Raw genomic sequence first — 46,587 nt, 5'->3', positions numbered from 1 at the left:
ATAGGGTATTTCTCTTTGCTAGTCAGTCTAAGTCAATAACTTATCCTATCTAGCGAGCCGACTATCATATCATGATGATTTGGTTTGTCAAGCTTTTTTATAATTTGTTTCAATGGGTTAGCCAGGTTGGTTATATGTAATTGACATATAAGTTACTCCGGTTCTCCCTAATGAGGTGCGTATTATAGACGCTTATTTTAATTAGTCAAGAAGTTATTTTTATTTAGTTTGAAATTTTTATCAGCCTACTTAATAGTAGTTTGATGTGTTCTTTCTCGCTAATGGGTGTTTATTCAGTGCCAAAACACTTTCTAAACGCCCTTCCCTTTCGACTGGGTGGCATTATACGCGCTTTTAGTAGGGGGTCAAGGGGGTTTATCCGCTATTTTAGCGATTATCTGAACTTGCCATCAATACTGTTTATTTATCAGTCAGTTAGGGTTAAAAATAATTTCACCTTTATCATAGACTACCTTTTTTGCTTAAAATTGCTTACCTCTCCTATATAAAGGCTGTCTAATAATTATCTTCTATATAGGATATGACACTTCTATAGTTTACCTATCTTTTTAAAGAAATCCTTATAAGCAGCGACTTTTTTATCTAACGCTAAAGGATAGGCGCGTGAGGTTGAAGGCAACCTATATAAGGTAAGATTATTTACATTGGATTTTTTATTATTATCATTTTGCCATTCATAAGGGTAATCCATACTTTGATTGGTCTTCGGATACTTGGATTTGGCAGGTGGCTCAGCTAATAAATTGAGCAACACCTCAGTGGCTTTGCCGCCCGTGGTAAATAGAGTTTTAACCTTTGGTACTTGAGGCAAGATAATATCTAAGTCAACAGGGGTGACAACGGTGAGGTTTTTGTCCGATGCATTACCAGTCTCGCGGATAGCTTGAGTGACGGTAGGACAAGAGGCAATGCCGCGCTCGAACATAAAGGCACGAATACGCTCAGGGTCAAAACGCTTTTCATCGCCTACTCTGAAATAATCAACGTCATCAAAAAACACACTGCCATAGATACGCCACATATCATTATAAAAGTTCGGGTAGTGAAAGCGCATTGCCCATTTATCAGCAGTCGGTGGAAAAGTACCCATCATCATCACGGTAGCATTCGGCGGTAACACTGGACCGAACGGATGGGTTTCTACTTCTGCGGCGCGAGTGTCGAACAATAACGAGTTGGTAGCCAATTTATCAGTAGTATCATGGGTATGGGATGGTTGTGTAGTCATAAGATTCTTCATCAGAAAAGCGGTTTTTTTGTTATCATAGCAAGCCTAAACACTACTTCATTTGTTAGGGCGTTATTATAGTCGAACATAGTTTGCTTAAATAAAACTAACCTTGTTATAAGTGCCTTTGGCTTACTTTTTTATTAAAGCATTAAGCTTACTATTGATGGTCTAGGTATAGGGTTGAAGTGCAGTAAGTGTTTGTATCTTTATTACTAATAGCAACCGCAGTAACTGCGCAAGCATCAGCGAAAAATCAAGAGAGACCTTATGAATGACTTAAAAATCACCGTTATTGATCACCCGTTAGTCCGTCATAAACTCAGCCTTATGCGTGGAAAAGACTGTAGTACCTATAAATTTCGCACCCTAACCAAAGAGCTTGCGCGCTTGATGGCGTATGAAGCGAGCCGTGACTTTGAGATTGAAAGCTTCCCGATGCAAGGCTGGTGTGGCGAAATCACTGGGGAGCAAATTTCGGGCAAAACTGTGACTATCGTTCCTATTTTGCGGGCTGGTATCGGTATGCTCGATGGTGTGCTCGATTTAATCCCAACGGCGAAAATCTCTGTCGTCGGTTTACAGCGCGACGAAGAAACCTTGCAGCCTGTGCCGTTTTTTGAAAAATTTGTCAGCCACATGGACAAACGCCCAGCCCTTATCATTGACCCAATGTTAGCGACTGGCGGCTCAATGGTTGCAACCATCGAGATGCTCAAGAAAAATGGCTGTACCAATATCAAGGCATTGGTCTTGGTTGCCGCGCCTGAAGGCGTGCGTTTGGTGAATGAAGCCCATCCTGATGTGACCATTTATACTGCCGCACTCGACAGCCATTTAGATGAGCATGGTTATATCATTCCCGGTTTAGGTGATGCGGGCGATAAAATCTTTGGTAAGCAGTTATTTAACAAGTAAGACAACGCCTTTAAACCAAGACAAGCTGGCGTTATAAACCATGACACACATACAGAACATCAATGATAAGGATATAAGATGAACGTATTGATTACAGGCGCAAGCGCGGGTTTCGGTAAAGCATTAGCTGAGCGTTTGGTTGCCAATGGTCATCGCGTGATTGGTTGTGCCAGACGCTTAGATAAGCTAAACGCGTTGGCAGATACGTTGGGCGAGGCATTTTTACCTGTGGTCATGGATGTCAGTGACACGGCGTCTATCCCGCAAATCATTGCTGACTTACCGGCTGATTTCAAGCAAATCGATGTCTTGGTGAATAACGCTGGACTGGCACTTGGCACCGAGCCTGCACAAAAAGCTAGTCTTGATGATTGGATGCGTATGATTGATACCAATGTTAAAGGTTTGATGGCGCTCACTCATGCTGTCTTGCCAGCCATGGTCGCACGCGATAGCGGTTATATCATTAATGTTGGCTCTATCGCCGGCAGTTGGCCTTATTTTGGCGGTAACGTCTATGGCGCGACCAAAGCTTTTGTCAAACAGTTTAGCTTAAATCTGCGGGCGGACTTACTCGGAACGCAAGTACGCGTCACCAATCTTGAACCGGGTAATGTCGCGGGCACTGAATTTTCAAACGTGCGCTATCATGGCGATGATGATAAAGCCGCTCAAGTTTATGATGGCTTTAAAACCATGACTGGTGATGATATTGGCGATATTTTATTGTGGTTGATTGAGTCGCCTGCCCATATTAACGTGAATCGTTTAGAGGTCATGCCAGTGGCACAAACTTATAACGGTCTGACCATTGCTAAGCAAGACTCTTAAAGGTTTAGCCGACCATTCGGTTTATTAACGTAATTCATAAGACCGAAGCAATATAGTCGCCTCTATGTTGCTTCTTTTTTTGGCTATGACATTATCTTCATTGACCAAGCGCAATTCCTGAAAATCCAAAATCAATACCTCATTACGCGTGCGCTCGCTGGTATGTTTATTATGACGTATCGGAAATCCTAAAACTTGCTTACCTTTAATTACTATCTGATTGATAATCATGGTCGGATTATTCATAGTAGATTTTGCACTTAACTGTTGAGCATCAATAATCGCGGTGGCAGGATTGAGCGTTGTGATTAACACCTTTGTCTGACGCACGCTTTTTGCTAAATCCCCTGCAAAAAAGAATACTTGCTCTATTGGTAAATACTGGGCATGGCGCATAAGCTCGCGGCGAAATAACGCTGGCATATCGGTATTAAAACTGTCTTCTGTTTGTCGATAAAACGCCGTAAAATTACGGTGTAGATAGCGACCAAAGACGTTGCTATTTATCCAATCTTGATAAACATCATTGGCTAATAATTGCTTTGTAAATGCTTCGGCATCTGGCATATTTTCTGTCATGAGCATGGCTAGCAATAGCGCGCGCGGATTGGTAAATATTTGCTGCTGCCAGCTTTGTGGATATAAGCTGCTATCAAGCAATGCTAAAGTTAACTTGCCCATACGCTAATATCCTTATTAAACAGTGAAACTATGATTTAGTACATATAGTATCTATTATATATGTTTCCTATTACAGTCATTTGCTATCGAATAGCAGCACAGATTGTGTGCTTGGATTCATTTGTCCGCTTTATTTATATAAAAAAGCGTCCTTAAAAGACGCTTTTTATTTGAGCAATGAGTTTTAAGTATTTTTAAAGCCTTAATCAGCTAAGGCTTTAATCAGCTCAAATCTCGGTATTTCTTTACCATCAACTTCAACAGTTTCTGTAAACATCACAAGCGGTCGTGCCCACATGCCATACTCGCCATATAGACAGCGATAAACAACTAACGCTTCTTCTGTTTCTGAATGCTGCGCGGTATGCAATACCTGATAAAGATTGCCTTTATAATGGCGGTAAATGCCTTGGGCGACGCTACTAAAATTATTATTTTCCATGCTTAGCTAGCTTCTCTATTAACTTGCTTTTATGTTCAGGCCATTCATCTTTTGACATGCTATACATCACTGTATCCGAAATAACACCATCACGGCGCACTCGATTACCTCGAATCACGCCATCTTTTTTAGCACCTAAACGCTCAATGGCTTGTTGTGAGCGATGATTATCAATATCCGTGCGCCAACCTACGGTTTGATAGTTCAATGTTTCAAATATATAAGTGAGTAGCATAAGCTTACAGGTGCTATTGACATGCGTGCGCCAATACGATTTAGCATACCAGGTATAGCCAATCTCTAAGCGTTTGCTATTTGGTAAAATATCATGAAAACTCGTTGAGCCAATCGCTTTACCATTTAATTCATCGATAACCACAAAAGCTTTTCTATCAGGCATTGATGCGGCCGTATTGATATAGTCAATAACCTTGTCTGGCTCTGGTACTGAAGTCACGTTTATTTTCCATAGCTCACCATCTTGGCAAGCTTGGGTTAAATCATTGGCATGAATTAACATCAATGGCTTAAGAATAATGCCGTTACTTGATAACGTAGGAAGGTCTAACATCTATCTCTCCTTAAGCCATAATGAACTTAGAAACTCTCGTTACCTAGCTCATTGTCTTAACTAAGCAACTGTCACTTTTGCATACGCCTTTTTGCCTGCCTGGATAACCACTGTCTGACCAGAGGTTAAGCTAAAGCCTGCATCGACCACTTCGCCATCTACTTTTACCGCGCCGCGTTTAATCATATCTTTAGCAGATGAGCTATTTTTGGCAAGCTCTGCTTGGTTTAATATCTGCGTGATAAATAATGCGTCCTGCCCTTCTAACTCTAACGTCACTTCTGGTAAATCGACTGGCAATTCGCCATCAGCAAGCACGTTACCGGCTGATTTGTGCGCATTAGCCGCAGCATCGGCATCGTGGAAGCGCTCAATCAATTCTTCAGCAAGAATACGTTTGATTTCTTGTGGGTTGCGACCTTTTTCCATCTCTGCCATTAACGCTTCGACTTCTTCCATCGGCTTAAAGCTTAAAAATTCAAAGTAGCGACGGATTAAAGTATCTGGCATCGACAGCAGTTTTTGATACATGGTGCCCGGCGCATCGTAAATACCGACGTAGTTGCCGAGGGACTTAGACATTTTATTAACGCCGTCCAGCCCTTCTAAGATTGGCACCGTGATACAAACTTGTGGCTCTTGCCCATAACGACCTTGCAAAGTACGTCCCATTAAGATATTAAAGGTTTGATCGGTACCGCCAAGCTCGACGTCGGCTTTTAGCGCGATAGAGTCATAGCCTTGCACCAATGGGTATAAAAACTCATGGATGGCAATGGGCGTTTGCGCCGCATAGCGTTTAGAGAAATCATCACGCTCAAGCATACGTGAGACGGTCAACTGGCTAGAAAGCTGAATCATATCGCCCGCTGACATGTCTTTAAACCATTCAGAGTTAAAGACAATCTTGGTTTTTTCTTTATCCAAAATCTTAAAGACTTGTTCCGCATAAGTCTGCGCGTTGACTTTGATTTGCTCATCAGTCAACGGCGGACGCGTACTGTTTTTGCCAGAAGGATCACCAATCTTGGCGGTATAATCACCGATTAGAAAATAAATCTCATGACCCAAGTCTTGAAAATGCTTCAGCTTATTAATCAGCACGGTATGACCTAAATGCAGGTCAGGCGCGGTGGGATCAAAGCCTGCCTTGATACGCAGCGGGCGATTCAGTTTTAACTTTTTAACCAAATCGTCTTCAGATAGGATTTCTTGCGTACCACGCTGAATCAGGGCAAGTTGTTCTTCTAGGGTGTAAGTTTGGGTGGTCATGATGCTCTCTTTATTGTCTTTATTTAAAGGGTAACGCGTTTGGGCCAATTAGAATTTCGTAGCCCGTAAAAGATGTTAGAATTTGAGAGATATACTAGCGTTTTTTAAGGTAAATTGCCATGACCAACCCTGCATCGATTGCTGATACTAATGATAATACTGATTCAACTATCAATTATGACGATAATTTAAATAACACTTTGGACAAAACTTTAGATGACGATTTAAATTATGCCACCTTGACCGATGCGCTTGAGCAAACGGTATTTGAAAACTTCGATGATGGCTTATATATCGGCATGATGTCTGGCACCAGCTTGGATGGTATGGATGCGGTACTTTGTCAATTCGGTGGTGAAGAAAACATCCAACAACCGCTACGGCTATTAGCGTCTATTAGCCAAGATTTTCCGCCACGCCTGCGTGAGGTGTTATTGGCACTTTGTCAGCCAAATGGCGTTCAAGAATTAACGCCAACGATGGGAGAGCCTAGTAGCGAATTAGATTGGTTTGGCTGGGCAAGTAAAGAATATGCTGAATTTGCCAGCGACGTGGTCAATAATTTATTGCAGCAGTCCAATACTGATGTAGAGTCGGTGCTGGCGATAGGCTGCCACGGTCAAACGGTGCGCCATCGTCCACAAATGGGCTTTAGCTTGCAATTGCTCGATGCCAATATCATCGCCGAGCGTACTGGTATTAGCGTGGTCAGCGACTTTCGCCGCCGCGATATGGCCGTCGGTGGTCAAGGCGCACCTTTAGTACCTGCCTTTCACCAAGCATTATTTGCTACGCCTGATAGCACACGGGTGTTATTAAATTTGGGCGGTATTGCCAACATTACCGTTTTGCCAGCCAATGCTAACCTTATTAACGCTAATCCTGCTAATGATGCTCTTGTTAATAACAGCCCTGTCATTGGTTATGATACCGGCCCTGCCAATTTATTATTAGATGCGTGGACGGCATTACATACGGATAAAGATTATGATGCTGGCGGCGCATGGGCGCAATCAGGACAAGTCGTTGAGCCGCTACTTAACCAACTGATAGAACATCCATTTTTTGCGCGAACCTATCCGAAAAGCACAGGGCGCGAGGACTTTAACTTAGCATGGCTACAGAATGAGCTGCAAAAGTTCGATCAGGCATCTGCCCATATTCGCTATTCCTCAGCCGATGTGCAGGCAACATTGACCGAGCTGACAGCGATGAGTACCAGTATGCAAATCAACCTGTTTATTAAGGCAAATGAAAATAGCTCGGTTTATGTCTGCGGTGGCGGTGCCTTAAATGATTACTTGATGACTCGCTTGCAGGCGCATTTACCTCACTGCACAGTAGAAACTACTGCCAGCTTGGGACTAAACCCCGCTTGGGTCGAAGCCGTCGCCTTTGCATGGTTGGCACGGCAAACCTTAATGGGGGAAACTGGTAACTTGCCAGCGGTCACTGGCGCAAGTAAAGGCGTGGTATTGGGTCAAGTTTGTTTTGCTTAACACAAAAAAGCTAGAGATATTCTCTAGCTTTTTTGACTTAGCTAACTTTTAAACCTAACTTCTCTGCCTTATATTTTCTAGTATATATCGATTGATCCAAATTAATTGATAACAAATGTTCTAAAAATACTGGCTTAACATACAAGTCATCACATAGTTTTTCAACATAAATATTTTCTTTTTCTGCTAAGTAAGTAAAACAACTCTCAAGTAACTCAGGTTTCTCTAACTCGATAAGATTATCCTCAGATTCCTGTTTTGACTCTCCTTTATTTTTCAAATATATAATACCAGTACGGTACTGACTCTCTGTTAATAAGGATAATTGTTTAGCTCTATAAAGAGTAGCTGCCTTACTAACTTTGAACTGTTTTTTAAACTCGGACATATTATCCCATCTAAATCTTCCATTACTAAAAATAGAAGGAAAATATTTAATCATTATTGCTCTTGGAAGCAAAAATGCACCTGCAAAATGATTTGCTTGACTCTCTGTTTTCCTACAACCAGTTATGATCCCATCATGAAATAGTAAATGTGCTAGCTCATGGGCTAAATCAAACCTCAAACGACAAGCACTTTGTTTGGAAGAACTTCTGACAATAATTGGACGCTTAAGAGTGACTGAAAGAGCATCTATATCTGAGTTTTCGCCATGCTGATCATACGATATAACAACTATACCTAAGTTTTCACATAACCGAGTCATGTTACTGATAGGGCCAAGACCTAAATCCCACTCTTTTCTACAATATTCTGCTATTCTCTCTATATCAAGAGGCTTATCTATATCAAATCCATCTAGTTTTGGTAAATCAAAAGCAGGTAAAGTAACTTTTCCATTTAATCTTTTTTCAACCTTGGTTAATAGTCTATCAACATACTCAGCCGTAGAAATTAATGACTGCTTATCTATTTCTTTTGAGCGTTGTAACTTTCTAAAATGTACCTGATCTTCTTGCACTGTAGCTTTATCTTGAGAGAAAAAATCAGCTTTTACATTATATATGTCTGCTATATTTAAAAGCATTTCATTATCTGGAATACTTTGCCCTGTTTCAAATTTATGTAGATACTGTCTAGAAATGCCAAGCTGATCAGCCACATCTTGTAAAGACATTCTATAAAAATATCGAACTAGTTTTAGCTCGATATTGTTTAAATTTAGCATAATTTTTCCTTACGAAATCTTATAAGGAAGCGAAAAGTCATTCATTAGCAGCGCTATCTGTACTAGAATCAACAGAAGCAACTGGTTTGAGTGAATCGGATCCGCTCTCTAAGAGTTTAGCTTTAGGTATTTCTTTCGGTTTTTCATCAATAGTATCAGAAGTAAATGTCACACTATTTTGAACTTTATCAGATGACCATTCACCTTTCATACACCATGACTCATCAAAAATTTGCAGTCTTACGTACGTCTCACCATTCGAGTCAGAATCATTTTCAAAAAAGAAAAAACCAAATAATGGGTTTTCTAAACTCGTATCTCTAAATAGATCGAGATTGTTAGAGTAATTATCAGATAGATTAAATAAATCTAAAATATCCTTGTTATTCTTCTTTTTCCGATATTCTGAAGGCAAGCTTCTAATAAATCTAAAATACAATGATGAATCAACAAGTTTTAAAATAGCTCTTCCACTGCCACTTAAATCTTCAACGGTCTTATGTTCTGTAGCATATTCTTTAATTGCACGTAATGACTTACCATATAAATTAGTAGCTAAAGTGTAATTATTATCATACTGGGTTGAATTTGATTCCTCTGTTAATCCATATACATATAATAACTTTTGTGCCAAGCTTTCCAAAATTTCTTTCGAAATCAAGCTTTCAACCTCTATATTATTTTCCATAATAACCCTTATTTGTTCTAAAAATATATTATGTCAACTATTTTAAAGCTAAATTAAAAAAATGTAAACTACATAATTACACTAAATCTACAGACTTAATTAGTTATAGAGTTGGTCTACCAACTAGTTAATTTTAGTTTACACACGTGCACTTATGTGTTTTATAATAACGGTTAAAATACCTTCTTTTTAGGATCGCACGTACAGGATATATCGCATGAGCCAACATAGCAGTTCACCAAACGCGCAAGCCGCCGACTCTAATGCTGCCACTGTCCAGCAAACTCTGCGCCAAAAGCCGCCCCATTATGAACGCCCAGACGAGATGCGTGTGGTGGTCACCGGTATGGGTGCGGTGACACCTTTAGGATTAGACGTCGCAAGCTCGTGGACGCGTCTACTTAATGGCGAGAGCGGTATCGCGCCCATTACTCATTTTGATGCAACCGACTATCGGGCGCAAATTGCGGGCGTGGTCAAGGATTTTGATGCCAAGCAATATATGAATGCTAAAGACGCGCGCCGCTATGATGAGTTTATGCATTATGCCGTTGCAGCTTCGGCTATGGCGTTAAAAGACGCGGGCTTTATCGATGAAGTGAGCGCAGCTGATGCACCTGTACAAGATGTCGAGCAAGAGCGCTTTGGCGTGATCTTAGGGTCAGGCATTGGCGGTATCCAAACCATTGAAAACAGCCGTGATACCCTACGTGACAAAGGCGCTATGAAGGTTTCGCCCTTTATCATTCCAGGTTCTATCGTTAATATGGCTGCAGGTTTGGTCGCTATTAAGCATACTTTACAAGGCCCAAACCTGGCGACCTCGACTGCCTGTACCACCGCAACCCACGCTATCGGGCTTGCGGCGCGTTTGATTGCCTATGGCGATGCCGATGTGATGCTGGCAGGTGGTAGTGAAAAAGGCTCGAGCCCGCTTGGAATGTCAGGTTTTGGGGCGATGCATGCCCTCTCAACTCGTAATGATGAGCCAACCAAAGCCTCACGGCCGTTTGATAAAGAGCGTGATGGCTTTGTGCTCGGTGATGGTGCGGGTGTCATCGTCCTTGAAAGCCTTGCCCACGCCAAAGCACGCGGCGCAACGATACTTGCTGAGCTGGTTGGCTTTGGCATGAGTGACGATGCCAGTCACATTACCGCGCCACCAGAAGATGGTAGCGGTGCAGCGCGCGCCATGCGCAACGCCCTAAACGATGCCGGTATTGAGCCTGCCGTCGTTGGCTACGTCAATGCCCACGGTACCAGTACCCCTGCGGGTGATGTTGCCGAATCTATCGCTATCGAAACCGTTTTTGCGCCCGTTAAAGACAGTATTTTGGTCAGCTCGACCAAATCGATGACTGGTCATTTATTGGGTGCCGCTGGTGGCATCGAGGCTATCTTTACTGTGCTTGCCCTGCAACATCAGCAGGTACCGCCGACCATTAACTTGGATAATGTTGAAGACAACTGCAATCTCGATTACGTCGCCAATCAATCACGTAAAGTTGATAATCTGCAATATGCAGTTTCCAATAGCTTTGGTTTTGGTGGAACCAATGGGTCGCTTATATTTGCCCGTTGGCCGGTGCAACCATCAAGCTAAAACGCCTAAAACAACGTTAAAAATGCTAAATAAATGTTAAATAACTATTATTTTAGCCGTTGTAACCTTGGTGTCAGATTTGCTACGTTTGACCACTTGCAGCCCCTTATCGTACTTGCGTATGATAAGGGGTAATTTTATGCAACATTTATGGAAGATACCATGTCAAGCTACTCATTTTCCCATCAGTTTTATCAGCGCTGGACGTGTGCGCCAGACCCTGTACGCGCCTCTATCATCCAAGAACTTACCGATATCACTACCCTCTTACAACACGACACGCCATTTGAAACCTTTGTTTTTAGCACTCATGACTTAGACGACCATCTTGATACTCTTTATGAAAATCATGAAGCCGAACAAGCGATTGCCAAAGCCATTGCCGAAAAACAAGCAAAAGAGCGCGCCGCTGCCGAAAAAGAGCGTTTGGAAGAAGAACAACGTTTAGAAAAAGAAAAACAGGCAAAAGCAGCAGTAGACGCTAAGCAGAAAGAAGAAGAAACATTAAGGGCAGCAGAAGCGGCGAAACAAGAGCAACAGCACAATGAGCAGCCAGCTCATAAACAAGCTACCAGTGTTGATGACAATGCTAGTAGTAAAAATATTACTAGTAAAAATGACACTGACGCAGTAGACAAACTGGAAGCTACTAAAACGGATGCTACGAAAATTGCTACTGACACTGATAAAAAATCCATTCAAGAACCTGCTAATATTGCAAATGTGACAAATAGCGCAAACGATCATAATATGAAAACCATTATCGATAAAGCGGTTTCAGACGCTGCTATTCCTTTGTCTTTAAAAGATACTAAACTTGGCGCGAGTCACCCAGAATTAATTCGCGAGCTTGAGATGCATGTCGATGACTATTTAAGCGAGCAAATGATGCAAATTTCTGAGAATTTAAAATCTTGGTTACGGGCCGAATTGGCACAGCATTTAACCGAACCTGATACCGCCACTACTATTAAAAGTAATGAAAGTATCGCTAAGAAAAATATCCATTAGCGATAAAAAACCTGATTTAAATTAGGTGTTTCTTCATATAATTAGATACTAAAAAGCCCCATCGATATTGACGGGGCTTTTTAATATCTTCAATGCAAGAATATAAGCTTTTGCCTTAGATAGCTTTAGTACGCTCAGTTAACCACTCAAGCGCCGCACCTTTAACGCGATCTTTTAGCTCGGCATAGACTTGGCTATGATAATCATTGAGCCAATCAATCTCGACTTGGGTTAATAGTGCAGGCTCAATCAAACGTGTATCGATTGGGCAGTAAGTAATGGTTTCAAAGTTTAGGAATTGGCCAAACTCAGTCTCAGTCGGATTCGCAACCGGCGTATTGACCACCAAGTTTTCGATACGAATACCCCATTTACCCTCGCGGTATAAACCCGGCTCATTACTGGAAATCATGCCTTCTTTCATGGCACGTTCTTTTGGCGTACTGGCACTATAAGCAATGACCTGCGGGCCTTCATGGACGTTTAAGAAATAACCAACGCCATGACCGGTACCATGACCGTAGTCCATCTGTGCTTGCCACAAGGGTGCACGGCAAATCGCATCGATGAGCGGTGAAGCAATACCATCAGGGAAATGTGCTTTTGCTAAGGCGATATGGGCTTTTAGCACAGTGGTGAAGTCGCGTTTATGCTCAGAATTTACTTGTCCAATACCGACCACACGAGTGATATCGGTGGTACCGTTTTGATATTGCGCACCTGAGTCAATGAGCAATAAGCCGCCCTCGCCTTCAGCAACATCAAGGTAGCTGAATTTTTCTGGCGTCGCACGGTAATGCGGCAAAGCACCATTTTCGTTAAAGCCTGCGATGGTTGGAAAGCTTGGCGACACATAATGCGGCTGCTGACTACGGACTTCGATGAGCATACTGTCGACATCCAACTCACTCAAACGCTCACCGTCTGCTAGGCGTTTTTCAAATGTCGCAAAAAACTCACTTAACGCTGCGCCATCTTGACGCATCGCTTCGCGCACATGCTCGATATCCGCCGCAGACTTCACTGATTTGAGTAACGTACTTGGCGCCATCTGCTCGATAAAGCCCACATCGTCGGCCATTTTTGATAACGTACCGACCGCCACTTTGCTTGGGTCTAACAATAATAAATCCTCTGACGTTAAGGTAGCTAATGCCTCTTGCACCGCATCATAATCCGCAAGCGCGATACCGCTGTCTTTTAGCGCTTTTTCAATCTCGCTACTGACTTTATTATTATCAACAAACAAGGTCGCTTTATCTTCGCTAATGAGCATATGCGCTAAAAATACCGGATTATAATCAACGTCCGCACCGCGTAAGTTGGTCAACCAAGCGATATCATCTAAGCTTGATAGCAAGTGATGGCTTGCGCCTGCCTTCGCCATACCTGCGCGCACGGCAGCAAGTTTTGAGCTAGCGGGCTGATCGATAAATTGCGCATCGTGTTGGTAGAGCTGTGCTGATGGCAATGCTGGACGGTCTTTCCATATGTCGGTCAATACATCGCGCTCAGTAATTAAAGTAATATCTTTGGCATCAAACGCATCGAGCAATCTGTCTTGCTCAGCGATAGACAATACATTGCCATCCACCGCCACGCTATCGCCTTCGGCTAAGTTTTGCGCTAGCCAATCGATATGATTTGGCTGACCAGGAGCCAGTTTTTCCAAAGTAATACCCGTGCCTTCTAGCTGATGCGCGGCGTGTACCCAGTAGCGACTGTCTGTCCATAGGCCAGCAAATTCAGCGGTAACGACCAGTGTACCAACCGAACCTGTAAAGCCTGATAACCACAAACGCGCTTGCCAATATTCTGGCAAGTACTCAGACAAATGCGGGTCTGCTGACGGTACGATAATCGCCGTTAAATCTTGTGCGGCAAGCGTTTGGCGTAGACCATCAATACGCTTGTGGATGTGTTGTTTATTCATGAAAGGTGTCCTTATTACTTTTAAAAATGAGAGTTAAAAAAACGCTTGTGAGGCGACTATGAGTAGCCGTCTTATTGAGGCAAATAAATTTATCAGTATTACGTGGAGCCTTTATTCGCCTATAAAGGGTTTACTATTTTTAGAATGATAGCTATATAAATGAGTAAGAGTGTTTAGGCGTTTAGCCGAGCTATTATTAATTTCAGCTTAGTAATAGTATTTTAATAATAGTATTAAAGCAGCGCATCTCCAGATGTTTGGGCAGATAGCAGGCTTTCAATGGCGACAGAGAAATAACTCACTGATTGAAACAATAAAACGTGCTACCGATTATGGTAACACGTCTTATCTTTTGGCGTTTATAGGGACGATTGCTACTATAAATAAGCTAAATAGGCTTAATTAATCTTCACCATCTCCTTAACGCTTTATTTACTGAGCCGCTTTATCGGCTTGCTCACTTTTTACCAGCATGTTATTGATAGGTTTTGCCAGTACCAATAACACCACTGCGGTCACTACCAAAAAGACGGTCATGGTGGTAAATAATGTCGGTAAGCCTTCAATTTTGTCCGCAGAAACATGACCACCAAAGAACGCAGCGACCAAGTTGCCCATGGCGACAGAAGCAAAGAAAAGTCCCATCATTTGCCCCTGCATACCTTTTGGCGCAAGCTTTGTCATCGCAGACAACCCGACAGGGCTGAGCGCCAATTCCCCAAGTGTTAGCAGTAATAAGCTGCCCACTAACCATAAAGGTGAGGCCAGTGCACCATCACTGGTCAAAATACTTTTTGAGGCAAATATCATCAACGAAAAGCCTGCCGCGGTCAGCAACATACCCAGTGCAAACTTAACCATACTATTTGGCTCAAGGCCACGATTGGCAAGCTTGATCCAAACAATACTAACAATGGGCGCCAGCAATAAAATAAACAACGGGTTTAATGATTGGAACCAAATACTCGGTATCTCAAATCCTAAGACGTTCAAGTCAGTATAGCGATCGGCAAATAGGTTAAACGAGGTTGGTTGCTGCTCAAAGCTTGACCAAAATAGTGTCGAACCGATGATTAAAATAAAGCAAGTCAGTAGGCGCAACTTATCAGTTTTATCAAGACGAGGTGAGACAAACATAATCGCAAAATAGCCTATCACCACTGCTGCGATGATATAAGTCATATATTCGGCGACCATTTCAGGATTAAACGGTAACATGCCACTTGCTACCAAAACCACAGCCGTTGCCAATAACACCAAGAAACCGATTACCCAGCGACCGATATTTTTATAACGGTCATTGGCGTATTCCCATTCAGGCGTGATGTTTTTGGCTTGGGCATAGTGGGTCAAGGTTTTTTGCGCAGAAAAGCGGTAAATCAGAAGTGATATCAGCATACCGATACCACCAACGCCGAAACCTGCGTGCCACATGCCTTTTTCTTTAAACACTCCAACGATGAGCGCGGCCAATAACGCGCCAATATTAATCCCCATATAAAACAAGGTAAAGCCGCCATCACGGCGCACATCGCCTTTTTTATACAAAGCGCCTACCATGACGGAGATACAGGTTTTAAATAAACCTGACCCTAATACAATACATATCAAACCAACAAAAAACAGCGTCATGCCAAATATGGCGGAGAGCGCAATACATAAATGACCGAGGGCGATAATCACGCTGCCCCACCATAAGGCACGCTCTTGACCAAGCCAGTTATCAGCGAGCCAACCCCCCGGTACCGCCGCCAGATATAATGAACCGGCGAAAATACCATAAATAGCAGAAGCAGTGACTTCATCAAAGCCAAAACCGCCGCTGCCAACGGTCGCTACCATAAACAGTACTAATAACGGACGAATACTATAATAAGAAAAGCGTTCCCACATTTCGGTAAAAAACAGCGGGCGTAGTGGCTTTGGGTGCCCCATAAACCCATTATCCAGTGCTGACAATTCAGCTTCACTAACATTTACTTTTGAGTCTCTGCTCATAACTTTATTCCTTTAAAGACCACTGTAATGACGACCAAACTCCTGTTTATTTTGCTAAGCGGTCACATAGGCGCATTATTGTTTCACTTGGTTATGGTCAAGTAAAGAAAAAGTTATTCAATAATTACACAAATACCTACAAAAAAACCTGTGCTCAGTTAACCAAGCACAGGTCTTTAATGTTAGCTTCTAGAGTATTTTCACTCTTAGAATAAAGTATCGTCACAACAGTTGTATTTAATTACGGGTATCTAACTATAATTATACAAGTATTTGTTTTTATAACAAAATACTGAGGTCACAAGCTTACTCTTCAGTTTTCCAAGTATGCGTTAACTCTGCACCCTCAGCACCATCCAAATCCGCATCGGCTTCTTCTGCTGTCAAGTTAGCGTCATCAGGGACTGCGGCTTGATTGACAGTACCCTCAGCAGTTGCGGTGCCAGATTCAGCAGCAACGACCGTACCATCAGTATCGGTTGGCGTTACCGTAGCATCCGCTGGTGTTGCAGTAGCAGCTGCGTCGGTATCGGCAGCTTCCGCTGTCGCGGCAGGCGCGGCTTCTGTAGCAGTTGCCTCTGTTTCAGCAGTCGCTTCGGTGCTCTCAGCAGTGATATGCTCGCCTGCTGGACGCAAATAGCCAGAAATGCCGATTAATAAGACGATACCTAAAAATAAGGCAACACCGCCTAAAGCAAATAGGAACTCTTTCTTGGGATTGTTTTCGACAATATGTTCTGACATACCTTATCCACCTTGCACAAAATATTTAAAATATTGGCCTATTATATCGCAATTTATATCGATTTGTGAAAACCCTTAACGATTTAAAGGGTTTATTAGCGAAAAAACTTACAACCAAAGCCTATGGGTATTTTTTTATTTGACCAAACGTCTCTGCGGGGTCGCACGCTTGCCAAGATAGCTTAATAATAGCAGAAGCGCAATAATGATTAAAATAGGATAATTACCCGCGCGCATATAAGGCGTATTGCCAACGCGTGCTTGCACATTTCCGCGTAAAACGGTGCGCTCAAACTGCGGCGCCCGCTCCACGATATGACCTTTATGGTCAATGATAGCCGTAACGCCAGTATTGGTCGCACGCATAAACCAGCGGCCGTTTTCAAGCGCGCGCATCTGGACCATTTGCAGATGCTGGAGCGGACCTGCCGAGCTACCAAACCACGCATCGTTAGAAATGGTCAATAAAAAGTCAGTATTGATGGCGTTTTTGCGCGTGGTGTCAGGATAGGCAACTTCATAGCAAACCGCCGCGCCCAAGTTATGACCACGCACGCGCAGCGGTAATTGATCGTCACTGCCGCGACTATAGCTCATGATATCTTGGCTGCCAGCAAGGTTTGGTAAGATATCTAGCATGCCCTCAAAAGGGATATATTCGCCAAAGGGTACCAAACGCTGCTTTTTATATAGCCCTTCAGCGTCCGCACCTAAAGCAATGACACTATTATAAAACGGCGGGTATTTATCGGTCTTGGCATCAAAAGCTGCGGTATCTTTATATGGGATGCCAGTGACCCAAGTGGTATCGGTTTCTTTGGCCACTTTGACCACTTCACTGATAAAACCTAGCGCTTCATCTTGAAACATGGGAATGGAAGACTCTGGCCACAAAATCATATCGCTGCCCCATTCGGTACTGGACAGGGTGGCATAAATTTTTAGCGTTTCTACCTGATATTCGGTCAGCCATTTTAAATCTTGCGGAATATTCCCTTGGATTAATGATACCGATAAGTCAGGCGTGCCCTTTGGTTTTGTCCATTGCGGATTTAGCAACCATAATGCGCAGCTGACAATAAGCAGCGCGGCAGTAGGAATCATATAACCGCCGCGGCGACGCAATAGCTCAACCAAACTTGCCGCCAATAATACTGCCACGAAAGACACCGCAAATACGCCAGCAACGGGCGCTAATGATGATAGCCAATACTGCTCGGTAAAGGCATAACCGACAAATAACCACGGAAAACCGGTAAATAGCCACGTTTTCATCCACTCTTGCAATACCCAAAGCGCGGCAAAAGATAATGGCTGCTTACCGACGACACGATTAAAAATCAGCGCTAAAAAGCCATGAAACAAGCCCATCCCAAGACCCATTAGCGCAATCATAATTAGCGCTAGCCACACTGGCGTATCGCCATAGACATGGATTGAGGTATACAGCCAAAATGCCCCGACGCACCAAAGCCCAGTACCATAAGCTTGACCGATAACAAAAGCACGCTTGCCAGTCATATCAGGCATCAGTAAGGCATACAAAATAGCAGGCGACACTAACGCCACCGGCCAAAAACCATACGGCGCGAGAGCAAAGATAAACACTGCGCCTGCCAGCCACGCAATCAATATGGTCAACACCAGCGGCAAGCCCTTGGGCTTATCGGGGTTTAGACGTTTTTGCAAATCCACAGTAGACAGACGCATAGCAGTTATCCAAAACCTTATTTTTCAGTCGTTTAAAGCTTAAATATTAACTTTGATTTATTCGGTGAGCGCTGGATTGATAGCCAATCGTTAGCTGCTCAATACAGCGCTCAAAAATTAAACCTGCCCATGATACCAGTCTAAACCAATCAATAGGTAACATTGCGTTGCAAAATACCGATTTTAAAAGCAAAAAAAACACGACCGCAATCGTGTTTTTTTATATTTAAATGCCGAGCTGATCTTTAAGTGCCAAGATTAAGTAATAAACATCAATAAATTAATGGCTACCTATTAATATTTGCTGGTCAGCATTGATTTTAGACAGCTCAAGATTTTGAATAAAGCGCCCTTCAACATCGGTAATGGTAATTTGCCAATCGTCTATCACCACACTCTCCCCTTCCAAATCACCAACATGACCGAGCGCTTGCATGACCAAACCGCCCATAGTATCAACATCGGTATCATCAAAGTGGGCGCCAAGCTCATCGTTACAGTCTTCAATCACTGTCGATGCTTGCACGCGCCACGTATTTGGTCTTTCAGGATCGGCGACGATATTATTGATATCACTGTCTTCATCGAAGTCATCATGCTCATCGACGATATCGCCGACGATTTCTTCGAGCAAATCTTCCATCGTTACCACACCAGCAAAATTCCCAAACTCATCGACGACAATCGCCATATGCACTTGGGTGCGCTGTAATGAGCGTAGCAAAGTATCAGAGCGCGCCGTTTCGCTGATATAAAGCGGTTGACGCACCAAGTCTCGTAAACGTTGACTGTCAATTTTATCTTCTTGATCGCGCACCATGTGTACGAGGATAGGAATCAAGTCTTTTGCCAATAGAATACCGATAACGGCATCATCGTCTTGGCTATCAAAGACCGGATAGCGCGAGTGTGTGGTCTCAAGAATGATATCCATCACTTCAGCTAAGCTAGCGCTTTCGTGCAGCCCAATCACTTGCGGGCGCGGGGTCATAATTTCGCGAACTTGGGTGGCAGGCAAATCAAGGACACCTTCCAACATGTCCACGGTATCGGGTTCTAAGAACTGGCGCGAGTCTTGCACCAAACGTATCAGTTCATCACGGGTTTCGGGGGCGGTCGATAGCCAGCGTTTTAAGCCACGCATCGACCAACTACTCGGGCTTGGAGCGTCTTCGGACATGATGATGTGATTTAACCTCTTTAGTTAATAGCAGTAATCAAAGAAAATAGTGAATAGCAATTAAAATCTTAAACCTAAATGGGGATTAAAATAGCAAATAAAACAGCGACTTTATATTTAGGCAGTAGTCAAAATATTTAAATAAAGATCAAATTATCCATACAAATCCTATCATAGCGATAAATGACAACTATATAAGTATAGATAAAAATAGACTAGCCTAATAGGTTTCACTTTATCGCAAGGCTTACGGACATTCAACGACAAATTCACTCAAATTGTATTGTCAGTGTGTTGCAAACTTTGCTATGGTCAAAGCCTTCATTCCTCAAAGTCAAACCTATGTCGCTACGTGCATTTTTTTCTCGCCTGCTCTCGCCGCTTTCAAACAGCAATCGCTTAGAGCATGGGGCAGCTCATGATCGCCAGCAAAAGCGAACTTGGCGCTATTACCTCGCGCAGGTTTTAATCGTTACTACGTTGCTCCTATCTGCTATTTGGCTGTTAATGGCAATTTGGTATCAGTTTGGCATACGCTCACCGATTACTTGGCTTACGACCCTTGTTATAATCGGCATTTTAGCGGCGCTGGCTAATGCCGCTTATGCAACAAAAAGGCATTGGTCAAAAACTCCAAAAAATCGAGGTAATCAGCCATCAAATAATTCAGCAGCGCCAGATAAAAAAGTAGCCGTTAAATGGCTCATTGGTTTATATGGGGCAGTTTGGTTTATTGGTTTGGGCTGGTTTTTTTCTATCGAGCCCAAACAAGACCGCGACTGGATGGCGGAAGTCAGCGAAAGAGTTACTTATAGCCGCGATGCCAACAACCCTGACTTAGTCACGCTCACCAATGTGCGAAACTTTGATTGGCGTACCGATAAAGAAGCGACTGAACATTGGGACACGCGCACCATTGATATGTCAAAACTCTCTGGCGTCGATGTGACCAACTCCTATTGGATGGGGCCGCTGATTGCGCATACTTTGGTCAGTTTTCGCTTTGAAGATGATAGGCCGCTCGCCTTCTCGTTTGAGATTCGTAAAGAAGAAGGCGAGTCGTTTTCGGCATTGGCAGGGTTTTTTAGGCGTTTTGAGCTGAGCCTGATTGCTGCTGAAGAGCGCGATATCATTTATACTCGCAGTAATGCTCGCGGTGAGCAAGTTTATCTGTTTCCGGTCAGCAATCTACAACAGCACGAGGTCAAGTCGTTATTTGAGTCTTACTTAACTGCCGCCGATGAATTGAATGCCAAACCAACTTGGTACAACACGTTGATGAGCAACTGTACCAATATTATCTTTTATATGGCGCGTATCGTCAGTGGCGACCGCTTGCCATGGGATTACCGAATTTGGGTATCGGGCTGGCTACCAAACTACTTATACGACGTTGGCATGCTCGACGCCAACCCTGAAAAAGACGGTCAGCCTTGGTCAATGGACACGTGGTACGAGCGCACCCATATCAATCCAAAGGTTCGCGGCTTTGATAATTTGGCAGGAACTAGCGCTATCAATAGCCGCGAGTTCTCCAAGCAAATTCGGCAAGATATTCCTATCCCGCCACTGGCAGATTCACAAGCCGATGCGGAAGCGAGCGCCAAATCTGCCGCGCAGGAATCTAAAGAATAGCTGAGGTTTTCGAAGAGGTGCAGCTACTCTCCAAAGCGGTATTGCGACGTTAAATCCATTGTTCATTAAGCATAAACATAGATTAAACCCTTTATAAAAAAAGTTAGGTTAAGGCTGAACCCAATTTACCACCCGCTCCTCCATCTCCTCATCTGTCATGCCAATCTCAGAAACACAGCGCCCTGCTACGCCAACATTGGCAGCGCGCATTTGCTGCTGGGTCAGCACTGCATCTTGGGTTAGTAATAAATGCCAACTTGGTAAACTTTGTCCTTTATACAAGCGCTTATAAGCACAGTGCGACGGCAGCCACATCATCTGCGGCAAATTCTCCATAGTTAGCTGAATACAGTCTGGCACGTGCTCTTGGCGGGTGGTGTAATGCTTGCAATAACCCGTCGCGCAATCCATCAGCTGGCAGGTGACATCGGTATATTCAACCATTTCTGCTTCATGACTATTGTCATCGCTGACATTCTCATCGTCGATATACTTGATTAGGCAACAGCTGCCGCAACCATCGCATAGCGCTTCCCATTCGCTATGGTTTAGCTCTGACAGCGCAAAACGTGACCAAAACTGCGGACGCAATAGATCATTAGCATCGTTTTGGCTGTGAGGAAATAAGCGCACAGCAGATGGCGTCGCTGAATCTGAATCAGTTGTTGTTTTGGAATCTAGAGCAGATGCTAATTGAGATTCAGATTGATTGAGCAAATTGAGTGTCATAAAGTCGCCGTAGCATTTTGATAAAGAGCGTTACAGTATTATAGCTGTTTTTGGTATGCTTGGGCGTTAAGGTAGGAGAAGTAAATAAAAGAATGAAGCAAAATACGGACAGTTAACACTTATAAAACAAGCATTTATAAAACAGTCATCTATAAAACAGTCATCTATAAAACCCACTTCATAACATAAAAAAAGGACAATAATATGTCAATTAAGACTTTTGAATTAATCAGCACTACCGAAAACAACGTTGAGCTTATCAGCTATGTGGCGCTGCCAGAATCTGCCTCAGAGGACAATCCAGTAGCAGGTATTTTGGTGGCGCCAGAATGGTGGGGCGTGGTCGATCATCCAAAGTCCGTCGTTGAGCGCTTGGCAAAAGCAGGCTATGCGGCGGTGGCGATGGACGTTTACGGTGAAGGCAAGCTGACCAGCGACGCGTCGATGGCCAACATGTGGATGGAGCAAGTACTTGCTGATCAAGACATGCTAATGGCACGTTGCCGCTTAATACTCAATGACTTTGGTGACCAACTGGCGGTTAATCGCGATAACTTAGCGGCGATTGGTTATTGTTTTGGCGGTAAAGTGGTGCTCGATATGGCACGCGAAGGTATGCCATTAAAAGCGGTTGCTACTTTCCACGGCAACCTAGCGGCCAAACAGCCTGCCGATAAAAACTTCAAAGCCAAAGTATTGGTCGCTCACGGCCGCGATGATTCGATGGTGTCGATGGACGCAGTAGAAGGTCTAAAATCAGAGCTAGATGCTGCCGACGTCGACTACACGATTGATGTCTATGACGGTGCCAAACATGGCTTTACCAATCCGCATGCCGATGAGCGTGCTGCCAAAAACGATGTTGACCTTGGCTACAACGAAACCGCTGCTAAGCAAAGCTGGGACAACATGCTTGAATTTATGAAAACCAATCTCGGTCAATAATTTTAAAAATATCATCAATCAAGTTGTATAAACGCTCACTATAACGAGTGTTAATACAAAGTATAAGACGAAAAACAGGGGTCACTTTCTCAGAAAGCGACCCCTGTTTTTCGTCGTTATACACAATAACTACCATGACCAATCTTGTGCTTATGAGCAAATAACGTCATCATCACTCTATTATAAGTGGGATTGAGTAACGAGGATGTTATATCTATTGATAAATCAGCTAGGCTGGCTGGCTTTTATGGCTTTATTGATCGTGGTGCTCATACTATACGCCAGGATAAGCCAACAAATCAGACAGTTGCGTCATGATATGACAGCGCTACAAGCTGAGCTTAAACGGCAAAAAGAGGGCTTAATCACAGCAAAATCTTCTCACGCCGATATAAATAGCAATCAAGAAAGTCAATTTGCAGCAACGCCCGATCTCTCTTTAACCTCGCGGTCACCAATGCCGCCACCGATACCGTTAGCAGCAGTAGATTCGGTTACAGCAGCTGACGCTAGCGCCGAACCCATAGAAGAAAACCTCGGCTTAAAGCCAAAGCCAGCAGAATCGACAAAATCGAGAACCCCCGTTACAACGATAGAGCCAGACGAGCGTTCCTTACCTATCGTTACCTCACTCATTCACTCGATGCAAAACTGGTTTTTTGGCGGCAACTTAGTAGTGCGCGTTGGGGTTTTGGTGTTGCTCGTCGGGGTGGTGTTATTGCTGCGCTTATTAAGCGACTATATCGAAATTCCGATTGCCCTGAAGCTTGTGAGCATTGGCATTATTGGATTGGCGTTGGCTGCGCTTGGTTTAAAATTAGCAAAAAATCGCTTTGCTTATGGCATCACCCTGCAAGGGGCAGGTTTAGCGATTGCTTACTTGACGACCTTTTTTGCCTATAGCGTCTATCACGTGCTGGCGAGTGTGCCGAGCTTTATTGGACTTGGCCTTTTATCAGCTGTCACCATCGGTCTCGCCGTGCGCCAAAACGCTTTACCGTTGGCATTGTTGGCACTTTCTGGTGGGTTTTTTGCACCGATATTGACCAGTAGCGATATCGGTAATTTAGTGTCCTCGTTTAGCTATTATTTATTATTAAACGTCACCATTGCTGTCATCGCTCATTACCGTACTTGGAAAATGCTCAATCTACTCGGCGTGATGGTCACCTTTGGACTGGCTTACTATTGGGGTGTGACGGAAAATTTAAGCGCTGTTATTGAGGCGCAGCGCTGGACGTTGGTATTGCTAGTGGCGCTGCACGTATTACTATATTTGTTTGTCGTCATTCGCTACGCGCAGCAAATCATTGCTTATAACACACTTAATGAAGCAAATTTTGCTCATACAGCTAACGTTGATAGTGCAGAGAATCCAAGTCATTTAGATAAATTTTATTTAGGAAACCACAGCTATATATTCCCTATTGATACCGGCTTGCTGTTTTCCGTGCCGATACTGGCCTTTGGTTTATTCGCGGCGTTGTTAGAAGCTATTCCTAATGGGTTGACCTTCACCAGTGCTATTTTCGCGGCAATTTATTTGGGTATTGGCTGGGTATTTGTCCAGCGTAGCCAGCGCTACGCCTTAATTACCGAGGGTATGCTGGCATTGGGATTTGGCTTTTTAGCCTTGGTGATTCCGCTGGCACTCGATGCAGAATGGATTGCCTTTGGCTGGTCGGTACAAGGGCTGGCACTGGTATGGTTTGGACGGCGCTCACTACGTGCATGGTCGGTATTGTTTGGGTTGTTATTGCAGCTGCTCAGTATCGCGATGCTAATGATAAATGTGGTCTTTACGATCAAAGATTATCCAACGTTGGCGTTGACGATTTCGGCGCTCAGCTATCTAGCTACGATGTTTATCTTACGTGCCAGCAACTCGCCTATTGATGACGCCAACAACCAGCTTAACGCCAATCATACGCTGACTGCCTATACTAAAACCTTGGGCATTGGTGAACTCGCTACTAAGCAATGGCTTACCAGTATCAATAGCCAAAGTATGGCGTTTAACTTGATGTGGCGCAGTCCAAATTTGGGTCGATTTTTGACCTTTACTGCAATGGTTTGGCTGCTGTATGTCTTGGTGATTGATTTTGGCCAATGGCTTGACAGTTGGCGATTAGCAACGACGGCGCTGCTAGGATTGGCCACCTTAACCAGCCTAGCTATTTATCAGGCAATCAATCACTATCATTCGTGGCGCAAGATTAGGCAGTTTAGCCATGCGTTATTGCTGCTATTTTATGCCATGGTCGTACTACAGCTGCCGCAAAAGTATGAATTTGATTATCAGTGGACCACCTTTCATTGGCCGATATTTATCACACTACTCATAGGCTGGTTGGTCGTTGGGCAACTATGGTTAAAAACATGGCATAAAGAATTGGAGTTAAAAAGTTTTGATAGCGCGAGCTGGCTTGGTGCTGGCATTATCCTGTTGGCAGAAGCTATGCATTATGGCTTGCCTGATTCAAAAGGTGTCATGACTATTTTGGTTCCGGTTGCCTTTATGCTGGCTGCATTATGGTGGACACAGCGTCAAGCTATGGCTCAATACAATGATAAGCAATCACACTCGCAAACAGGAGCAGCGACCTCAGCATTTGCGACTTATTGGTTTGATTGGCATCAGGCATTATTAGACAGTGCCAAAATATTTGTACCAATCACACTAGGTTGGGCTATTTTTACCAACTTCACTTACGATGGTATTATTTGGGAACTGCCCTACTTTCCTTTATTTAACTTATATGATGTGACGTTATGGTTGGTGGTGTTTTACGGCTTGGGTGTTTATTTGCTCCGTCAGCCATTAGGTATGCACTCGAAAAGACTATTAAGTGACATTCCTAAAAACGATATGCTGTTAATTATCTTAGCGCTGATTAGTTTTTGGATAGGCTCTAGCATGTTAGTTAGAACGCTGCACGCATTTATCGGCACGCCGTTATGGACTGGCGGTTTATACGACGTGACAGGAGGCGCTTGGAATAGCGAGCAAGTACAAACGGGACTAACCATTTTATGGACGCTCATTGCTTTGGTCGCCACTATTATCGCCAGCCGCTATGGACAACGAACGCTATGGTTTATGGGCATTGGACTATTGGGCGTTGTGGTGCTAAAACTGGTCTTGGTTGATTTATCCCAGACCGAGGCGATTTGGCGGGTGATTTCCTTCCTTGGTGCAGGTATCTTAATTTTAGTCATTGGTTATTTAGCACCATTACCACCAGCGCGCGAGGATTTAACAGACGAGTCTGCAGGATAGTCTGCTCTGAGCGTTACATGAAATTGTAACGTGATAACTTGATAACGTTGGGTGATAGGGCTGGTTGTGTAGTAAACTGGACGCCATTAAAAAGTAAATGACGATGGTCTTACTTTGAGCATTTTTTATAAAAGGTTAGTAAAGCAGATGGATAAGAGAGCAAGTATTCAGTGGTTCCCTGGGCATATGAACAAAGCCCGTAACGAAATCAAAGAAATCATGCCGCAGATGGACGTCGTCATTGAAGTGATTGACGCGCGTATTCCTTATAGTAGCGAAAACCCAATGGTCGCGGCATTACGCGGCGAAAAACCGGTCATCAAAATTTTAAATAAAGCCGACCTTGCTGATCCTGAATTGACTAAAGCGTGGATGGAATATCTTGAGCAACAAGATGGCGTCAAAGCCATCGCTTGCGACAATAATAAAGCCGATGACGTCAAGCGTATCATCGCGATATGCAAATCCCTCGTACCCAATAAAGTCGGTACCGGTCGCCAAATAAAAGCCATGATTATGGGTATTCCAAACGTCGGTAAATCAACCTTGATTAATACCTTAGCGGGGCGCGCGGTAGCTAGAACGGGCGACGAGCCAGCGGTGACCAAGTCACAGCAGCTGATCAAGCTTGACGATGACATCATGCTCTATGACACGCCTGGCATGCTGTGGCCAAAGGTTGAAAACGAAAACTCTGGCTATCGCTTGGCGGCGACCGGCGGTATTCGTGATACGGCGTTTGACTTCGCCGATGTGGCCAGTTATACCGCTGAGTATCTCATGCAAGCCTATCCTGAACTGCTAAAAACCCGCTATAAGATTGAAGAATTACCCAAGACCGATTGGGAGTTTTTTGAAATGGCGGGACGTAATCGCGGCTGCGTGCGCGCGGGCAATCAAGTCGATACCTACCGCATGTCTGAGATTTTGATTAACGAGTTACGTAGCGGCAAGCTTGGAAATATTACCCTCGAGACGCCAGAAATGACTGAAGCTGAAGAGCTAGTCGTTGCTGAACAACGCATCGCTGCCGAAGAGAAAAGAGTCGCTAAAGAAGAGGAGAAGCGCCTTCGTCGATTAAAAACGCGCAAGAATCGCAAGTAGATGCTTATTAACTATTCGTGCTATATAGTAATATTATGCCTACCTATTTAACTTAACAGCTTTTAAGGTACTCCTAGGACTATGGAAAGCAAAAAGACTAAATGGCTAATTTATACCGTTCTAGTAGGATTAATTCCAATTCTTGCAAGACTTATGGTCTGGTTTGTAACTAAAGAAGGTAGTCTTGACTTACTATCAGCCTCCGATTTTGTTGCTTTTGGATTAGTTTTGCACATCTCTAACATCAATGAAATAGAACACTGCGTAGGACAAGAAGAACAATGGAAAACTGTCCAAAATGGTATTTCGATTACATTTATAGCTTTTTATAGCATTCTATTAGCTTTGAATCTAGTTGGAGCAGATGTTGTTGATATTAGAGCTATAACATTTTGTGCTATTGGTTTAGCAGTAGTTTCATTTGTTATCAGCTATTCAGTATATGATGCTGTTTCAAGAATACCTATTCCTTCTGTTGAGAATACAATATGACTACTATAATTATAGTTGCGACTATTATCTTAGCGTTAATAGGTATATTTATAGCTGTTTGGTCAATAATAACAACTCGTAAAAAATACTATGATGAGTATATTAGAAGGAAAAGAAATGATTAAAAATATTATATATCTTGATGAAGATAAAATGTATTCATTATCATCACAGCTTTTTGAAGGAGTGACTGAATATATTTTAAATGAGAAAAGCTTAGATAAATCCGAAACAGAGCAGCAAAAAGGTCCTGTTTCCAGTGGTAGAATAGTCGGTGATATTTTAAAAAATAGCGAAAGAAATACTGAAAAGAAATTTTTAAATGATTATTCATATACTCTTTTTGAAAAGAAGCTTATTGAAGAAAATAAGGTACTTACAGTTTCATACGACAGCTCTAGTTTAGAAAAATTAATAAAAGAAAAGTCATTTATAAAAGTTACAGCAAAGGCAACATTCAACGATATAGATTCAATAATAAGTACCCTTAATGATTTTAACCGAATGGGTAAAGCACTAACGTATGTCACTAATTACGAAGACATTAAGTTAGTTAAAGCGGAACTCTCGAGGGTTCAAAAAGGAAAGGATGAAAGAGGTAAAATTAGTGGGCTGAACGCTGAACTTAAAAGAATCAGCAATATAGATAAACTGTCGTCTGATCAAGGTTTAAATTTTGATAAACAGTTACTTGAAGATTTAAGTTTCCTTTTAGAATATGGTTTGGGAAGTCAACTTGAAGTACAAATGAATCTGTCTAATCATATAGCTTCCGCTAATCTCAATCGAAAGTTTCTTAGAGAACCAGAAGACTTAGTGATTCGTAAATATTCGAGACAGACTGAAGTGAAATTTACTTTATTTGGTATAATCACACAATGTGAAAAAGAACAAACTAGCGTTCCTGAAGCAACGCATGACTATGAAACTTTGAAAGAAGCCATAATGAATATGGTTTCCCATATAACTAACTTAGAATCGGCATTTACTGGCAGGCTTAGTAATGAAATAATTATTGATCCAATCGCATTATATACTGAGTTATAACTAAATCTGATAAAGTAAATGTAAAAGCTATAAAACAGTTTTATATGAATTAACTTTAAACGATGGAAAAGCTGACTCAAAGCCCTCATATCCTAATTCTCGCTTCTAATATGATGGTTTTTTATGACTCAGCCAACCGCTAATTTAAAAAATAAAATTGGAAACCACATATTTAGCCAATCCGAAGCTGAATTAACTAACTTCGCTCCCCGCCTGCTCGATTGGTTCGCTGAAAACGGTCGCCACGATCTGCCGTGGCAACAGCACCAAACCGATACGCCCAATCCTTATATCGTTTGGCTATCAGAAGTCATGCTCCAGCAAACGCAAGTAATGACAGTGCTGCCCTACTTTGCCCGCTTTATGGCGTCGTTTCCGACGGTGCAAGATTTAGCCGCAGCAGAATGGGATATGGTGGCGGAACACTGGGCGGGACTTGGCTACTATGCGCGCGCGCGTAATTTGCACAAAGGCGCGAAGCAGTTGGTTGAGGTTATCAATGAAACGGACGACTTCCCGCAGACACTAGCAGGTTGGGAAGCGATTTCTGGCGTTGGGCCGTCGACCGCTGGGGCGATTATGGCAATGGGGCTACATCGTTATGGCGTTATCTGTGATGGCAATGTCAAGCGCGTCCTCACCCGTTGGGCCGCTATCGATGGTGATATTACTAAGTCGGCGACGACCAAAGCACTGTGGGCATTGGCGGAGCGTTTAACGCCTAGGGAAAATTCAGGATTATTTGCGCAAGCCATGATGGATATGGGTGCAACCTTGTGTACGCGTAGCAAGCCTCCTTGTCTGCTGTGCCCATTGCAAGACGATTGCTTGGCTCATGCGCAGGGTCGCGAAACCGATTATCCAGTCAAGGCCAAAAAACAGCCCAAACCCAGCAAAGTTAGCAATGCATTATTAATTAAAGATACGGACGGCAAAATACTGTGGCTACAGCGTCCTGATAATGGCATTTGGGGCGGATTGTGGAGTTTGCCTTTGCAATTTGTTGAGAAAATTGACGGTAAAGTAAGTGGCAAAACAACTGCTGAAAATTCAGAAGCCAGCGATGATAAACGATTAAAAGTTGCTAATAATAAAAAAAACTATGAAAAAGAGTATGAAACAGAATTTACCACCGCTGAGCAAATTATCAATGAATGGTTGGATAAGCATAGTTTAGCAGCCGCGCCCATTAATAAAGCCTTAATTGATGACGCGCCTATTAAACATTCATTAACTCATTTCCATTGGTATTTAACGCCGCAATCACTGACTTTAGCTAATGAGCAAGTGACTGATTTGACCAAAGCCTTGCAAGCGGCAGAAATTAATATTAACTGGTTAAATGCGAGTGATGCGCAGGCAACACTTGGATTACCACGAGCGATGGTTAAGATTTTAGAATAATAGGTTATTGCAACCAAATAAAACCCCTAAAAAAAGCGACTCAAAATATATTCTGAGTCGCTTTTTTCATTTATAACATACAAAAAACTAAGACAAAATTTAAGATTTGGGCACCCGCAAACGCATCAGGCCTTCTTGTTGTACCGTTGCGACCAATCGACCATCTTGCCAAAACTGACCGTGATTTAAGCCTTTGGCGTTAGAGGTCGTGTCGCTCCACATGTCATATAGCAGCCAATTATTTAAATCAAAATCACGATGAAAATGCATCGAGTGATCAATACTCGCCGCTTGCAAACCACTGGTCATAAAGCTGACCCCATGTGACATCAGCCCCGTACCGACCAAGTAAAAATCAGACGAAAACGCCAATAGTGCTTGCTGAATGGCCACAGGCTGCTTTCCAAGCTCACGGATACGCAGCCAGTTTGCTTGCTTGGGTTTCATCGGTTCTGGATGAATCGGATCACGCGGCTTAATCGGTTTAATCTCGACATGACGATGACGCATAAAACGCGCTTTTAGGGCATCAGGAACCTTTCCAACATACTGCTCTTTTAAATCTTGCTCATCAAGCAAGTCTTCTGGCGGCGGATACACGGGCATATCTTCTTGATATTCCAAGCCCTCTTCCATCGGTGAGAACGAAGCAATCATCGAAAATATCACTTGCTCGACAGGCGCTTTACCGCGCACTTCTTTATACTGAATTGCCGTGACTTCACGTGCTGACAGACTGCGACCATCACGCAGGCGGCGTACTTGGTAAATCACCGGCTGATTGATATCGCCACCGCGCAAAAAATAACCATGCAGCGAATGACAAGGTTTGTCTTTATCGAGCGTATGCGATGCGGCCATAATCGCTTGCGCCAGCACTTGCCCGCCGAAAATACGACTGCCCACATAATCGTGGCTTTTACCTTCAAAAACATCAGGGCTGACTTCGATAAGCGCGACAGTAGCGAGCAGCTCATCGATCAGTTGCGGATAATCAGACATGACGATAGGTTTCCTTATTTTGATCAATCACACCAAGCATTGAGATATAAGCACTCAAGGGTCAAGCGTATCAATACGATACGGCTTAAGCCAATGCGGCGTTTTAATTTAAAATAATATGTATAGTAGGTTCATTTTAAAACTGTTATAGCATGGCTATTATAGTTTGCACTAAACAGCCAGATAACGCTGACAACGCCAAATAAATAGCCAGTAAAATGATTAGCAATCGCTCATTATAAAGCGAAAAGCCAATCATCTTAGCGAATATTAAAGATTTTGACTAAGCAGTCGCCGCTTAAGTAACTTAGTAGTTCTACTGCTTAGTCGTGCTACCGCTTAGTGGCTTAAAGATAGTCAGCAAGCGATTATTTAAAACAGCATATTTGCAGAAAAAACGAGATGTTATCTCACATCTCGTTTTTTTTGGCTTGACGTTACGGTTTCACAGCGACTAGCACGCGGATAGAATCCGGTACAAGCGATAAATTGCCTAGTGCTTGCTCACCTTGGGCTTTTAGCTGCTCTAGACGCTCAATCTCTTCTGGGCGCACGTTAGGATTAATCGTTTGCAGATGCTTTAGGCGCTTGATTTCACGTGACCACTGCTGGCTAAAGCGCGCGCTTGCCTGTTCACCAATGTCTTCTAGCTGCTGGCGGGCAATATCTTCGGCTTCATAATAGCGCTGCTCAATCACATCGCCACGTACTTTAATCACTTGGCGGGCGCGGTTTTTATCCAAGCGCTCGATATGCGGCATAATCATATCGCTGCTAATACGCGCGGATAAATCACTGCCCTGCTCACTGATAAAGACACGAATATTTTGCGTCGGCAAGGTAGCAGGCAGATTAAGCAATCTTGGCGCAATCGCTTCAACGCGGAAATTCACTTCTAGCAGCACCATACCTTGTGGAACGGCGGCACTCTTTAGCATCGCAACGGTGGTATTCCCAAAAGTGCTGGTACTTGCCAGCTCGTAAATCGCGCGCATCAATGGATGCTCATGGGTGATAAATTCGATATCTTCACGCTGCAGCGCTTGCTTACGCTCAAAGGTCAGCGTCATACCATCTTCGTCACCGAGCGGCAGACCGTCGATATAATCGCTAATTTCCGTGCTATCAATCGGCGCAATCACCCATGAACCATCGCGCTGGATATTGTGGTCGATATTGGCGGAAGCAAAGAAGCGCTCGATAAATTGCGGCAATAGATTATGTTTATCAAAATCATGCATGGCATCTGCAATACGCCCAGCAACGCGCGGACGGCATGAGTTGTACTCAAGTAAGCGATCGCGACCAGCTTGTAGCTGTGCTTCGAGTCCCAAGCGCGTTTGCTGTGCTTCTTCGATAATCTCCTGCAAAGTGGTGCGGTTAGCGTCGGTATCCGCGCCTTCAAGCAGCGGCTTTAACTCTTGGATATACTGCTCTTGTACGCTTTGCGCAGTTGGAGAAATCTGATTAAACATATTGAGCGCGTCGTTATACCAGCGGTACAGTCGCTCTTGCGCCGTCCCTTGTACATAAGGAACGTGCAGCATAATTTGCTGTGTCTGCCCGATACGATCTAGGCGACCGATACGCTGCTCTAACGTATCGGGATTGGCAGGCAGGTCCCACAATATCAGCTGGCTTGCAAACTGGAAGTTGCGACCTTCTGAGCCAATTTCTGAGCAGAGTAATATCTGCGCGCCTTCTAAATCGGCGAAAAACGCCGCCGCTTGGTCACGCTCAAGTAAGGTCATCTGTTCGGTAAAGATGGCGGTTTTAATACCAGCATGCAGGCGCAATACCGCCTCTAAACTTTCAACCGTCGCCCCACTACGAGCAATCAGTAATACTTTTTTATGCTTAAGCTCACCCTTTAAAATATCAATCAACCACGGCACCCGCGGATCATCCTCTAGCCAGCCGCCATCGGGTTGATTTTCTTCGCCCCAAAGCTGCTCGCGCAATTTACCCTTGGTTTGATAGCTATCGACCCATGCTTCAGGTAGCGGCAACGGATACGGCTGGCTGCTACGACCATAAAAACCTTTGACACTCTCACGGGTATTACGGAATAAAATACGCCCCGTACCATGACGGTCAAGGAGTTCATTGAGCGCATAAGTACGCAGTTTTTCGTCGTCATTAATGTTTGCTAATTCATCGATACTAATAGAAAGCAGATGACTTAATGCCGTGATTTGACCGTTGCTTAATGGTTTATCTTCGATTAAGACACTGGCAACAGCGGCAGTTTCGGCAAAGGCTTCTTGGCTATCGATAAATTCATCAAGGTCATCAAAGCGATCGGGGTCTAATAAACGCAGACGGGCAAAGTGGCTTTGGGCGCCAAGCTGCTCAGGTGTTGCCGTTAATAGCATGACACCCGGTGTCTCTTCGGCAAAGTCAGCAATGAGGTCATATTTATCATTGCCGCCTTGTGCTTCATCCCAATGCAGGTGATGCGCTTCATCGACGACCAATAAATCAAAACCCGCTTCCATCGCTTGATCGTACAAATCTGGATGGTCAAGCAATAAGTCCATGCCGGCAATGATACATTGCTCAGTCGTAAAGACGTTTTGCTCAGGGTCGTGTTCTTTAATCGCAGCGGTACGTACCAAATCAAACAAGGCAAAGTTTAGGTTAAAACGGCGACGCAGCTCGATCATCCACTGATACTGCAAACTGTCTGGTACAAGAATTAGGACGCGCTCAGCTTTGCCCGTCAATAGCTGCTGATGAATAATCAGACCTGCTTCAATGGTCTTACCCAAGCCAACTTCGTCAGCAAGCAAGACACGCGGGGCGATACGTTTACCGACTTCATGGGCAATATACAGCTGATGCTCGATGATATCGACACGTGCGCCCATCAAGCCTTTGAGCGGATGACCCGCTAGCGCTGATTGCATACGCAAGATATCTTGACGCAGCTCATACCAATCCCCGCGCTCAATACGACCAGCCAGCAAACGCTCAAGCGGCTTAGCCAGCGTGATATTAGCCGCCAAACGGGTTTCCATAATGCCGCGCTCATGCTCATCAACACTGTATTTGAGCACGCCCATCACTTCTTCGACCGCGGTTACGGTATAGCTATTACCGGCTTGGTCAGAAATACTATCACCTTCTTTGAACACCACGCGCGATAACGGCGCAGAATTTTTGGCGTAGACGCGGGTCTCTTCACTTTGCGGAAATAAGATATGTACACAGCGGTCATCGACGTCGATGACCACACCCAAGCCAAGCTCAGACTCCGTATCAGATAAATAACGTTGACCAACGGCAAATTCGGTGCTGTGCAATGAAGCGATAGAGATAGTCATAAGGCGATGTCTTTTGTACTCAGATGATAAGAAAATAGATAGTTAATGAATCAAGCCACAATCATACAAACAATCACGCAAGGATTTAGTCAATTAATAGCTCAAACTCATTAATAAGTTGCTGGTCATTGAAGCTATCAGCAACGCCCAACTTGTCAGCTAGGTCGATAGATAAAACAGACCATTATATAACGTTAGCGCCTAGATGAGTGCGTTAAGTTAACTTTTCAAGAGCACTTTTTGGCAAGATTATTGCAATACTGCGCTTAAGTAACTTTTTAGAAATCCATATATAAAGACTCACAAGTAAAGAAAAAGGCTCGCTACTATGCCCTAAACATTGTTATCATAAAATTGTTTCTATATTGTTAATATATGCAATTTAACATTTCTTATTGTTATTGAAGCTATGTTAACCATTACCCCCTTTTAGATTTTCCAAATAATATAAAAAATTTATTCAAAAAATTTAACTATCAAGTCTTAAAACACAAAACTTCGGCAACCTCCTACTTAATACCGTCCTTTTTAAGACCGTTAAGTAAGCCAAATAGTGTTTTTCATAGTCGTTTAAGTTATGAATTAACCGTAAATACTTTAATACTAGTTATATATCTAGATATTTAACTGAGTGATAATCTTAAAAACTTTGCCCCAATACTCAAATCCCATTTTCGTAAGGCTTACGTATCACCACATCATCGATTGCTCACAGCAAATAGCATCAGTAGTCTGTATAGACAGTCTGCTTTGTGGTCACGTTTATCCAAGGACAATCCCCTCATGAGTGCCTCCAAAAAAGTTGGCTTTTTTAACCAAGTCAGTACCCAAGTGACGACCATTCTATTTATCGCTTTTGTGATCGTACTAGCCGTTGTTGTGTATGTTGTTGATAAAGAAGGTCATGAAAAAATTCGCCTTGAATCGGCAAAACTGGTCGCTGAGCGTGGTAATACCGCGGTCAATAGTATCTCAGCCGATATCAATCGCGTGATGCGCAGTGCCCTGTTATTGCAGCAAAGCGCGCAGACTTTGCCGCCACAAGAAGCGATTTTGCAAGCCAGTACCGCCAATGCTTTTGATAAGCGCGATTATAACTTATTAGGTAGTGGCGGCATTTGGCCAGAAAAAGGCGCACTGGGCGCCAATACCGCCACCCATCCATTTTTGATGGTGCGTCAAAACGGCGATTATCAAGCGGTACTCAGCGACCCAAACCCTGCCAATCCTTATTATCAAGAAGACTGGTTTAGCGTTTTGAAATTGCTCAAACCTGAAAGCTGTATCTGGAACCATGTCCGCGCCAGCCAAACTAAAGGCGAGCTGGCGATGAGTTGCGGTGTCGCCATCGAGCGTGACAACCAGTTCTGGGGTGCCAGTACCGTCAACTTTACCCTCAACCAGCTACAAGAAAACATCGTTAAGCTCAGCGAAAGCTCGGGCTCAGGTTATATTTTACTGCTCGATAACAGTGACAAAGTTATCGCCTCCTCTAACCCTGAGCGCTTAAGCTATATCGACGAAGCCACCGGTACACCGCTTGATATCAAACAAGTTATCAACGCTGACCCTGCTTGGAATCCGGTATTAAACTTCTTGGAGACGCAGCGTAACGAAACCATCGAGCGCGTTGCCGCTAGTGTATCGCCGCAAGTTCAGCAGGTATTGACCACGCTTGATAAAGCCGAAACCGGTACGTCAAAAGGCTATTATCTCGTCAACTACGCCGCTTATCTAAACAACGGTGAAAATAAGCAAAACGCGATGGACAGCCGCTTATTGCAGAGCTTTGAGTTAGAAAAAGACAGCTATTATAACGGCAGCCAAGCGTACGTATTTGAGATTCCTGAGACTTATTGGAAACTTATCGTCGTCCAGCCTGATGCTGAAATTAACGCCATCGCTGACAATCTAAGTAAAAATCTGATTAACTGGATTGCCCTCGCGCTACTTATCACCGCGGGTTTGATTTACTTTATGCTCACTTATTTAGCGTTTAAACCGTTAAAAGAAACCACCGATAAAATCGCGCAAGCGGAAAACCTGATTAATGATAAGCAATACAATAAGCTAAGTGAGGTTAAATTCGCCGAAGGTCGCAACGAGATTGGGCTGGTAAACGGCTCTATTAATGACCTCCTAGACCGTATCCAATCTAACGAAGGTAAGCTTGCCAATATTAATCAGCAGCTAGAGATTAAAGTTGAAGAGCGTACCGCTGAGCTACAAGAGACGCTAAAAGAGCTGAAAAACTCTCAGCTGCAATTGATCCGTTCAGAAAAAATGGCAACCTTGGGTCAAATGGTGGCGGGCGTCGCTCATGAGGTTAATACGCCATTATCTTATGTGCAAAACAACCTTGAGATTATCGGTCAGTTGACTGAGCAATACGAAGAGTTGATTGAGTTGGTACAAGGGTTAAAAGCCGCTAAAACTGATGCCGCTACTGATGGCAAAATTGATAAGTTATTGGCTGATATCGTCCGTGCGTCGGATGAAATCCAAGAAGATGATTTGTCTACTGAGCTTAAAGAGCTGATTAAAGACTCACTCTTTGGTATCGAGCAAATCACCGAGATGGTCCTAAACCTACGTAACTTTGCCCGTCTTGATGAGTCAAAAGTGAAAACCATCGATGTGCGCGAATGTATCGAAGCGTCATTGAAAATCGCTGGTAACTCTATCAGACATCAAGAAATTGTCACAGATTTTACGCCGACGCCTGAGATTAAATGCTCGCCGTCGCAAATCAACCAAGTCTTGGTGAACTTGCTTAATAACGCCGCGCAAGCCATGGGCGAAAAACCAGATGGCAAAATCGAAGTGCGAACGCGCGCCGATGACAATCATGTCTATATTGATGTCAGCGACAATGGTAAAGGCATGAGCGCCGAGGTACTTAACCAAATCTTTGAGCCGTTCTTTACCACTAAGGGCGCGCGCGAAGGAACCGGTCTTGGGATGGCCATCAGTCAGCAGATTATGGAGCAGCATAATGGCGACATTAAAGCGGTTTCAACCGAAGGCGTTGGCACTACCTTTACCTTAACGCTACCGATTGATAATGATTTAACCGAACAAAGCCTAGCAGCATAAATGCTAGGTTCTGGTGTTCGTTTTGTTGTGAGCTCAATTGCTATTTAAATGATTATATAAAACTAACGTACTATTATTCATCATAAGGAAATCATCATGAATGAACTTGACCATGAAATGGAAACCTCTGGCGACGAGCTAGGGTCTGTACCAAAACCGAAGTTGGCGTTTATCGACGATGAACAACGTATTTTACGTTCGATGAAACTGCTGTTTCGTAAAACGCATGACGTTTTTATCACCACTGACCCGACTGAATATATCGACTATATCAAAAATAACCATGTACACGTGGCGGTCAGCGACCAACGTATGCCTGAGCGCGTGGGTGTCGATATCTTGCGTGAAGTCAAAGAAGTGTCGCCGTCTACCATGCGGATTTTATTGACCGGTTATGCTGATTTAAACGCCATTATCGGCTCTATTAACGATGGTGAGATTTATCGTTATTTGACCAAACCTTGTAAATCTGAAGAACTGCTCGCCGTCGTCGGTCGCGCTACCGAAATCGCGTTGACTTATAATCCAGATGAGGACGCGGAGCAATTTGATAGCTCGGGTAAAAAGCAGACACTGTTGGTCATCGATGAAACCGACGAGCTGATTGAGCAAATAAGCAAGCAGTTCTCGCATAGCTATAAAGTCCTGCACGCAGAAGGCTTAGAAGAAGCTTACGATTATTTGGCCAATGAAGATATCGGCGTGTGTATTACCGACATCAATGTCAGCGGCGAAAATATCGCGCCGATTATCTTCACCTTAAAACAAGATGCGCCGCACTTGGTGGTCTTGGTACAGACGGAATTTCAGGATGCGGGCTTGCTCATTGATTTGATTAATAAAGGTCAGGTTTATCGCTGCTTACCGAAGCCCATGCGTGCCAGCCTACTTGAGATTAGCGTCAACCGTGCTTTCCAGCATCATGCAAAACTCAAAGCCAGCCCTGAGTTGGTTAAGCGTTATGAAGTCGAGCACGACCCTGAAAACGATGTACGTATTGATTTAAGCAGTCGCGTTCGAAGTCTGATTGGCAAATTGCGCAAGCGTTTTTCTTTATAAGCGTTTTTCTTTATAAGCTTAGGAACGATATAAGCACAAGAACTCCTGTCGCAAAAAATAAAACCTCTATTTCAATTGAAGTAGAGGTTTTTTACTGCACGCTTTTCGATGGGGTTTTTGACGCATTTTTTGACTAAGTGCGGCAACGTGCTACATTAAGCCAATAACTCTGTCAGCCTATTTAAAATGCAAGGCCATTTAAAACGTCATCTATTTAAAATATCATCTATTTAAAATAACAATGAGATAAGGAAACATCATGCAAGCGGTTTTTTTAGACAAGGGTACTTTTTCTGACAATATCGACTTGCCAGCACCTGCTGGCGTGACTGACTACATTACTTACGACGATACACCTCAAGAGCTGATTATTGAGCGCTGTCAAAATGCTGATATCATTTTTACCAATAAAGTCCAAATCAGCGCTGACGTCATTGCCAATCTGCCGAAACTTAAGCTTATCCAACTGACCGCAACAGGTATGAATAACGTCGATCAAGATGCCTGCGCTAAGCACAATGTTGCGCTATATAACGTCGCAGGTTACGCGGTCAAAAGCGTGCCCGAGCATACCTTTATGCTGATGCTAACGGCCATGCGCGCAGGCATCTATTATCATGAAAAAGTTGCGGACGGTACGTGGCAAGATGATGGTAATTTCTGCTTACTTGATATTCCACTGATAGATTTGGAAGATAAGACGCTTGGTATTATTGGTGTTGGCACTATCGGTAAACGTGTCACCGACATCGCCCGCGCTTTTGGGATGACGGTATTGTGGGCGGAGCATCAAGGGCGTACGCCGCGTAATGAGGATTATACGGCGTTCGATGAGGTACTTGCGCAGTCTGATGTATTGAGCTTACATTGCCCATTAAACGAGCAAACCAAGCACATAATTAATAAAGACACCTTAGCAAAAATGGCTAAGCAGCCACTAATTGTTAATGTCGCTCGTGGTGGTATTGTCGACAGCCAAGCGCTGAGCGATGCCATTAACGACGAGCAAATTATTGGTTATGCCACCGATGTATTTGAGCAAGAGCCGATTGTCAAAGACGACCCTTTATTAACCCTTGCTGACCATCCGCGGGTGATATTTAGTCCGCATAACGCCTGGGGCAGCAAAAGTGCGCAAGAAACCTTGTGGCAAATCCTAAGCAAGCAAGTCTCAGAATTTATCGATAAGCATGAGAAGACAACCACTAATAACACTTAACGACTAAAATTTAACCAATCGTCCTTTATTTTGCGGTATTTAAGCATCACGCGGTCACTCAGATAATTATTGGTGACCCGCCAAGGATAAATATCGCCTTGTTTCGGTAATTGGTGTTGCGCGCGCTGCACATAGCCTGCCGATAGCGCGCCCATCACCGTATCTGGCTGCGCATGCGCCTCGCTATGCGCAGTTTTTGCTTGTGACACTGCCACCTGATAACCGTGCTTGTGCATATGGTTGAGAAGCCGCAGCACATACTGACAAGCCAAATCGATTTTGAGCGTCCACGACGCATTGGTATAACCAAATAGCGCCACCATATTTGGCACGCCTTCAATCATCACCGCCTTATACGTCATGCGTTTGCCAATATCAATTGCCCGTCCATCGATATATAGTTTCGCGCCGCCAAGCATTTGCAGCTTTAGCCCCGTTGCGGTCACAACAATATCAGCGTCAAGGTGTTTACCAGAATCAAGCATGATGCCAGTTTTGGTAAAGTGGCTAATTTGATCAGTCACGACGGCAGCGTGCTTGCCATGTAATGCCTTAAACAAATCGCTGTCTGGCACGGCACAAAGCCGCTCATCCCACGGATTATAAGTAGGCATAAAATGCGCAATATCAACTCCGCTGCCCTTTAACTCGGTTTTAACGCCACGTTTTAATAATGCTTTTATCACTGTGGGCGCAAAAACTGCCGCTCGATACGTCCCTTGTTGCATCAACACATTACGCGCGCGCAGTAGCTTATAAGCTTGCGTTTTTGATAACGGCGAAAATTTACCTGCCAGCCAATCAAGCGCATAATCATCGCCCGGTACACTTGCTACATAGGTCGGCGAGCGTTGTAGCATAGTGACGTGCTGCGCGCACTGCTCGCTTTCTTCATCGACCATAGCGGGCAGTAGCGTCATCGCGGTGGCACCGCTACCGATTATGACCACTTTTTTATCGTCATAATTGACGTTTTGCCAATGCTGCGGATGGATGATTTCACCTTGGAAATCTGCTTCGTTTTCAAAATGCGGGCGATAACCTTGCTCATAATCATAGTAGCCTGTAGCACCGACGACAAACTTTGCCGTTAAGGCAAATACCTCGCCGCTTACATGGTTTTTTACCGTTGCCGTCCACTGCTGACTATGGCTTGACCAAGACAGTTGTTGCACCTCATGCTGATAGCGAATGTGCTCAGAGACGCCAAACACACGCGCGGTATCGGCAATATAGTTTTTAATATCATCGCCTTTTGCCAATACCCGATGGTCCAACCATGGACGAAAGCTATAGCCAAAGGTCAAAGCATCAGAATCGGAACGAATACCAGGATATGTAAACAAATGCCACGTACCGCCCAAGTCTGCGCGTTTTTCTAATACCACAAAGCGCTGGCTAGTTTTTTGCCGCTTTCTTGTGGCTCGCTGTTTTAAGCGACTTGGGCTTTTCTGCCCAAACAGCCCTTTGTGCTTTTGCTGCTGCAATCGACACGCCATACCGATACCGGCAATCCCTGCGCCAATAATCAGCACCTCGCAATCGACGGGCGTCTTTGAGGTAGATGACGACGATTTAGGTTTAAAGCGCTGTTTAAGCGTCTGTTTAGCGGTATTGATATCAAGCATAATACGATCCTTGTTTTGCATGATTTATTTAAAAAAGCTTTTTAAAATGAGCTGATCAAAAAAGTTGTTAAAGAGGAATGGCTAAAAAGGGCATGGGCTTTCCCAATCCATCCAAGCACCAAGCGTCGGATGCTTGAGGCGCAAATGCTGGGCATGTAAATTAAGCCTCGGCGCAATTGTTAAGGCATCACCTTCAGCATAGATTGGGTCGCCAATCATCACATGACCGACGTGTACCATATGCACGCGCAGCTGATGACTGCGTCCGGTCACGGGCTTTAACAGCACGCGGGTGACGACCTGACCATTGCATTCTTCATGCGCCAATACTTCATACAATGTCAATGCATGCTTTGACCAATCATAGTCAACGATATGCCGCGGTTTGGTCGTGGGCTCATAGCGTACTGGCACTGATATCTCGCCTTTGGCACCGACACGCTGCCACGCCCCAAAGACGCGCGCTTGATAGCTTTTTTGCGGCAACCGGTCGATGAATTGCTTACTAATATGGCTTTGTGCGGCGGCATTCTTGGCAAAAATTAGCAGCCCTGAAGTATCCATATCTAAACGATGAATCAATTTTACCGCCGGATTGGCGCGCTCGAGCCGTGCCAATAAACTTACCTTAAGGCTTTTACCATCGACGCTTAACAGTCCGGCGGGCTTATCAACAACCCAAATGTCATCGTCCTCATAGACAGTAATGTCTTGGGCAAATTTTTGGAAAAACGCAAGAGGATAGGCATTTTCTTGAGCGTTTAAGGCGTTTATTGCTTCATCGGTAAAAGGCATAAAAATGGGCTACTTATATCAAAAGGTTGGTGGTCTAAAAATAGATTATTCTAATAAGGCAATAAATGATATTAGGGTTTAGAAATATTAACGGCGCTACACGGTAAACATGCTAGATGTAGAATAATGCCCGCAAGAGATTAGGGTGACAGATAAAACATAACCTGTGTCATTATGTGTCGATTTATTGTGCTAATAGTAATAGTTAAACATTTTAACCCGCCTGCATCTGTCAACTTTGAGCAAACATGTTAATATAATGGCAGATTTTCACCACCTCCCAACCATTCTTTAACCACTCATCGCTCGAATATGACAGCCGTATTGTATGATGACTGGTGATAGAAATAATAAAACAAGAGAGATAAATTATGTCAGACCTTATTGTTAATACCACTGATGCAAACTTCGACCAAGACGTTCTACAATCTGATATGCCAGTGCTAGTAGACTTTTGGGCAACTTGGTGTGGTCCTTGTAAAGCCATTGCACCTATTTTAGAAGATTTGGCGAGCGAGTACCAAGGTAAAGTCAAAATCGTTAAAGTCGACGTCGATAACAACCCGCAAGCAGCGAGCCGTTTTGGTATCCGCAACATCCCAACGCTATTTGTCTTTAAAGATGGCGAAAAAGTCGATTCAGTCATGGGCTTACAGCCAAAAGCTGAACTTGCTAAAGTATTAGATAAACATCTATAAGTACAGTTAATAAACGCCCTCTAATAATCGCTAAAGGTGTTTGTTAAAAATAGCGATTTTAAAGAATGCGCTATGCTATTTATAAAGTACGTATTGAAAAAGCCATTATCTTTTTGAGCTAATGGCTTTTTTGCTGCTTTTCTGAGCAAAAAGCTGGATATTATAGCTTTTTTAGCAAAAATTATTGACAACGCTGTCTTGAACGCCGTATAGTCTGCTGACAAGAGAAAACTAATCATTTTCCTAAGTGTCTTGTCGCTATTCTCCTCGTGTTTATCAACAAAAACACAATCGTCATTATAAAACACCACTACTGAACGCAATGACTAAACACAATTACTGATATTGAGTTTTTGACGCAGACTCTTATGTAGACTTCTTTATCTTCACTTTTTATAAACCTGCCCGACTGTCTTGCAAGGCGTTTATAAGCTGGCACGTAAAACAAATCCTACATAAGCCCCAAGCCCTGTGTATATACCCTCTATCGCCCTACACCCTTTGTTTAATCCTTGTCGTGATTTGTGCTGATAATGGCATCTCTCATCTGATCAACTGCTAATGACCTATCTATGAATCTTACTGAACTAAAGAAAAAATCAATCGCTGAGCTATTGGCCATCGCCAAAGAAATGGGCCTTGATAATATGGCGCGTAGCCGTAAACAAGACATTATCTTTGCTATCTTAAAAACCCATGCCCGTAACGGCGAAGCCATCTACGGCGACGGTGTGCTTGAGGTACTTCCTGATGGTTTTGGCTTTTTACGCTCATCAGAGGGCTCTTATTTAGCAGGCCCTGACGACATTTATGTCAGTCCGAGCCAAATTCGCCGTTTTAGTCTCAAGACGGGCGACAGTATCGCGGGCACCATTCGTCCGCCAAAGGATTCTGAGCGTTATTTTGCGCTACTAAAAGTTGGTGAAATCAACTTTGATACCCCAGATCGCTCGCGTCATAAGCTGATTTTTGAGAACTTAACGCCATTATTTCCAACTGAGCAATTAAAGCTAGAGCTTGGTAATGGTACGACTGAAGATTTGACTGGTCGTATCATCGACCTGATTGCCCCGATTGGTAAAGGACAGCGCTCGATTATCGTTGCACCGCCAAAAGCCGGTAAAACCATGCTCTTGCAATCTATTGCTCAGTCTATCACCCGCAATAATCCTGAATGCTACCTTATCGTCTTGCTCATTGATGAGCGTCCAGAAGAAGTGACCGAGATGGAACGCACCGTGCGCGGTGAAGTCGTTGCCTCAACCTTTGACGAGCCACCGCAGCGCCATGTCCAAGTCGCCGAAATGGTCATCGAAAAAGCTAAACGTCTGGTCGAGCATAAGCAAGACGTGGTCATTTTGCTTGACTCTATCACCCGTCTTGCCCGTGCTTACAACACTGTTATTCCATCATCGGGTAAAGTATTGACCGGTGGTTTGGATGCTAACGCGTTAGAACGTCCAAAACGCTTTTTTGGCGCGGCGCGTAACGTCGAAGAAGGCGGCAGCTTAACCATTATTGCCAGTGCCTTGATTGATACGGGTAGTAAAATGGACAGCGTGATTTTTGAAGAGTTTAAAGGTACGGGTAACCAAGAAATTACCCTTGAGCGTGACTTAGCCGAAAAACGCGTCTTCCCTGCGATTAATATCAAAAAATCCGGTACCCGCCGCGAAGAGCGCCTACTTGATGAAGATAAACTACGTAAAGTTTGGATATTGCGTAAACTGTTACAACCAATGGATGGCGTGCAAGCGACTGAGTTTTTGCTTGATCGTTTAAAAGAAGCCAAAACCAATGATGAATTCTTTGAGCAAATGAAACGTAAGTCACAAAATTAGATCGTTAGCTAGATTGCTAGATTAAAAAAGACCACTTTATGTGGCCTTTTTAGTTTTGCAATTACGCAATTGCAAAAAACAGTTAGCGGACTATCATTATAAATACAATAACTATAAGCAAAACCCCTACCAATGATACAGCGAAGTAACATAATTTACCGTATATTTGCAAAGCTTAGCGTTTCTACTACGGCTTGATAGAGACAAACAAGCTATTATTAAAAGTAGTACAGACATATTTAGATACATCCTGTATATTGGATTTCAAATTTGACAACTTAATAGGTGATACCATGAAATTTGCTAAAACTTTTGCACTAACTGCGATTGCAAGCTCAGCTTTGATGATGGGCGGTTGTGCTAACAATGGTTATGGTTACAACAGTGGCTTAAGCAACACTGCTAAAGGCGCAACTGCTGGTGCAGCGGCTGGCGCACTTCTTAAAAGTGGCGGCAACAGTAAAGACATCGCTCGCGGTGCAATCGGCGGCGCAGCAATCGGCGGCGCAGGTGCTTATATCCTTGACCAAACTCGTTAATCACTATTCATTAGCTATGATTAAATCATTATCTTAATTAAGATGATAGATTACATGAGTATTGAAAAAAGATAGCTGACTATTAAAAAGTTAGCAAGAAAAAAGCTTGCAATGGATTTGCAGGCTTTTTTACGTTTATAGGGTAAGCAATACCCAAATATTTTTATAACACAAAACGAACTCTATAACGCGCCGCTAAAAGTATCGCACGCTTGCACATTACCGCTCTCTAAACCACGGGTAAACCACTGCACGCGCTGTTGACTGGTGCCATGAGTGAAATTATCTGGTACCACAGCGCCGCCGCCGGCACGCGCTAAACGGTCATCACCAATTTGACTGGCCGCATTGATGGCTTCATCAATATCGCCCGCTTCCAAGAACTGTACGCGCTCTTGATTGCGCTGCGCCCAGACACCTGCAAAACAATCGGCTTGTAACTCTTGCATGACGGATAACCTGTTAGCCTGCGCGCGTGTTACTTGACGACTGGCTTCATTGACTTGCTGAGTAATACCAAGCAAAGTCTGCACGTGGTGACCGACCTCATGAGAGATGACATAGGCTTGCGCAAAGTCTCCCGCTTTACCTTGATTTTCACTATCGCCTGAACCTTGTTCATCGCCAGTAATACCCAAACTTTGCCGCATTTCTACAAAAAACGACGTATCCAAATATACCGTCTGATCGCCTGGGCAATAAAAAGGCCCTGTGGCGGCGCTGGCACTGCCGCAAGCTGAGCTGACCTGTCCATTAAATAAAATCAATGACGGCTCTTTATAAGTACTCCCCGCCTCGTTAAATATCTGATGCCAAACTTCTTCCGTATCCGCTAACACGACTTTGACAAAGCGTGTATCACGGTCGTCGCTAGTAGCAGGCTGGGTAGACGTATTGCCGCCGCCCGTAATCACTTGCCCCGTTTGCAATGCGGTCATCGGATTAACCCCAAACACCAGCCATAAAATACCAGCAATGATAATACCGCCGATACCGCCGCCAATCATCTTGCCACCGCCACTGGTGGTGCGCACATTCGAGCTGCCACGTCTGTCTTGCCACTTCATAATGTTTCTCCTAAAAATCCAATAGCATACCTATCGCTATCGTAGTAAATCCTGTTATTTGATTATTAACGTTATAAGATATTTGCCTCAATCCTTTGATTTTTTATTCTAGCTTTCAACCATAATCGCTTCTATATTTTTATAGGTATACCCCACTCTCAACTTGAAATAAGCAAATCA

General features: G+C 43.7%; 36 protein-coding genes. 18 read left to right on the top strand and 18 right to left on the bottom strand.

Translation table 11 applies throughout. From position 1 onward, the window contains the following. Positions 1 to 550: 550 nt before the first annotated feature. On the bottom strand, positions 551 to 1,117 hold the full coding sequence (locus IQ457_RS04955; RefSeq protein ID WP_446737531.1) for a DNA glycosylase: 567 nt from the start codon (positions 1,115 to 1,117) through the stop codon (positions 551 to 553). Between the two features lie 402 nt (positions 1,118 to 1,519). On the opposite strand from IQ457_RS04955, the gene upp reads away from it, so the two are divergent. After that, positions 1,520 to 2,167: a uracil phosphoribosyltransferase gene (gene upp, locus IQ457_RS04950; RefSeq protein ID WP_200662325.1), complete on the top strand. Its 648-nt coding sequence runs from the start codon at positions 1,520 to 1,522 to the stop codon at positions 2,165 to 2,167. Positions 2,168 to 2,245: 78 nt separating this feature from the next. Beyond that, positions 2,246 to 2,998, top strand: coding sequence for an SDR family NAD(P)-dependent oxidoreductase (locus tag IQ457_RS04945; RefSeq protein ID WP_200662324.1), 753 nt, complete (start codon positions 2,246 to 2,248; stop codon positions 2,996 to 2,998). Between the two features lie 24 nt (positions 2,999 to 3,022). Here the strand turns inward: IQ457_RS04945 and IQ457_RS04940 are convergent, their stop codons facing one another. The 4 genes from IQ457_RS04940 to tyrS form a co-directional block, all read right to left on the bottom strand. Then, the gene (locus IQ457_RS04940) at positions 3,023 to 3,679 is read right to left on the bottom strand and encodes a hypothetical protein (protein ID WP_200662323.1); all 657 of its coding nucleotides are present in this window, start codon (positions 3,677 to 3,679) and stop codon (positions 3,023 to 3,025) included. A gap of 202 nt (positions 3,680 to 3,881) precedes the next feature. Further along, positions 3,882 to 4,121 (bottom strand): DUF1653 domain-containing protein, encoded by a 240-nt coding sequence (locus IQ457_RS04935; protein WP_200662322.1) that lies wholly within the window; start codon positions 4,119 to 4,121, stop codon positions 3,882 to 3,884. Next, positions 4,111 to 4,692 (bottom strand): GNAT family N-acetyltransferase, encoded by a 582-nt coding sequence (locus IQ457_RS04930; RefSeq protein ID WP_200662321.1) that lies wholly within the window; start codon positions 4,690 to 4,692, stop codon positions 4,111 to 4,113. Before IQ457_RS04930 ends, IQ457_RS04935 begins: the two co-directional genes overlap by 11 nt. 60 nt (positions 4,693 to 4,752) lie before the next feature. After that, complete coding sequence (gene tyrS / locus IQ457_RS04925; RefSeq protein ID WP_200662320.1) at positions 4,753 to 5,964, bottom strand: tyrosine--tRNA ligase; 1,212 nt, start codon at positions 5,962 to 5,964, stop codon at positions 4,753 to 4,755. A gap of 119 nt (positions 5,965 to 6,083) precedes the next feature. Here tyrS and IQ457_RS04920 point away from each other — a divergent pair, with 119 nt between their 5' ends. Then, positions 6,084 to 7,463 carry an anhydro-N-acetylmuramic acid kinase gene (locus IQ457_RS04920; RefSeq protein ID WP_200662319.1) on the top strand — a complete coding sequence of 460 codons (1,380 nt, stop codon included), beginning with the start codon at positions 6,084 to 6,086 and terminating at the stop codon, positions 7,461 to 7,463. Between the two features lie 37 nt (positions 7,464 to 7,500). On the opposite strand, the gene IQ457_RS04915 is transcribed toward IQ457_RS04920, so the two are convergent. Together IQ457_RS04915 and IQ457_RS04910 are read right to left on the bottom strand one after the other, a co-directional pair. Then, positions 7,501 to 8,634: a helix-turn-helix domain-containing protein gene (locus IQ457_RS04915; protein WP_200662318.1), complete on the bottom strand. Its 1,134-nt coding sequence runs from the start codon at positions 8,632 to 8,634 to the stop codon at positions 7,501 to 7,503. A 37-nt stretch (positions 8,635 to 8,671) separates the two neighbouring features. Further along, complete coding sequence (locus IQ457_RS04910; RefSeq protein ID WP_200662317.1) at positions 8,672 to 9,322, bottom strand: hypothetical protein; 651 nt, start codon at positions 9,320 to 9,322, stop codon at positions 8,672 to 8,674. Positions 9,323 to 9,539: 217 nt separating this feature from the next. Between IQ457_RS04910 and fabF the strand changes: the two genes are divergently transcribed. Beyond that, the gene (fabF, locus tag IQ457_RS04905) at positions 9,540 to 10,925 is read left to right on the top strand and encodes a beta-ketoacyl-ACP synthase II (RefSeq protein ID WP_200662316.1); all 1,386 of its coding nucleotides are present in this window, start codon (positions 9,540 to 9,542) and stop codon (positions 10,923 to 10,925) included. A gap of 150 nt (positions 10,926 to 11,075) precedes the next feature. Next, on the top strand, positions 11,076 to 11,936 hold the full coding sequence (locus tag IQ457_RS04900) for a hypothetical protein (protein ID WP_200662315.1): 861 nt from the start codon (positions 11,076 to 11,078) through the stop codon (positions 11,934 to 11,936). 115 nt (positions 11,937 to 12,051) lie between these two features. Here IQ457_RS04900 and IQ457_RS04895 read toward each other — a convergent pair whose 3' ends face one another. The 5 genes from IQ457_RS04895 to IQ457_RS04875 all read right to left on the bottom strand — a co-directional run bounded on the left by IQ457_RS04895 (position 12,052) and on the right by IQ457_RS04875 (position 19,501). Then, positions 12,052 to 13,869 (bottom strand): aminopeptidase P family protein, encoded by a 1,818-nt coding sequence (locus tag IQ457_RS04895; protein WP_200662314.1) that lies wholly within the window; start codon positions 13,867 to 13,869, stop codon positions 12,052 to 12,054. Positions 13,870 to 14,301: 432 nt separating this feature from the next. Next, positions 14,302 to 15,867 (bottom strand): peptide MFS transporter, encoded by a 1,566-nt coding sequence (locus IQ457_RS04890; RefSeq protein ID WP_200662313.1) that lies wholly within the window; start codon positions 15,865 to 15,867, stop codon positions 14,302 to 14,304. Between the two features lie 306 nt (positions 15,868 to 16,173). Further along, on the bottom strand, positions 16,174 to 16,611 hold the full coding sequence (locus IQ457_RS04885; RefSeq protein ID WP_200662312.1) for a hypothetical protein: 438 nt from the start codon (positions 16,609 to 16,611) through the stop codon (positions 16,174 to 16,176). A gap of 135 nt (positions 16,612 to 16,746) precedes the next feature. Next, the gene (lnt, locus tag IQ457_RS04880; protein ID WP_200662311.1) at positions 16,747 to 18,321 is read right to left on the bottom strand and encodes an apolipoprotein N-acyltransferase; all 1,575 of its coding nucleotides are present in this window, start codon (positions 18,319 to 18,321) and stop codon (positions 16,747 to 16,749) included. A gap of 280 nt (positions 18,322 to 18,601) precedes the next feature. Further along, entirely contained in the window at positions 18,602 to 19,501 is a 900-nt protein-coding gene (locus IQ457_RS04875) for an HlyC/CorC family transporter (RefSeq protein ID WP_200662310.1), read from the bottom strand. 342 nt (positions 19,502 to 19,843) lie between these two features. Here IQ457_RS04875 and IQ457_RS04870 point away from each other — a divergent pair, with 342 nt between their 5' ends. Next, positions 19,844 to 21,136, top strand: coding sequence for an Lnb N-terminal periplasmic domain-containing protein (locus tag IQ457_RS04870; protein ID WP_200662309.1), 1,293 nt, complete (start codon positions 19,844 to 19,846; stop codon positions 21,134 to 21,136). Positions 21,137 to 21,244: 108 nt separating this feature from the next. Here the strand turns inward: IQ457_RS04870 and IQ457_RS04865 are convergent, their stop codons facing one another. Next, on the bottom strand, positions 21,245 to 21,865 hold the full coding sequence (locus IQ457_RS04865; protein ID WP_200662308.1) for a YcgN family cysteine cluster protein: 621 nt from the start codon (positions 21,863 to 21,865) through the stop codon (positions 21,245 to 21,247). A gap of 204 nt (positions 21,866 to 22,069) precedes the next feature. Between IQ457_RS04865 and IQ457_RS04860 the strand changes: the two genes are divergently transcribed. From IQ457_RS04860 to mutY, 6 genes are all read left to right on the top strand, one after another. Beyond that, a complete protein-coding gene (locus tag IQ457_RS04860; protein ID WP_200662307.1) occupies positions 22,070 to 22,810 on the top strand; it encodes a dienelactone hydrolase family protein in 741 nt (246 codons plus the stop codon). 247 nt (positions 22,811 to 23,057) lie between these two features. Then, the gene (locus tag IQ457_RS04855; protein WP_242465359.1) at positions 23,058 to 26,090 is read left to right on the top strand and encodes a DUF2339 domain-containing protein; all 3,033 of its coding nucleotides are present in this window, start codon (positions 23,058 to 23,060) and stop codon (positions 26,088 to 26,090) included. 147 nt (positions 26,091 to 26,237) lie between these two features. Beyond that, positions 26,238 to 27,194 (top strand): ribosome biogenesis GTPase YlqF, encoded by a 957-nt coding sequence (ylqF, locus tag IQ457_RS04850; RefSeq protein WP_200662305.1) that lies wholly within the window; start codon positions 26,238 to 26,240, stop codon positions 27,192 to 27,194. An 81-nt stretch (positions 27,195 to 27,275) separates the two neighbouring features. Beyond that, positions 27,276 to 27,686, top strand: a complete 411-nt coding sequence (locus IQ457_RS04845) for a hypothetical protein (RefSeq protein ID WP_200662304.1) — start codon at positions 27,276 to 27,278, stop codon at positions 27,684 to 27,686. A gap of 117 nt (positions 27,687 to 27,803) precedes the next feature. Beyond that, a complete protein-coding gene (locus IQ457_RS04840; protein ID WP_200662303.1) occupies positions 27,804 to 28,733 on the top strand; it encodes a DUF6414 family protein in 930 nt (309 codons plus the stop codon). A 123-nt stretch (positions 28,734 to 28,856) separates the two neighbouring features. Continuing rightward, on the top strand, positions 28,857 to 30,137 hold the full coding sequence (mutY, locus tag IQ457_RS04835) for an A/G-specific adenine glycosylase (protein WP_200662302.1): 1,281 nt from the start codon (positions 28,857 to 28,859) through the stop codon (positions 30,135 to 30,137). A gap of 99 nt (positions 30,138 to 30,236) precedes the next feature. Here the strand turns inward: mutY and IQ457_RS04830 are convergent, their stop codons facing one another. Together IQ457_RS04830 and rapA are read right to left on the bottom strand one after the other, a co-directional pair. Continuing rightward, positions 30,237 to 31,139, bottom strand: a complete 903-nt coding sequence (locus tag IQ457_RS04830; protein ID WP_144297665.1) for an acyl-CoA thioesterase — start codon at positions 31,137 to 31,139, stop codon at positions 30,237 to 30,239. Between the two features lie 437 nt (positions 31,140 to 31,576). Then, positions 31,577 to 34,465, bottom strand: coding sequence for an RNA polymerase-associated protein RapA (gene rapA / locus IQ457_RS04825; protein WP_200662301.1), 2,889 nt, complete (start codon positions 34,463 to 34,465; stop codon positions 31,577 to 31,579). A 783-nt stretch (positions 34,466 to 35,248) separates the two neighbouring features. Between rapA and IQ457_RS04820 the strand changes: the two genes are divergently transcribed. From IQ457_RS04820 to IQ457_RS04810, 3 genes are all read left to right on the top strand, one after another. Next, positions 35,249 to 37,561, top strand: coding sequence for a sensor histidine kinase (locus IQ457_RS04820; RefSeq protein ID WP_200662300.1), 2,313 nt, complete (start codon positions 35,249 to 35,251; stop codon positions 37,559 to 37,561). Positions 37,562 to 37,657: 96 nt separating this feature from the next. Further along, on the top strand, positions 37,658 to 38,620 hold the full coding sequence (locus IQ457_RS04815) for a response regulator (RefSeq protein ID WP_200662299.1): 963 nt from the start codon (positions 37,658 to 37,660) through the stop codon (positions 38,618 to 38,620). A gap of 259 nt (positions 38,621 to 38,879) precedes the next feature. Next, positions 38,880 to 39,839: a D-2-hydroxyacid dehydrogenase gene (locus tag IQ457_RS04810; RefSeq protein ID WP_200662298.1), complete on the top strand. Its 960-nt coding sequence runs from the start codon at positions 38,880 to 38,882 to the stop codon at positions 39,837 to 39,839. On the opposite strand, the gene IQ457_RS04805 is transcribed toward IQ457_RS04810, so the two are convergent. Together IQ457_RS04805 and IQ457_RS04800 are read right to left on the bottom strand one after the other, a co-directional pair. After that, entirely contained in the window at positions 39,836 to 41,467 is a 1,632-nt protein-coding gene (locus IQ457_RS04805; RefSeq protein ID WP_200662297.1) for a flavin-containing monooxygenase, read from the bottom strand. The genes IQ457_RS04810 and IQ457_RS04805 overlap by 4 nt on opposite strands. Before the next feature lie 81 nt (positions 41,468 to 41,548). Beyond that, entirely contained in the window at positions 41,549 to 42,262 is a 714-nt protein-coding gene (locus IQ457_RS04800; RefSeq protein WP_191690755.1) for an RluA family pseudouridine synthase, read from the bottom strand. A gap of 371 nt (positions 42,263 to 42,633) precedes the next feature. Between IQ457_RS04800 and trxA the strand changes: the two genes are divergently transcribed. The 3 genes from trxA (at position 42,634) to IQ457_RS04785 (ending at position 45,340) form a co-directional block, all read left to right on the top strand. After that, positions 42,634 to 42,960: a thioredoxin gene (gene trxA, locus IQ457_RS04795; RefSeq protein WP_068403703.1), complete on the top strand. Its 327-nt coding sequence runs from the start codon at positions 42,634 to 42,636 to the stop codon at positions 42,958 to 42,960. A gap of 572 nt (positions 42,961 to 43,532) precedes the next feature. Further along, entirely contained in the window at positions 43,533 to 44,801 is a 1,269-nt protein-coding gene (rho, locus tag IQ457_RS04790; RefSeq protein WP_068403707.1) for a transcription termination factor Rho, read from the top strand. A gap of 293 nt (positions 44,802 to 45,094) precedes the next feature. After that, positions 45,095 to 45,340: a hypothetical protein gene (locus IQ457_RS04785; protein ID WP_068403710.1), complete on the top strand. Its 246-nt coding sequence runs from the start codon at positions 45,095 to 45,097 to the stop codon at positions 45,338 to 45,340. 182 nt (positions 45,341 to 45,522) lie between these two features. Here the strand turns inward: IQ457_RS04785 and ypfJ are convergent, their stop codons facing one another. Then, positions 45,523 to 46,425, bottom strand: coding sequence for a KPN_02809 family neutral zinc metallopeptidase (ypfJ, locus tag IQ457_RS04780; protein WP_318242147.1), 903 nt, complete (start codon positions 46,423 to 46,425; stop codon positions 45,523 to 45,525). Between the last annotated feature and the right edge of the window lie 162 nt (positions 46,426 to 46,587).

Origin of the sequence: Psychrobacter sp. M9-54-1 (assembly GCF_016613355.1) — a bacterium.
Taxonomy (GTDB): domain Bacteria; phylum Pseudomonadota; class Gammaproteobacteria; order Pseudomonadales; family Moraxellaceae; genus Psychrobacter; species Psychrobacter faecalis.
Note: the sequence above shows the minus strand (reverse complement) of the source record. Positions and strands in the feature narration are given on the sequence as shown.

What these genes read in the sequence shown, in the direction of transcription:
- lnt (WP_200662311.1), bottom strand. Translation starts at nt 18,321, where the DNA reads ATGCGTCTGTCTACTGTGGATTTGCAAAAACGTCTAAACCCCGATAAG.
- IQ457_RS04895 (WP_200662314.1), bottom strand. Translation starts at nt 13,869, where the DNA reads ATGAATAAACAACACATCCACAAGCGTATTGATGGTCTACGCCAAACG.
- IQ457_RS04920 (WP_200662319.1), top strand. Translation starts at nt 6,084, where the DNA reads ATGACCAACCCTGCATCGATTGCTGATACTAATGATAATACTGATTCA.
- IQ457_RS04845 (WP_200662304.1), top strand. Translation starts at nt 27,276, where the DNA reads ATGGAAAGCAAAAAGACTAAATGGCTAATTTATACCGTTCTAGTAGGA.
- IQ457_RS04900 (WP_200662315.1), top strand. Translation starts at nt 11,076, where the DNA reads ATGGAAGATACCATGTCAAGCTACTCATTTTCCCATCAGTTTTATCAG.
- IQ457_RS04800 (WP_191690755.1), bottom strand. Translation starts at nt 42,262, where the DNA reads ATGCCTTTTACCGATGAAGCAATAAACGCCTTAAACGCTCAAGAAAAT.
- IQ457_RS04915 (WP_200662318.1), bottom strand. Translation starts at nt 8,634, where the DNA reads ATGCTAAATTTAAACAATATCGAGCTAAAACTAGTTCGATATTTTTAT.
- rho (WP_068403707.1), top strand. Translation starts at nt 43,533, where the DNA reads ATGAATCTTACTGAACTAAAGAAAAAATCAATCGCTGAGCTATTGGCC.
- IQ457_RS04940 (WP_200662323.1), bottom strand. Translation starts at nt 3,679, where the DNA reads ATGGGCAAGTTAACTTTAGCATTGCTTGATAGCAGCTTATATCCACAA.
- upp (WP_200662325.1), top strand. Translation starts at nt 1,520, where the DNA reads ATGAATGACTTAAAAATCACCGTTATTGATCACCCGTTAGTCCGTCAT.
- fabF (WP_200662316.1), top strand. Translation starts at nt 9,540, where the DNA reads ATGAGCCAACATAGCAGTTCACCAAACGCGCAAGCCGCCGACTCTAAT.
- IQ457_RS04910 (WP_200662317.1), bottom strand. Translation starts at nt 9,322, where the DNA reads ATGGAAAATAATATAGAGGTTGAAAGCTTGATTTCGAAAGAAATTTTG.
- IQ457_RS04885 (WP_200662312.1), bottom strand. Translation starts at nt 16,611, where the DNA reads ATGTCAGAACATATTGTCGAAAACAATCCCAAGAAAGAGTTCCTATTT.
- IQ457_RS04890 (WP_200662313.1), bottom strand. Translation starts at nt 15,867, where the DNA reads ATGAGCAGAGACTCAAAAGTAAATGTTAGTGAAGCTGAATTGTCAGCA.
- IQ457_RS04930 (WP_200662321.1), bottom strand. Translation starts at nt 4,692, where the DNA reads ATGTTAGACCTTCCTACGTTATCAAGTAACGGCATTATTCTTAAGCCA.
- IQ457_RS04815 (WP_200662299.1), top strand. Translation starts at nt 37,658, where the DNA reads ATGAATGAACTTGACCATGAAATGGAAACCTCTGGCGACGAGCTAGGG.
- ylqF (WP_200662305.1), top strand. Translation starts at nt 26,238, where the DNA reads ATGGATAAGAGAGCAAGTATTCAGTGGTTCCCTGGGCATATGAACAAA.
- IQ457_RS04870 (WP_200662309.1), top strand. Translation starts at nt 19,844, where the DNA reads ATGTCGCTACGTGCATTTTTTTCTCGCCTGCTCTCGCCGCTTTCAAAC.
- IQ457_RS04875 (WP_200662310.1), bottom strand. Translation starts at nt 19,501, where the DNA reads ATGTCCGAAGACGCTCCAAGCCCGAGTAGTTGGTCGATGCGTGGCTTA.
- trxA (WP_068403703.1), top strand. Translation starts at nt 42,634, where the DNA reads ATGTCAGACCTTATTGTTAATACCACTGATGCAAACTTCGACCAAGAC.
- IQ457_RS04955 (WP_446737531.1), bottom strand. Translation starts at nt 1,117, where the DNA reads ATGATGATGGGTACTTTTCCACCGACTGCTGATAAATGGGCAATGCGC.
- IQ457_RS04820 (WP_200662300.1), top strand. Translation starts at nt 35,249, where the DNA reads ATGAGTGCCTCCAAAAAAGTTGGCTTTTTTAACCAAGTCAGTACCCAA.
- IQ457_RS04945 (WP_200662324.1), top strand. Translation starts at nt 2,246, where the DNA reads ATGAACGTATTGATTACAGGCGCAAGCGCGGGTTTCGGTAAAGCATTA.
- IQ457_RS04810 (WP_200662298.1), top strand. Translation starts at nt 38,880, where the DNA reads ATGCAAGCGGTTTTTTTAGACAAGGGTACTTTTTCTGACAATATCGAC.
- IQ457_RS04865 (WP_200662308.1), bottom strand. Translation starts at nt 21,865, where the DNA reads ATGACACTCAATTTGCTCAATCAATCTGAATCTCAATTAGCATCTGCT.
- rapA (WP_200662301.1), bottom strand. Translation starts at nt 34,465, where the DNA reads ATGACTATCTCTATCGCTTCATTGCACAGCACCGAATTTGCCGTTGGT.
- IQ457_RS04860 (WP_200662307.1), top strand. Translation starts at nt 22,070, where the DNA reads ATGTCAATTAAGACTTTTGAATTAATCAGCACTACCGAAAACAACGTT.
- tyrS (WP_200662320.1), bottom strand. Translation starts at nt 5,964, where the DNA reads ATGACCACCCAAACTTACACCCTAGAAGAACAACTTGCCCTGATTCAG.
- IQ457_RS04840 (WP_200662303.1), top strand. Translation starts at nt 27,804, where the DNA reads ATGATTAAAAATATTATATATCTTGATGAAGATAAAATGTATTCATTA.
- IQ457_RS04785 (WP_068403710.1), top strand. Translation starts at nt 45,095, where the DNA reads ATGAAATTTGCTAAAACTTTTGCACTAACTGCGATTGCAAGCTCAGCT.
- IQ457_RS04830 (WP_144297665.1), bottom strand. Translation starts at nt 31,139, where the DNA reads ATGTCTGATTATCCGCAACTGATCGATGAGCTGCTCGCTACTGTCGCG.
- IQ457_RS04935 (WP_200662322.1), bottom strand. Translation starts at nt 4,121, where the DNA reads ATGGAAAATAATAATTTTAGTAGCGTCGCCCAAGGCATTTACCGCCAT.
- IQ457_RS04855 (WP_242465359.1), top strand. Translation starts at nt 23,058, where the DNA reads ATGGCTTTATTGATCGTGGTGCTCATACTATACGCCAGGATAAGCCAA.
- mutY (WP_200662302.1), top strand. Translation starts at nt 28,857, where the DNA reads ATGACTCAGCCAACCGCTAATTTAAAAAATAAAATTGGAAACCACATA.
- IQ457_RS04805 (WP_200662297.1), bottom strand. Translation starts at nt 41,467, where the DNA reads ATGCTTGATATCAATACCGCTAAACAGACGCTTAAACAGCGCTTTAAA.